51 protein-coding genes and 3 pseudogenes (2 of these 54 only partly in view) are annotated in these 56,284 nt (G+C 63.0%); 21 read left to right on the top strand and 33 right to left on the bottom strand.

Going from position 1 to position 56,284, the window contains the following annotated elements; all coding sequences use genetic code 11:
- From glgA to AC5PZ0_RS01960, 3 genes are all read right to left on the bottom strand, one after another.
- Positions 1–803, bottom strand: partial view of a glycogen synthase GlgA gene (glgA, locus tag AC5PZ0_RS01950; protein ID WP_099428793.1) — the 5' portion only. Its footprint begins 757 nt before the window's first position; only the first 803 of its 1,560 coding nucleotides appear in the window; it begins with the start codon at positions 801–803; its stop codon lies off the left edge, out of view.
- A 510-nt stretch (positions 804–1,313) separates the two neighbouring features.
- Positions 1,314–1,787 carry an SgcJ/EcaC family oxidoreductase gene (locus tag AC5PZ0_RS01955; protein WP_454243226.1) on the bottom strand — a complete coding sequence of 158 codons (474 nt, stop codon included), beginning with the start codon at positions 1,785–1,787 and terminating at the stop codon, positions 1,314–1,316.
- Between the two features lie 94 nt (positions 1,788–1,881).
- Positions 1,882–2,049 carry a DUF6026 family protein gene (locus AC5PZ0_RS01960; RefSeq protein WP_275752044.1) on the bottom strand — a complete coding sequence of 56 codons (168 nt, stop codon included), beginning with the start codon at positions 2,047–2,049 and terminating at the stop codon, positions 1,882–1,884.
- 201 nt (positions 2,050–2,250) lie between these two features.
- On the opposite strand from AC5PZ0_RS01960, the gene gnd reads away from it, so the two are divergent.
- The 8 genes and pseudogenes from gnd (at position 2,251) to AC5PZ0_RS02000 (ending at position 8,642) form a co-directional block, all read left to right on the top strand.
- Positions 2,251–3,234 (top strand): phosphogluconate dehydrogenase (NAD(+)-dependent, decarboxylating), encoded by a 984-nt coding sequence (gnd, locus tag AC5PZ0_RS01965; RefSeq protein ID WP_099428794.1) that lies wholly within the window; start codon positions 2,251–2,253, stop codon positions 3,232–3,234.
- Positions 3,231–4,736, top strand: coding sequence for a glucose-6-phosphate dehydrogenase (gene zwf, locus AC5PZ0_RS01970; RefSeq protein ID WP_027592766.1), 1,506 nt, complete (start codon positions 3,231–3,233; stop codon positions 4,734–4,736). Before gnd ends, zwf begins: the two co-directional genes overlap by 4 nt.
- A gap of 148 nt (positions 4,737–4,884) precedes the next feature.
- Positions 4,885–6,681 carry a glycoside hydrolase family 15 protein gene (locus AC5PZ0_RS01975; protein ID WP_493854192.1) on the top strand — a complete coding sequence of 599 codons (1,797 nt, stop codon included), beginning with the start codon at positions 4,885–4,887 and terminating at the stop codon, positions 6,679–6,681.
- Positions 6,682–6,815: 134 nt separating this feature from the next.
- Positions 6,816–6,902, top strand: a pseudogene (locus AC5PZ0_RS01980) (type II toxin-antitoxin system RelE/ParE family toxin); the annotation flags it as partial.
- A gap of 15 nt (positions 6,903–6,917) precedes the next feature.
- A complete protein-coding gene (locus AC5PZ0_RS01985; protein WP_099428796.1) occupies positions 6,918–7,205 on the top strand; it encodes a HigA family addiction module antitoxin in 288 nt (95 codons plus the stop codon).
- A gap of 62 nt (positions 7,206–7,267) precedes the next feature.
- Complete coding sequence (locus AC5PZ0_RS01990) at positions 7,268–7,624, top strand: VOC family protein (protein WP_252825086.1); 357 nt, start codon at positions 7,268–7,270, stop codon at positions 7,622–7,624.
- Positions 7,624–8,244: a TetR/AcrR family transcriptional regulator gene (locus tag AC5PZ0_RS01995; RefSeq protein ID WP_027592763.1), complete on the top strand. Its 621-nt coding sequence runs from the start codon at positions 7,624–7,626 to the stop codon at positions 8,242–8,244. The genes AC5PZ0_RS01990 and AC5PZ0_RS01995 overlap by 1 nt, the downstream gene beginning before the upstream one ends.
- Positions 8,245–8,246: 2 nt before the next feature.
- Positions 8,247–8,642: a DUF4440 domain-containing protein gene (locus AC5PZ0_RS02000; RefSeq protein WP_493854193.1), complete on the top strand. Its 396-nt coding sequence runs from the start codon at positions 8,247–8,249 to the stop codon at positions 8,640–8,642.
- A 330-nt stretch (positions 8,643–8,972) separates the two neighbouring features.
- Here AC5PZ0_RS02000 and preA read toward each other — a convergent pair whose 3' ends face one another.
- From preA to hydA, 3 genes are all read right to left on the bottom strand, one after another.
- The gene (gene preA, locus AC5PZ0_RS02005; protein ID WP_085272989.1) at positions 8,973–10,247 is read right to left on the bottom strand and encodes an NAD-dependent dihydropyrimidine dehydrogenase subunit PreA; all 1,275 of its coding nucleotides are present in this window, start codon (positions 10,245–10,247) and stop codon (positions 8,973–8,975) included.
- Positions 10,248–11,615: an NAD(P)-dependent oxidoreductase gene (locus AC5PZ0_RS02010; protein ID WP_085272990.1), complete on the bottom strand. Its 1,368-nt coding sequence runs from the start codon at positions 11,613–11,615 to the stop codon at positions 10,248–10,250. It lies immediately after the preceding gene.
- 107 nt (positions 11,616–11,722) lie between these two features.
- Positions 11,723–13,162: a dihydropyrimidinase gene (gene hydA / locus AC5PZ0_RS02015; RefSeq protein ID WP_265967913.1), complete on the bottom strand. Its 1,440-nt coding sequence runs from the start codon at positions 13,160–13,162 to the stop codon at positions 11,723–11,725.
- Positions 13,163–13,787: 625 nt separating this feature from the next.
- Between hydA and AC5PZ0_RS02020 the strand changes: the two genes are divergently transcribed.
- Together AC5PZ0_RS02020 and AC5PZ0_RS02025 are read left to right on the top strand one after the other, a co-directional pair.
- Positions 13,788–15,278 (top strand): NCS1 family nucleobase:cation symporter-1, encoded by a 1,491-nt coding sequence (locus AC5PZ0_RS02020; protein WP_099428800.1) that lies wholly within the window; start codon positions 13,788–13,790, stop codon positions 15,276–15,278.
- Positions 15,279–15,399: 121 nt separating this feature from the next.
- A complete protein-coding gene (locus AC5PZ0_RS02025) occupies positions 15,400–16,683 on the top strand; it encodes a Zn-dependent hydrolase (RefSeq protein WP_493854194.1) in 1,284 nt (427 codons plus the stop codon).
- 339 nt (positions 16,684–17,022) lie between these two features.
- Here AC5PZ0_RS02025 and AC5PZ0_RS02030 read toward each other — a convergent pair whose 3' ends face one another.
- The 5 genes and pseudogenes from AC5PZ0_RS02030 to nhaB all read right to left on the bottom strand — a co-directional run bounded on the left by AC5PZ0_RS02030 (position 17,023) and on the right by nhaB (position 20,969).
- Positions 17,023–17,982: an MBL fold metallo-hydrolase gene (locus tag AC5PZ0_RS02030; protein ID WP_493854195.1), complete on the bottom strand. Its 960-nt coding sequence runs from the start codon at positions 17,980–17,982 to the stop codon at positions 17,023–17,025.
- 17 nt (positions 17,983–17,999) lie between these two features.
- Entirely contained in the window at positions 18,000–18,446 is a 447-nt protein-coding gene (locus AC5PZ0_RS02035; RefSeq protein ID WP_493854380.1) for an NUDIX hydrolase, read from the bottom strand.
- Positions 18,441–18,740, bottom strand: a pseudogene (locus AC5PZ0_RS02040) (NIPSNAP family protein); the annotation flags it as partial. The gene AC5PZ0_RS02035 and the pseudogene AC5PZ0_RS02040, both read right to left, overlap by 6 nt.
- Before the next feature lie 82 nt (positions 18,741–18,822).
- Complete coding sequence (locus AC5PZ0_RS02045) at positions 18,823–19,374, bottom strand: lipocalin family protein (RefSeq protein ID WP_454243232.1); 552 nt, start codon at positions 19,372–19,374, stop codon at positions 18,823–18,825.
- Positions 19,375–19,466: 92 nt separating this feature from the next.
- A complete protein-coding gene (gene nhaB / locus AC5PZ0_RS02050) occupies positions 19,467–20,969 on the bottom strand; it encodes a sodium/proton antiporter NhaB (protein WP_027592754.1) in 1,503 nt (500 codons plus the stop codon).
- Between the two features lie 150 nt (positions 20,970–21,119).
- On the opposite strand from nhaB, the gene AC5PZ0_RS02055 reads away from it, so the two are divergent.
- Both AC5PZ0_RS02055 and nudC read left to right on the top strand, forming a co-directional pair.
- A complete protein-coding gene (locus tag AC5PZ0_RS02055) occupies positions 21,120–21,932 on the top strand; it encodes a crotonase/enoyl-CoA hydratase family protein (RefSeq protein ID WP_099428805.1) in 813 nt (270 codons plus the stop codon).
- Positions 21,933–21,966: 34 nt separating this feature from the next.
- Entirely contained in the window at positions 21,967–22,797 is an 831-nt protein-coding gene (gene nudC / locus AC5PZ0_RS02060) for an NAD(+) diphosphatase (RefSeq protein ID WP_454243234.1), read from the top strand.
- Here nudC and AC5PZ0_RS02065 read toward each other — a convergent pair.
- From AC5PZ0_RS02065 to AC5PZ0_RS02125, 13 genes are all read right to left on the bottom strand, one after another.
- Positions 22,765–23,544 carry a TSUP family transporter gene (locus AC5PZ0_RS02065; protein WP_027592751.1) on the bottom strand — a complete coding sequence of 260 codons (780 nt, stop codon included), beginning with the start codon at positions 23,542–23,544 and terminating at the stop codon, positions 22,765–22,767. The genes nudC and AC5PZ0_RS02065 overlap by 33 nt on opposite strands.
- A gap of 202 nt (positions 23,545–23,746) precedes the next feature.
- Complete coding sequence (locus tag AC5PZ0_RS02070) at positions 23,747–24,577, bottom strand: alpha/beta fold hydrolase (protein WP_186681216.1); 831 nt, start codon at positions 24,575–24,577, stop codon at positions 23,747–23,749.
- Between the two features lie 417 nt (positions 24,578–24,994).
- Positions 24,995–26,341, bottom strand: coding sequence for a glutamine synthetase family protein (locus AC5PZ0_RS02075; protein ID WP_493854381.1), 1,347 nt, complete (start codon positions 26,339–26,341; stop codon positions 24,995–24,997).
- A gap of 15 nt (positions 26,342–26,356) precedes the next feature.
- A complete protein-coding gene (locus AC5PZ0_RS02080) occupies positions 26,357–26,908 on the bottom strand; it encodes a helix-turn-helix domain-containing protein (RefSeq protein WP_493854196.1) in 552 nt (183 codons plus the stop codon).
- Positions 26,901–28,190 (bottom strand): NAD(P)/FAD-dependent oxidoreductase, encoded by a 1,290-nt coding sequence (locus AC5PZ0_RS02085; RefSeq protein WP_493854197.1) that lies wholly within the window; start codon positions 28,188–28,190, stop codon positions 26,901–26,903. The genes AC5PZ0_RS02080 and AC5PZ0_RS02085 overlap by 8 nt, the downstream gene beginning before the upstream one ends.
- A gap of 164 nt (positions 28,191–28,354) precedes the next feature.
- On the bottom strand, positions 28,355–30,313 hold the full coding sequence (locus tag AC5PZ0_RS02090; protein ID WP_493854382.1) for a DNA topoisomerase III: 1,959 nt from the start codon (positions 30,311–30,313) through the stop codon (positions 28,355–28,357).
- A 235-nt stretch (positions 30,314–30,548) separates the two neighbouring features.
- Positions 30,549–30,977 carry a GNAT family N-acetyltransferase gene (locus AC5PZ0_RS02095; protein WP_027592744.1) on the bottom strand — a complete coding sequence of 143 codons (429 nt, stop codon included), beginning with the start codon at positions 30,975–30,977 and terminating at the stop codon, positions 30,549–30,551.
- The gene (locus AC5PZ0_RS02100) at positions 30,970–32,136 is read right to left on the bottom strand and encodes a ribosomal protein uL16 3-hydroxylase (RefSeq protein WP_027592743.1); all 1,167 of its coding nucleotides are present in this window, start codon (positions 32,134–32,136) and stop codon (positions 30,970–30,972) included. The genes AC5PZ0_RS02095 and AC5PZ0_RS02100 overlap by 8 nt, the downstream gene beginning before the upstream one ends.
- Positions 32,137–32,217: 81 nt before the next feature.
- Entirely contained in the window at positions 32,218–33,588 is a 1,371-nt protein-coding gene (purB, locus tag AC5PZ0_RS02105) for an adenylosuccinate lyase (protein ID WP_027592742.1), read from the bottom strand.
- 236 nt (positions 33,589–33,824) lie between these two features.
- Positions 33,825–34,451: a high frequency lysogenization protein HflD gene (gene hflD, locus AC5PZ0_RS02110; RefSeq protein ID WP_027592741.1), complete on the bottom strand. Its 627-nt coding sequence runs from the start codon at positions 34,449–34,451 to the stop codon at positions 33,825–33,827.
- On the bottom strand, positions 34,448–35,572 hold the full coding sequence (mnmA, locus tag AC5PZ0_RS02115; protein WP_493854198.1) for a tRNA 2-thiouridine(34) synthase MnmA: 1,125 nt from the start codon (positions 35,570–35,572) through the stop codon (positions 34,448–34,450). Before mnmA ends, hflD begins: the two co-directional genes overlap by 4 nt.
- 59 nt (positions 35,573–35,631) lie before the next feature.
- Complete coding sequence (locus AC5PZ0_RS02120; RefSeq protein ID WP_027592739.1) at positions 35,632–36,072, bottom strand: NUDIX hydrolase; 441 nt, start codon at positions 36,070–36,072, stop codon at positions 35,632–35,634.
- 204 nt (positions 36,073–36,276) lie between these two features.
- Positions 36,277–38,502 carry an NADP-dependent isocitrate dehydrogenase gene (locus tag AC5PZ0_RS02125; protein ID WP_027592738.1) on the bottom strand — a complete coding sequence of 742 codons (2,226 nt, stop codon included), beginning with the start codon at positions 38,500–38,502 and terminating at the stop codon, positions 36,277–36,279.
- A gap of 414 nt (positions 38,503–38,916) precedes the next feature.
- Between AC5PZ0_RS02125 and icd the strand changes: the two genes are divergently transcribed.
- Positions 38,917–40,173, top strand: coding sequence for an NADP-dependent isocitrate dehydrogenase (gene icd, locus AC5PZ0_RS02130; RefSeq protein ID WP_027592737.1), 1,257 nt, complete (start codon positions 38,917–38,919; stop codon positions 40,171–40,173).
- A gap of 71 nt (positions 40,174–40,244) precedes the next feature.
- Here the strand turns inward: icd and cspD are convergent.
- Positions 40,245–40,503 (bottom strand): annotated as a pseudogene (gene cspD, locus AC5PZ0_RS02135) (cold shock domain-containing protein CspD); the annotation flags it as partial.
- A gap of 230 nt (positions 40,504–40,733) precedes the next feature.
- Between cspD and clpS the strand changes: the two are divergent.
- Positions 40,734–41,096: an ATP-dependent Clp protease adapter ClpS gene (clpS, locus tag AC5PZ0_RS02140; protein WP_003251220.1), complete on the top strand. Its 363-nt coding sequence runs from the start codon at positions 40,734–40,736 to the stop codon at positions 41,094–41,096.
- Between the two features lie 30 nt (positions 41,097–41,126).
- Positions 41,127–43,397 carry an ATP-dependent Clp protease ATP-binding subunit ClpA gene (gene clpA, locus AC5PZ0_RS02145; RefSeq protein ID WP_099428815.1) on the top strand — a complete coding sequence of 757 codons (2,271 nt, stop codon included), beginning with the start codon at positions 41,127–41,129 and terminating at the stop codon, positions 43,395–43,397.
- A 169-nt stretch (positions 43,398–43,566) separates the two neighbouring features.
- On the opposite strand, the gene infA is transcribed toward clpA, so the two are convergent.
- The 3 genes from infA to aat form a co-directional block, all read right to left on the bottom strand.
- Positions 43,567–43,785: a translation initiation factor IF-1 gene (gene infA / locus AC5PZ0_RS02150; protein WP_002553999.1), complete on the bottom strand. Its 219-nt coding sequence runs from the start codon at positions 43,783–43,785 to the stop codon at positions 43,567–43,569.
- A 102-nt stretch (positions 43,786–43,887) separates the two neighbouring features.
- Positions 43,888–44,595 carry an arginyltransferase gene (locus AC5PZ0_RS02155; RefSeq protein ID WP_027592734.1) on the bottom strand — a complete coding sequence of 236 codons (708 nt, stop codon included), beginning with the start codon at positions 44,593–44,595 and terminating at the stop codon, positions 43,888–43,890.
- A 56-nt stretch (positions 44,596–44,651) separates the two neighbouring features.
- Complete coding sequence (aat, locus tag AC5PZ0_RS02160; RefSeq protein WP_085272999.1) at positions 44,652–45,332, bottom strand: leucyl/phenylalanyl-tRNA--protein transferase; 681 nt, start codon at positions 45,330–45,332, stop codon at positions 44,652–44,654.
- A gap of 403 nt (positions 45,333–45,735) precedes the next feature.
- Here aat and AC5PZ0_RS02165 point away from each other — a divergent pair, with 403 nt between their 5' ends.
- The 6 genes from AC5PZ0_RS02165 to cysG all read left to right on the top strand — a co-directional run bounded on the left by AC5PZ0_RS02165 (position 45,736) and on the right by cysG (position 53,244).
- The gene (locus tag AC5PZ0_RS02165) at positions 45,736–48,147 is read left to right on the top strand and encodes a DNA translocase FtsK (RefSeq protein WP_177323873.1); all 2,412 of its coding nucleotides are present in this window, start codon (positions 45,736–45,738) and stop codon (positions 48,145–48,147) included.
- 61 nt (positions 48,148–48,208) lie between these two features.
- Positions 48,209–48,832, top strand: coding sequence for an outer membrane lipoprotein periplasmic chaperone LolA (gene lolA, locus AC5PZ0_RS02170; RefSeq protein WP_027592731.1), 624 nt, complete (start codon positions 48,209–48,211; stop codon positions 48,830–48,832).
- 12 nt (positions 48,833–48,844) lie between these two features.
- Positions 48,845–50,170: a replication-associated recombination protein A gene (locus tag AC5PZ0_RS02175; protein ID WP_085273001.1), complete on the top strand. Its 1,326-nt coding sequence runs from the start codon at positions 48,845–48,847 to the stop codon at positions 50,168–50,170.
- Entirely contained in the window at positions 50,167–50,541 is a 375-nt protein-coding gene (gene crcB, locus AC5PZ0_RS02180; protein WP_085273002.1) for a fluoride efflux transporter CrcB, read from the top strand. Before AC5PZ0_RS02175 ends, crcB begins: the two co-directional genes overlap by 4 nt.
- A 30-nt stretch (positions 50,542–50,571) precedes the next feature.
- Positions 50,572–51,852 carry a serine--tRNA ligase gene (gene serS, locus AC5PZ0_RS02185; RefSeq protein WP_085273003.1) on the top strand — a complete coding sequence of 427 codons (1,281 nt, stop codon included), beginning with the start codon at positions 50,572–50,574 and terminating at the stop codon, positions 51,850–51,852.
- Complete coding sequence (gene cysG, locus AC5PZ0_RS02190; protein WP_027592727.1) at positions 51,853–53,244, top strand: siroheme synthase CysG; 1,392 nt, start codon at positions 51,853–51,855, stop codon at positions 53,242–53,244. It begins immediately after the preceding gene.
- 117 nt (positions 53,245–53,361) lie between these two features.
- Here cysG and AC5PZ0_RS02195 read toward each other — a convergent pair whose 3' ends face one another.
- From AC5PZ0_RS02195 to tusC, 5 genes are all read right to left on the bottom strand, one after another.
- Positions 53,362–54,324, bottom strand: a complete 963-nt coding sequence (locus AC5PZ0_RS02195) for a glutathione S-transferase family protein (protein WP_493854199.1) — start codon at positions 54,322–54,324, stop codon at positions 53,362–53,364.
- Positions 54,325–54,418: 94 nt separating this feature from the next.
- Positions 54,419–55,420: a glycosyl transferase family protein gene (locus AC5PZ0_RS02200; RefSeq protein WP_493854200.1), complete on the bottom strand. Its 1,002-nt coding sequence runs from the start codon at positions 55,418–55,420 to the stop codon at positions 54,419–54,421.
- A complete protein-coding gene (locus tag AC5PZ0_RS02205) occupies positions 55,417–55,752 on the bottom strand; it encodes a TusE/DsrC/DsvC family sulfur relay protein (protein ID WP_027592724.1) in 336 nt (111 codons plus the stop codon). The genes AC5PZ0_RS02200 and AC5PZ0_RS02205 overlap by 4 nt, the downstream gene beginning before the upstream one ends.
- A complete protein-coding gene (tusB, locus tag AC5PZ0_RS02210) occupies positions 55,749–56,045 on the bottom strand; it encodes a sulfurtransferase complex subunit TusB (protein ID WP_493854201.1) in 297 nt (98 codons plus the stop codon). The genes AC5PZ0_RS02205 and tusB overlap by 4 nt, the downstream gene beginning before the upstream one ends.
- Positions 56,045–56,284, bottom strand: partial view of a sulfurtransferase complex subunit TusC gene (gene tusC, locus AC5PZ0_RS02215; RefSeq protein WP_027592722.1) — the 3' portion only. It continues 120 nt past the right edge of the window; the window shows 240 of its 360 coding nt (coding positions 121–360); its start codon lies beyond the right edge, outside the window — the gene reads right to left on this strand; it ends in the stop codon at positions 56,045–56,047. Before tusC ends, tusB begins: the two co-directional genes overlap by 1 nt.

Here is a 56,284-nt window from a genome sequence, read left to right on the forward strand (position 1 = left end):
TCCGGCGTGGTGATTTCCCGGGCATAGGTGGCGCTGACCGTGGTGATATGGCTGGAGTAGGCCAGGCCCGCCTTGAGGAACGACAGCTTGCCGTAGAACTCCATGCCTTCTTGCTGCATGGCATGCTCGGGGATCGCCAGTTCCGGGCTGCAGCCACGGCTATAAACGCCCTGGTAGGCCAGGTTGTGAATGGTGAACAACGTCGGCGTGTTCAGCCCGCGCCAATGCATGTAGGCCGGGGCCAGGCCGGCGGGCCAGTCGTGGGCGTGCACCACTTCGGGCTTCCAGTGGATCATGCCTTCGCCTGCGGCAATTTCGGCGGCAGCCAGGCCCAGGCGGGCGAAGCGGATGTGGTTATCGGGCCAGTCGCGACCATTGTTGGCACCATAGGGAGTGCCATCACGCTGGTACAACTCAGGGCAGATCAACACATAGATGACCAGGCCGTCAGCCAGGTCCATACGCCCGATCTTGCACGGCGGCAGCGCCGCATGGCCGCCCAGTTCGCCGACAATGTGAATCGGGTTGTCGCTTTCCATCACCTGGCGGTAGCCGGGGATCAGTACCCGTACATCATGCAAATGCGCCAAGGCGCGGGGCAGGGCGGCGGAGACATCGCCCAGGCCGCCGGTCTTGACCAGGTCGGCGATCTCCGAGGTGACGAACAGAATCTTGCGTTTGTTCGGGTTGTGCTGGCGCTGGGCGCCGGGTGCCTTGCCTGTCGTGGCGAAATCCGGGGTAAGCGGCTCGCGGTTGTCCGGGTTGAATGAATCTACGTGAGGCTCGACAGCGGCACTGATCATACTTCTCTCCGTCCCTATGCTTGGCCGGGTGCTGGCACCCGTGGTGTTATCTCGTGTTGGTTCTCTCTAATACAAAACTGTGTAGTGCTATCCATGCCCCTGAGTCGTGCGCACAGGCTCAACGCGATCAGCATTCCGGCCGACGGCGATTGGACTGATTGGGGTTGGCGGGCCCTGGCTGGGGAAGCCCCCTTTGCACGTGCCCTACTTAATTCCTGACCCACCGCCGTTTGTGAAAGTTCGACTTTTCTACGTCACTCTTCCTCTGAGCAAATGGCGGGCCGAAAGCTGAGTGTAGGAGAGAAGAAGTAAAAAAGGTGACCCACTGGTCACTTTCGTTATGGCTGATTTAGACGCAAACGTTGGCGAATGTGACTGGATGTGAAAAGAGTGATCGAGGGTGGGGCAGGCGGGGAGGGCGGCGCGTCATCATGGGGCGCGTGCGTGTTTTTTCGCCCTCTAATGGGGCGGGTAAAACACGCACGTTGCAGGTGTCTTGCTAACGCGACCTCAGCGTTGTGGCAACAGTGAGGAATGGTGGTGGCTGATCAGCCAGGCCTGGCCGTCCCAGCGGTAGGTGAAGGTGTAGCGCGCTGGTACCTGCTTGCCGTTGGCGGCAAAGTCGAATGTGTACAGCCCTGCCAGGGTCATCTTGTTGCAACCAGGGGTCAGGTGAAGCGTGTCCAGCGTGCCACTTGGCCGATCAGCAAGAAAGTGCTGAAAGTAGTCGATTCGCGCGTCGGGGGTCAGCCGGGGCACCTTCGACACCGTGGGCAGCAATACCGCATCGTCGCTGTACAGTTTGGCGACGGCCGCCGCATCGCCAGTCTGCAGGCTGGCATTCCATTGCTCGAACAAGGCGCGGGACTCGGCCTCAGTCAGCGTCTGGCATTGTTGTGGCGGGTTTGTTTGTGGCGTGCTCGCCTGCGCCGGCAGGCAGGCGATGAGCAGGGCGGCAGGGAGCAAATAGGCAACGGGGGACATACGCGTATCCATCGGCGGATGCAGGCTCCGGAGCGGGCCTGCGGCGGATGCTACGGTAAGGAGGGCGTGCCCCCGTCAACGAGTAGAAAGTTCGTCAGCGGCTGACGGATTTTTCGCCAGTATTGGCTTGTTCCAGCATTTGGCTGAGTTGCGCGACACGTTGTTGCAGCTGATCGCGTTCTTGCTTCAGGCGGGCCAGTTCATCACGGCGCACTGAGACGTAGAGTGTCTGGATGGGAGTCGCTGGCATCAAAGTACCCATTGCACACCTCGCAATTGGTGGAGACATTTTCAAGCGTAGTCGCTTCATGCGGGGCGCATTCTGAATTCTTTCACCGCTCGTGGGAACTTTTTTGTTTATCGTGGTCTTGCCGTTCGTCGCTGAACCCTTCGGCGGTACGCTGGACTAATCTGAAACGCTGAACTGTAGTCGTCATCTATTTCGCAAGGGGAGCATCGGCTCATGCAACTGGGAATCGTCGGGCTGGGCCGCATGGGCGGCAATATTGCAAGGCGCCTGATGCGCGCCGGCCACCGCACCGTGGTGCACGACCGCAACCGTGACGCCATCGTCGGGCTGGAGGGCGAGGGAGCCCAAGGTGCACACGACCTCGGTGCACTGGTACAGAAACTCAAGGCACCGCGCGCCGTGTGGGTGATGCTGCCGGCCGGGGAGCCTACCGAGCAGACCATCGCCCAACTGGCCGAGCTGCTGGAACCGGGCGATGCGATCATCGACGGTGGCAACACCTTCTATAAAGACGACATGCGCCGTGCGGGCGAACTGGCCAAACGTGGCCTGCATTACCTGGACGTCGGCACCTCAGGTGGTGTGTGGGGGCTGGACCGTGGCTACTGCATGATGATCGGTGGCGAAAAGGACGTGTTTGAACGCCTGGAGCCGCTGTTCAAGGCGTTGGCACCCGGCGTCGGCGACATCCCGCGCACCCATGGCCGCGAAGGCGAGCACCAGCGCGCCGAGCATGGCTACATTCACGCCGGCCCGCCCGGCGCCGGTCACTACGTGAAAATGGTCCACAACGGCATCGAATACGGCCTGATGCAGGCCTACGCCGAAGGCTTCGATTTGCTGCGCAGCAAAGGCGGCAACGAGCTGCCGGAAGAACAACGTTTCGACCTCAACGTGGCCGAAATCGCTGAAGTCTGGCGTCGTGGCAGTGTGGTGACTTCGTGGCTGCTCGACCTCACCGCCGACGCCTTGGTGGCCGACCCGCAGTTGGCGCAGTTCAGTGGTTCGGTGTCGGACAGTGGCGAAGGCCGCTGGACCATCGACGCCGCCGTTGAGCAAGCCGTGCCAGTGCCAGTGCTGTCCAGCGCGCTGTTCGCCCGCTTCCGCTCGCGCCAGCAGCAGGGCACTTACGGTGACAAGATCCTCTCGGCCATGCGCCTGGGCTTCGGTGGCCATGTCGAGAAGAAAGGCGAATGACTAAACAGACGATCCCTGCTGCACCGCCTTGTACCTTGTTTCTGTTTGGCGCCAATGGCGACCTGGTCAAGCGCCTGCTGATGCCGGCGCTGTACAACCTTAGCCGCGACGGGTTGCTGGACCGCAACCTGCGCATTGTCGGCGTCGACCACAATGCGGCCACTGCCGAAGCGTTCGCCGACCGCCTGCACGCCTTCATGCTGGAGCGGGACAAGGGCAGTGAGGGGGGCGCCAAGTGCCTGGACGAAAAGCTCTGGGCCCGCCTGGCCAAACAGCTCGACTACCAGACCGGCGACTTCCTGGACCCGGCCACTTACCAGGCCATTGCCAAACGCATCGACGCGACCCGGCATGGCAACGCGATTTTCTACCTGGCGACATCACCACGCTTCTTCCCCGAAGTGGCCCAACGCCTGGGCCAGGCCGGCTTGCTCGATGAGTCCGGCGGGGGCTTTCGTCGGGTCGTGGTGGAGAAGCCTTTCGGGACCGACCTTGCCAGCGCCGAGGCACTCAACGCCTGTTTGTTGAAGGTGATGGGCGAGCGGCAGATTTACCGCATCGACCATTACCTGGGTAAAGAGACGGTGCAGAACATCCTGGTCAGCCGCTTCTCCAACGGCCTGTTCGAGTCGTTCTGGAACAACCACTACATCGATCATGTGCAAATCACGGCCGCCGAGACCGTTGGCGTCGAGACCCGGGGTGCGTTCTATGACAACACCGGGGCCCTGCGCGACATGGTCCCCAACCACTTGTTCCAGTTGCTGGCGATGGTCGCCATGGAGCCGCCGGCCGCCTTCGGCGCCGATGCGGTACGTGGTGAAAAGGCCAAGGTAATCGGTGCCATTCGCCCGTGGTCGACGAAGATGGCGCTGAAGAACTCCGTGCGCGGTCAGTACAGCGCTGGCAAGCAGGGGCGCAAGCGCTTGGCCGGTTACCGCCAGGAGGCCAACGTAGCGGAAAACAGCCAGACCGAAACCTACGTGGCGCTGAAGGTGATGATCGACAACTGGCGCTGGGCCGGCGTGCCGTTCTACCTGCGTACCGGCAAGCGCATGAGCGTGCGCGACACCGAGATCGCCATCTGCTTCAAGCCTGCGCCGTATGCGCAGTTTCGCGAATCGGAGCTGGAACGGCCCAAGCCCAACTACCTGAAAATCCAGATCCAGCCCAATGAGGGCATGTGGTTCGACTTGCAGGCCAAGCGCCCAGGGCCGGAGCTGGTGATGGAGAACGTCGAGCTGGGTTTTGCCTACAAGGATTTCTTCAAGATGACCCCGGCGACGGGCTACGAGACGCTGATCTACGACTGCCTGACCGGCGATCAGACCTTGTTCCAGCGCGCCGACAACATCGAGAACGGCTGGCGCGCGGTGCAGCCGTTTCTCGATGCCTGGGCCAAGGAAGGGGAGGTGCATGAATACCCGGCGGGTGAGGATGGGCCCGAGGCAGGCAATGAACTACTGACCCGGGACAAGCGGGAATGGCACCGCCTGGGGTGACCTGATCAAGCGGTGTTGCCTGTGCTGGCCTCTTCGCGGGCAAGCCCGCTCCCACAGTCTTGAGCACTGTGCAGAACCTGTAGGAGCGGGCTTGCCCGCGAAGAGGCCAGTACAGGCAACAGACCCGGCTCAATTGAAAGGAGACCCAATGCCCGCAGCTATCGAAGACTACGCCCTGCTCGGCAATTGCCGCAGCGCCGCCCTGGTCAGCCGGGATGGCTCGCTCGACTGGCTGTGCCTACCGCGCTTCGACGCCCCGGCGGTATTCGCAGCGCTGCTAGGCAACGATGAAAACGGCCGTTGGCGCCTGGCCCCCTGCGACCCGGTCGAACACACCAGCCGGCAATACCTGGACGACACCCTGGTGCTAGAAACCACCTGGGTCACCGCCTCAGGCCGGGCCCGCGTGCTGGACTTGATGCCTTTGGGCGAGGCCAACTCGGTCATCCGCATCGTCGAAGGCCTGGCTGGCGAAACCAACTTCGAAATGGACCTGGTGATGCGTTTCGACTACGGCCGCAGCGTGCCGTGGGTGGAACGGCTCGACCCCTTGACCCTCAGCGCCGTCGCCGGCCCAGACCGGCTGATCCTAAGCAGCACCGTGCCCCCGCATGCCCGCGACCACCACACCGTTGCTCGTTTTCGCGTGCGTGCCGGTGAACGCCAGGTCTTCAGCCTGCGCCACCAGCCCTCGCACCTGCCTGTTCAGCCCGATTGCGATGTCGACACCGCGCTGGGGCAAACCATCGACCAATGGCAGGCCTTTGCCGCCCGCTGCCCGGAGGTCGGCCCCTATACCGCCCTGGTGCGTCGTTCGCTGCTCACGCTCAAGGCGATGACCTACGCGCCCACCGGCGGGATCGTTGCCGCGGTTACCACGTCGCTGCCCGAACGTATCGGCGGTGAACGCAACTGGGACTACCGCTTCTGCTGGCTGCGCGACGCCACCATGACCTTGTTGGCGTTCATGAACCTTGGCTACTTCGACGAAGCCCAGGCCTGGCGTGAATGGCTGCTGCGTTCAGTCGCCGGCAACCCCGAGCAGATGCAGATCATGTACGGCCTGGCCGGCGAGCGCGACCTGCAGGAATACACCTTGCCGTGGTTGGCCGGTTACGAGCACTCGCAGCCGGTGCGGGTGGGCAACGCGGCGTCTGGGCAGCGGCAGCTGGATATCTACGGCGAACTGGCCGATGCCATGAGCCAGGCAATCAAAGGCGGTTTGCCCCGCCACCCACGCAGCGCCGCGATTGCCCGGTTGATCCTGCCGTATGTCGAGCACATCTGGCGCGAGCCCGATGAAGGTATCTGGGAAGTGCGCGGCGGCAGGCAGCATTTCGTGCACTCCAAGGTGATGGCCTGGGTGGCATTCGACCGCGCCGCAGGCTTGGCCGACACCACCGAAGAAGACCGCGCGCGCGGGCGGCATTACCGCCAGGTGGCGGATGAGATCCATCGGGAAGTGTGTGAGAACGGGCTGGACCCCAGCGGCACATATTTCGTGCAGGCCTATGGCGCCAGCGAGTTGGACGCCAGCCTGCTGCACATCGCCTTGACCGGTTTTTTGCCAGCGGATGACCCTCGTTTTCTGCGTACCCTGCAGGAAATCGAGCAGCGTCTGCTGAAAAATGGCTTGCTGTTGCGCTATGACACCGACAGCTGCAGCGATGGCCTGACCCCGGGCGAGGGCACCTTCCTGGTGTGTTCGTTCTGGCTCGCCGACGTCTATGTCCTGCTGGGCCGGCAAGCGCAGGCGCAAGCCTTGTACGAACGGCTGAGCGGCCTGTGCAACGACCTGGGTTTGCTGGCGGAACAGTTCGACCCGGCCGGCAAGCGAATGCTGGGCAACTTCCCACAGGCGTTCAGCCATATCGGCATCATCAACACGGCACTGAACCTGCACCGTGCGCAGTGCCCGGCGCGGGACCGGGCGCGGTGTGGATAGTGTGCTACCTGCATGTGTTCTGGTCTCAATCAGTGTGTGACGCATTGCGTCACATATGATGCTTTGCCATGTGTGATGCATAGGGTCACGCTATGCCTGTCTCCCAAATGGACGCGGCGAGCTACCCATGATCATCAGTCAGTGTTTCGGGTAACTGGCGGCTGATTTTTCGTTTTGTGGGTTCGGATGTCGAACTGGTTGATTACCTTGATTATCACTGAACAGGAGGGCTGATCATGCCTTTGCACAATCCGCCACACCCCGGCGAAACCTTGCGTGAGGACGTTCTGCCGGCGTTGGGCCTGACGGTGAAAGCCTTTGCGTCGCACCTGGGGTTCTCGCGTGAAGCGCTTTCTCGGGTGTTGCATGGCCGTGCCGCAATGTCTCCAGACCTCGCATTACGCCTGGAAATGGCCGGTATCAGTACGGCCAGGCTCTGGCTTGCCATCCAGGCCGATTACGACATTTGGCAAGCGCGTCACCGTCAGCAGCCCGTGGTCACGCGATTGTTCCAGGCTGCCTGATTCGATTGGGCGAAACGACCGGAGTAGACTGGGGCAATTACCTCTCTCAGCAAGGACTATGCATGAGCGTTCGTGGCCACGATCGGCAGATCGACAACATCGAATTCAACGTCGGCGATATCGCACGGAGCAAGGCTTTTTACGGCAGCGTGTTTGGCTGGCGTTTCACCGATTACGGGCCCAGCTACACGGAGTTCAGCGATGGTCGCCTGACCGGGGGCTTTACCACGGGTGAGCCGGTGCGCCCGGGTGGCCCGCTGGTCATCCTGTATGCGGACGATCTGCAGGCAACGCAGCAGCGGATCGAGGCGGCGGGGGCGGTGATCAGCCGGGCGACGTTTGCGTTCCCGGGGGGGCGCCGGTTCCATTTCGTGGACCCGGACGGCTATGAGCTGGCGGTGTGGACGGCCCAACCTTAATGGCCAACCACAAGATCGAGATCCGTCGGCGCAATATCGAGAAAATTCTTCAGGCGGCGGAAAAGGTGTTCGCCGAAAAAGGCTACGGCGCTACTTCTATGGGTGATATCGCCGAGCAAGCTGAGTTGCCGCGCTCCAACCTGCATTACTACTTCAGCACCAAGGACGAACTGTTCCGCGCGGTGCTGCAGGACCTGCTGGACGTGTGGAAGCAGGACGCGCTGTGCTTCGAAAATTTCGATGACCCACGGGTGGTGCTCACTAGTTACATCCGGGCCAAGATGGGCCACTCGCGCTCGCGCTCGCTGGGTTCCAAGATCTGGGCTGAAGAAATGCTGCACGGGGCGCCTGTGCTGGGCGTGAGCCTGGATGAAAGCCTCGTGCCGTGGGCAAAGCTGAAGGAGGCCAAGATCCGCCGTTGGGTGGAAGAGGGCCGCATCCTGCCGGTGGAGCCGTCTGCACTGCTGTACATGATCTGGGCATCGACCCAGCATTATGCGGACTTCGGTTATCAGGTGGCGTTGCTCAATGGCGGCGAGGCGTTGTCGGACAGGGCGTTTGAAAACGCGGTGCAGACGGTGACCAGCGTCATCCTGCGCGGCATTGGTTTGGAACCTTGAATATGAGCTTGAGTGAACGGGCTGTACGCAGCATCCACGATGTACATGATCTGATCCATGCGGTACTCACCCGGCCCGCTGCGCAGACCAAGGCGCTTCGCAGCGAGTTGATGGCGGTGTTTGCCGACAACTTCAGCATGGTCACCACGGCGGGCGGGATTGTTGATCGCCAGCAGGTGGGGCAGTTGTTCGAGCGGGGGGCCGGCGCTCGGCCAGGGCTGGAAATCGAGGTCAGCGACGTGCAGGTAGTGTGGCAGGCGGGTGCGAGTGTGGCGGTGCGCTACAAGGAGACCCACCGGTTGCAGGGGCAGGAGACTGCGCGGTATTCGTTGGCGATTGTGGAGTGTGACGAGCAGCGGGTGGTGTGGGTGTACCTGCATGAGACGACGGTGGTTTGATTGTCGGGGGCTGCTGTGCAGCCCATCGCAGGCAAGCCAGCTCCCACCCGAACTGTGTAGCCTCCAAAGCTAGCGCCGCACCTGTGGGAGCTGGCTTGCCAGCGATGAGGCCAGAACAAGCACCACAAGACAGTTGCTCCCACCTGAACTGTGTAGCCTCCAAAGCTAGCGCCGCACCTGTGGGAGCTGGCTTGCCAGCGATGCGGCCGGAACAAGCATTACAAGACAGTTGCTCCCATAGGTTTTGCGTGCCTTCTCAGGCTGGCAAGTATCCTGAGGGAGCGGGCTTGCCCCGCGAAGGGCCGCGCAGCGGCCCCGGCCTTTTCAGCCTCAGCTCGCCTCACGATAGGGGTTACGCGGATCCTGAGTCCAGTTCAGGTAAGGCTTGCCGGTATCCTGCGCCACCATGTCGATGCAGTTTTCCACCGGGCAGGTGATCTGGCACAGGTTGCAGCCCACGCATTCCTCCTCGATCACGCTGTAGACGTGGGTGCCGTCGGCCTTGGCCGTGCTGGCAATGGCCTGGTGCGAGGTATCTTCACAGGCGATATGGCAGCGACCGCACCCAATGCAGGCGTCCTGGTCAATGTGCGCCACTGACTTGTAGTTGATGTCCAGGTACTTCCAGTCGGTGGTGTGCCCCACCGCCTGGCCTCTGAACGCTTCCAGGTTGCGGTGCCCATGCTGGTCCATCCAGCGCGCCAGGCCATCTTTCATGTCTTCGACAATGCGGAAGCCGTGCAGCATCGCTGCCGTGCACACCTGCACGGCGCCACTGCCCAGGGCAATGAACTCGGCCGCGTCTCGCCAGTTGCCGATACCGCCGATGCCACAGATGGGCAAGCCGCGTGTTTCCGGGTCGCGGGCGATTTCCGCGACCATGTTCAGCGCGATCGGCTTGACCGCCGAACCGCAATAGCCGCCATGGGTGCTCTGGTCGCCGACAATGGGGTGGGCCACCATGCGGTCCAGGTCCACGCTGGTGATTGAGTTGATGGTGTTGATCAACGACACCGCATCCGCCCCGCCACGGTGCGCGGCGCGGGCCGACTGGCGAATGTCGGTGATGTTGGGTGTGAGCTTTACGATCACCGGCAGGGCGCAATAGGTCTTGCACCAGCGGGTGACCATCTCCACATACTCCGGCACCTGGCCGACTGCCGCGCCCATGCCGCGCTCAGGCATGCCGTGGGGGCAGCCGAAGTTCAGCTCGATACCATCCGCGCCCGTGGCCTCTACCAGGGGCAAGATGAACTTCCAGGACTCTTCCTCGCACGGCACCATCAACGACACGATCAGCGCACGGTCGGGCCAGTCCTTCTTCACCTGGGTGATCTCGCGCAGGTTGATCTCCAGCGAGCGGTCGGTGATCAGTTCGATGTTGTTGATCCCCTGCACCTGGCGGTTGGGGCCGTAGTGCGCCGAGTAGCGCGACGACACGTTGACCGCCGCCGGGTCTTCGCCCAGGGTTTTCCAGACCACACCGCCCCAGCCAGCCTCGAAGGCGCGGACCACGTTGTAGGCCTTGTCGGTGGGGGGCGCCGAGGCCAGCCAGAACGGGTTGGGTGCCTTGATGCCGGCAAATTCGATAGACAAGTCGGCCATTTACGCTGCCTCCACGTTGAGCATGAGTTGGGCATGGATGGCTTCAGCGGCCAGCTTGCCGTGCTGCACAGCCTGGACGGTGAGGTCCTGGCCCAGGGCGGTGCAGTCGCCGCCCGCGTAGACGCCCGCCAGGCTGGTGCGCATGTGCGCATCGACGCGGATGCGTTCACCCTCGCGGGCCAGTTGCGCCGCCACGGGGTCGGCGAGGCTGGCGTCATCGAAGCGTTGGCCGATGGCCTTGAAGATCGCATCGGCGGCCAGCTCGAAGGTTTCGCCAGTGTCGCGCAGGCGCCCGTCGGCAAGCTCGGTGCGGGCGAAGCGCATGCCGCGCACCTGGCCGGCATCGTCCAGCAGTACCGCCTCGGGGCGCGCCCAGGTGTGCAGGCGCACTTGGTTGGCCTTGGCGATGTCTTGCTCGTGATCGGTGGCGCCCATGTCGGCGTGGCCGCGGCGGTACACCAGGTTGACGTCACGGGCGCCCAGGCGGCTCATCTGCACGGCCATGTCGATGGCGGTGTTGCCGGCGCCAATCACCAGGCAGCGGTCGGCCAGCGGCAGTTGGCTCAGGTCATCGGCCTGGCGCAGTTCGCGGATGTACTGCGTGGCGGCGAGCACCCCAGGTGCCTCTTCATCGGCCAAGCCGAGCTGGCGCACCGCATTCAAACCCAGGCCCAGGAACACCGCGTCGTATTGATCGCGCAGCTCGCCCAGGCCAAGGTTGTCACCCAGGCGTTGGCCGTGGCGGATTTCGATGCCACCGATGCCCAGCAGGAATTCCACTTCGCGCTGGGCGTAGTCGTCTACCAGTTTGTAGCGGGCGATGCCGTATTCATTGAGGCCACCGGCTTTTTCGCAGGCTTCGAACACCACCACGTCATGCCCATGCATGGCCAGGCGGTGCGCGCAGGACAACCCCGCAGGGCCGGCGCCGACCACGGCGATGCGCTTGCCGGTGGCGGGTGAGCGGGTGAAGGGGTGCTCGGTGAAGTGCGCGTTGTCCAGCGCATAGCGTTGCAACTGGCCGATCAGCACCGGTGCGCATTCTTGGGCGTTGTTGCGTACGCAGGCCTGTTGGCAGAGGATTTCGGTCGGGCAGACACGGGCGCAACTGCCGCCGAGAATATTGGCCGAGAGAATGCGTTCGGCGGCGCCTTGCAGGTTCTCGTCACTGATGCGGTGGATGAACGAGGGAATGTCGATTTCGCTGGGGCACGCATTGACGCAGGGCGCGTCGTAGCAATACAGGCAGCGTGCGCTCTCCACGGCGGCCTGGCGGGCGGTGAGGGGAGGGGCGAGATCGCCGAAGCGCTCGGCCAGCTGGTCGGCGCCGGCCCGGGGGCGCGGCAAGTGGTTCAGGGCATCGATCACGGTTGTAGCCTCTCTTTTCTTTTTTGGATGTGGCAGTCAACGGCAATACGGCGCCGCCCGGCCTCTTCAGGGCCGGTACGGCAGTGCAGGTGCAGTGAGGGTAATGCTCAGCGCTGAACGGGTGTCGGGCGCTGTTGCTCGGCGCGGCGGCCCAACACCTCGTACACCGAGGGGTAGGCCGGGCGCTCCACGTAACGACCGGCGCCAGGTTCGGCGCGCAAATCGCCATCGGCCCACAGCACACGGCCCTGGCTGATGGTGTGGCTGGGGATGCCGCGAACGGTGCGGCCTTCGAAAATGTTGAAGTCCACGCGCTGGTGGTGGGTTTGCGCCGAAATCGTCCGCGTGCCCTGCGGGTCCCACAGCACCAGGTCAGCGTCGGCACCGACGCGTATCGCGCCCTTGCGCGGGAACAGGTTGAAGATCTTGGCCGTGTTGGTGGAGGTCAGCGCGACGAACTCCTGCATCGACAGGCGCCCACTGTTGACCCCCGCATCCCACAGCACCGCCATGCGGTCTTCGATACCGGCGGTGCCATTGGGGATGCGGCTGAAGTCGTCGCGGCCCATGGCCTTTTGTTCGGCGCAGAAGCAGCAGTGGTCGGTGGCGGTGGTGTGCAGGTTGCCCGACTGCAGGCCGCGCCACAGGGCTTCCTGGTGTTCCCGCGGGCGGAAGGGCGGGCTCATCACATAGCCTGCGGCCGTGGCCCAATCCGGATTGCGGTAGACGCTGTCGTCGAGCAGCAGGTGGCCTGGCAGTACCTCACCGTACACCGGCTGGCCTTTGGCCCGGGCGTAGGTGATCTCGTCCAGGGCTTCGCGGCTCGAGATGTGCACCACATACAGTGGCGTACCGATGGTTTCGGCAATACGGATAGCCCGGCTGGCCGCCTCGCCTTCGACCTGCGAAGGGCGCGACAGCGGGTGTGCCTCTGGCCCGGTCAGGCCTTGGGCCAGCAGCTTTTTCTGCAGGTGGTAGACCAGCTCGCCGTTCTCGGCATGCACGGTTGGCACCGCGCCCAGTTGCAGGCAGCGCTCGAAGCTGGCGACCAAGGTATCGTCGGCCGCCATGATGGCGTTCTTGTATGCCATGAAGTGCTTGAAGCTGTTCACCCCGTGGTTGGCGACCAGTTCGCCCATCTCTTCTGCGACCTGCTCGCTCCACCAGGTAATGGCGACGTGGAAGCCGTAGTCGCAGGCACTCTTTTGCGCCCAGCCACGCCAGGTGTGAAAGGCCTCCAGCAATGACTGCTGCGGGTTGGGGATGACGAAGTCGATGATCGAGGTGGTACCACCGGCCAGGCCGGCGGCGGTGCCGCTGAAGAAGTCTTCGCTGGCCACGGTGCCCATGAAGGGCAGCTGCATGTGGGTGTGCGGGTCGATGCCGCCGGGCATCAGGTACTGGCCACTGCCGTCGAGGATTTCGCAGTCGGTGGGCGGTTCGAGGTTTGCGCCTATGGCCGCTATCAGGCCATCGACACACAGGACATCGGCGGTGTAACGCTCTTCGTGGGTGATCACGGTGGCACCACGGATCAACAGGGACATGCCGTCTTCCTCGCAGGCTGACCGGTCTGGGCCGGTTCTTGAATTGTTATACGCCAGTGACTGCCAGTGATCGAAGGGTAGCCTACAATCCTGTCAGACCTGACAAGAATGGAATCTAGATGGTGATTTGGGATTGTTCAAGAAAATAATTTATGAGCTTATAACTTTCATAACTCATTGATATTTAAGTAATTATTGTTTTAATCACCAAAATGGTGAGGCCTTTCACCATTTTGACGCACTTGACAAGAAGCCAAATTGGTCAAGATTTTCCATGCAAAATCAGCTGCTTGATAGCGGGCCAGAAGACGCCTGCCGCGCGGTTGAAAAAACAGGCTGCACCGGTTTGAAACACGCGCCGGGCGCAAGCCTGGCTTGAGCGGGCGCAACAGGCAGGCGAAGGGATAACCGTGCTTTCGCTTTGCGTCGATAAATGCCTTGCAGTTCAGTTGATTACCTCCGGTCGGCGGCGGCCACCCGGGACGGCTCAGGCCAACCCGGCACGTAATTTGAGTACGGCCACAACCGCCAGGCCGGACCGGAGGAGCAGTACTGGTGGTGTGTGTACTCCGGCCATCGCTTTAGCCCGATGAGCAAACAATTAGAAAAACCTGGAGAAGGCCCCATGCAACAGAGCAGATCGCAAGTGATCGAGCAGGATGGCCTGTTCGAGCTGGAGGCAGGCACTGACGTGCTCGACAGCTCGCGCTACAACCACGACATCGCACCCACCAAGGTGCACCAACGCACCTGGAACAAATGGCACATCACCGCCCTGTGGGTGGGTATGTCCATCTGCGTGCCCACCTACACCCTCGGCGGCGTGCTCACGGCCTACTTTGGCCTGAGCGTGGGCGAGGCGCTGCTGGCGATCCTGCTGGCCAACCTCATTGTGCTGATCCCGCTGACCCTCAATGCGTTCCCTGGCACCAAGTACGGCATCCCGTTTCCGGTGCTGTTGCGTTCCTCGTTTGGCATCCTCGGCTCGAACGTGCCGTGCTTGATTCGCGCGGTGGTGGCCTGCGGCTGGTTCGGTATCCAGACGATGTTCGGCGGCCTGGCCATTCACCTGTTCCTCGGCTCGATGTTCGATGGCTGGAAGGCCCTGGAGGGCACCGGGGAGGTGATCGGCTTCATGATCTTCTGGGCCCTCAACCTTTGGGTGGTGTTGCGCGGGGCGGAGTCGATCAAGTGGCTCGAAACGCTTTCGGCGCCGCTGCTGGTGGCGGTGGGCGTGGGTCTGCTGGTCTGGGCACTGCCGCACATGTCGATGACCGAGTTGCTGGCGCAGCCGCCCAAGCGGCCAGAGGGCGCCAGCGTGGTCAGCTACTTCTGTGCCGGGCTCACCGCCATGGTCGGTTTTTGGGCCACGCTCTCGCTGAACATTCCCGACTTCAGTCGGTACGCCAAAAGCCAGAAGGACCAGATACTGGGGCAGATCTTCGGCCTGCCGCTGACCATGTTCCTGTTCGCGGCATTGGGCGTGGTGCTGACCGCAGCGTCCGCGTCGCTGGTGGGTGAAACGGTGTCTGACCCGGTCAGCCTGATCGGCAAGATCCAAAGCCCGGGCTGGGTGGCGCTGGCGATGGCGTTGATCGTGATCGCCACGCTGTCGACCAACACGGCGGCGAACATCGTCTCGCCCACCAACGACTTCCAGAACATCGCGCCGCGCCTGATCGGGCGAAGCCGCGCGGTGTGGCTGACCGGGTTTATCGGCTTGGCGCTGATGGGCCATGAACTGCTCAAGAAGCTGGGCTGGATCGTCTCGGACCTGAGCCTGGAAAGCGTTTATTCGAACTGGTTGCTGGGTTACTCGAGCCTGCTCGGGCCGATTGCCGGGATCATGGTGGTGGACTATTTCCTGATCCGTCGCCAGCGCCTGGACTTGGCTGGGTTGTACCGCGATGACGTGTATCCGGCCTGGAACTGGGCTGGGTTTGCCGCCTTCGGCGTCCCGGTGGCGCTGACCGTGATGTCGATAGGCAACAGCAGCTTCAGCTGGTTCTACGACTATGGCTGGTTCACCGGCTCGCTGCTGGGTGGGGCGTTGTACTACGTCCTCGGTGGCTTGGCGGCTCGCAGCCCGGCGCGGTTGGCCAAGCCGTTACCGTGATACCGAGTATGCCTCTTCGCGGGCAAGCACGCTCCCACAGGCCACGGCACGTTCAATGTGGGAGCGGGCTTGCCCGCGAAGAGGCCCTGATAAACAACAAAAAAGCCTGAGGGGAAAACCCATGACTCCAGTCCACGATATCCTCAAGACCACCGCCCGCCACGTCGACAGCGCACGCCTGTGGCAATCGCTGATGGACCTTGCCCGCCTCGGCGCCACGGCCAAAGGCGGTGTTTGCCGGCTGGCGCTGACCGACCTCGACCGCCAGGCCCGCGACCTCTTCGTCGAGTGGTGCGAGGCAGCCGGTTGCACCGTGAGTGTCGATGCGGTCGGCAATATTTTCGCCCGCCGCCCGGGGCGCAACCCCAAGCTGCCACCGGTGATGACCGGCAGCCATATTGATACCCAGCCCACCGGCGGCAAGTTTGATGGCTGTTATGGGGTGATGGCCGGGCTGGAGGTGATCCGCACCCTCAACGACCTCGGCGTTGAAACCGAAGCGCCGTTGGAAGTGGTGGTGTGGACCAACGAGGAGGGTTCGCGCTTTGCCCCCTGCATGATGGGCTCTGGGGTGTTCGCCGGTAAGTTCACGCTGGAAGAGACGCTGGCCAAGCGTGATGCACAGGGGGTGAGTGTTGGCGAGGCGCTCGATGCTATTGGCTACGCCGGCCAGCGCGCGGTACTCGGCCACCCGGTGGGGGCTTATTTCGAAGCGCATATCGAGCAGGGGCCGATCCTTGAAGACCAGGCCAAGACCATCGGCGTGGTGTTGGGTGCGCTGGGCCAGAAGTGGTTCGACCTGACCTTGCGCGGGGTCGAAGCCCATGCCGGCCCAACGCCCATGCACTTGCGCAAGGATGCCTTGGTGGGCGCTGCCGCCGTGGTCGAGGCAGTCAACCGTACGGCCCTTGGGCACCAGCCACATGCCTGTGGCACGGTGGGTTGCCTGCAGGCCTACCCAGGGTCACGCAATGTGATCCCGGGTGAGGTGCGCATGACCCTGGACTTCCGTCACCTTGAAGGCGAGCAACTGGACGCGATGATTGCCGAAGTGCGCGGGGTGATCGAAAGCACCTGCGCCAAGCATGGTCTTGAGCATGAGCTGATCCCTACGGCGGATTTCCCGGCCCTGTATTTCGACAAGGCCTGCGTCGATGCCGTGCGCGATTCGGCAGGTGCGCTGGGCCTGCCGCACATGGATATCGTCAGTGGAGCCGGGCATGACGCGATCTTCCTGGCCGAATTGGGGCCAGCGGGGATGATCTTCGTGCCTTGCGAGAATGGCATCAGCCACAACGAAATCGAGAACGCCACACCGGAGGACCTGGCGGCGGGGTGTGCGGTGTTGTTGCGGGCGATGCTGGCGGCGTCGGAGGCGATTGCCAGTGGGCGGTTGGCGGCGTAGGGGCGGTATGTCTTGAGGGGGTGGTTCGGCTGACGGGTGCCTGGCGTGAGGGTTTCATCGCCTGTGAGATCGAGCGCCGCCCGCGCGTCGCTTCGCAGCACAAGGCTGCTCCCACATTTGTTTCGGGCCAGTGAGGCCTGTGAAGTCTGCGCGCGACCGCCTTGTTGGTCCGACTCGATATCAAGGTGGGCACCAAGGGGCCGCGCGCCCATGCCTCAGGAATATCTGGCCCGAAACAGATGTGGGAGCAGCCTTGTGCTGCGAAGCGACGCGCGGGCGGCGCTCGATCTCATAGGCGCCACAGCCCTAACGGCATGCACCTATCAGCCGCAACCCTATCTACCCCACCACCACAAGACACCCATCCCGCCCAATGTGATAGCGCTGCAGGTCCTGCGCCAAGGTCAGATGCCCGCTGTAATGCGCCAGGGCCTCCACACGGACATCGTCGATGCACGGGCTGCGCCGCGGATCGCCCTGGTAGCGTGCACTGAAATGCGTGAGCACCAGGTTGCGCACACCCGCCGCCTCGGCAAACCGTGCCACTTGCGCTGCTGTGCTGTGGCCGAAGGTAGCCCCCGTGCGCTCGACGACCGCCTGGGTAAAGGTCGCTTCATGCACCATCACATCCGCGCCCTTGGCCGCCTCCGCCAACAGCTCGGGGCTGTCGTTGTCACCGCACACGATCACCCGTCGCGCCGGCCGCGATGCGCGCAGGTAGTCCTGGCCGTGCAGGGTCCGCCCCTCATGCTCGACCGACAGCCCTTTGGCCAGGTCGCCCCACAACGGCCCGCGTGGAATGCCTTCGGCATCCAGGCGCTGCACGTCCAGGCGCGGTTCAGGGTTGAGCTCGGTGAACACGAAGCCCACGCTCGGCACCCGGTGCGACAGCTGCACGGTACTGACCTGCAGCGTGTCGCTACGCCAGTCAGTCAGGCTTTCAACGGCCAGCAGGCGCACCTCGAAAGGCAGGTAAGTGTCGCTGGCGGTCAAGCCCAGGCGCACCCAGCCATGCAGGGCGGTGGGCAGGATGATATCCAGCGGCTGGGTACGCCCGCTCATCCCGGCGCTGGCCAGCAGGCCGGGCAGGCCGAAGCAATGGTCGCCGTGTACATGGGTGATGAAGATGCCGCGCAGGTCGCGTATCGACAGCGGCGTCTGCAGCAGCCGATGCTGCGTGCCTTCGCCGCAATCGATCAGGTACCAGTGGCTGCCGCTGGCCTCGATGAGGGCCGTGGCACTGACGTTGCGTGCCTTGGTCGGCACCCCGGCGCTGGTGCCTAGAAACAGCAGGTCCATGATCAGGCTCCTTTGCTTCAGCCCAGCAGCGACAGGTCGCGCAACAACGCTTGCAGGCCCTGCGGCACAAGCGGGCCGATGCGCGCGAAGTCGGCGCTGTCGCACCACCGGGCGCGGAAGGGGCTGCCGTCGGACTCGCGGCCTTCTACCCAGGTCTGCTGGTAAAGGCTGGCGTCGTCCAAGCGTGCATCGAATACCTGCACAATCTCATGCCCCGGCGTATCGGCATAGTGGAACAAGCTCTCCAACGTGCCGAGCAACCGCACATCGCTGATCGACTGCCCCAGTTCTTCTTCGATTTCACGGGCGATGGCGTCACGGCCCCGCTCACCAAACTCGATGCCACCCCCGAGTGGGCGGCACAGCGTCTGCTGCGTCACCGGGTCGTCGAAGACGTTGACCAGAATCTTCCCTTGGTGATGGAAAACGCACAGCGCCAGCGAGCGAATGCGCGGTTCGAGCAAAGGCTTGAGGAAGCTGCGTTCATAGCTGAGGATGAACCGTTGCTCAGTGGCCAGGGCGACTGCAGCGATGCATTCCGGGTCGGTCTCTGCCTGCTTGCGGTACTGCTCGTAGGCGGCCAGGCTGGAAAAACTGAACAGGCAGTAGGCGATGTTGTTGGCACCTTCGGCAGGCAGGAAATAGCCATGGTGCTTGCCGCCCATGCGCGTGACCAGGCGCATCCACAGGCGCGAATAGGCCTCGAAGGCCGGCAGCTGGTAAGGGTCGACGGTGTATTTGACGTGGCAGGTGATCAACGGCTCGTTCCTTCGAGGGGAGGCGGGGCGCACACCTTAGCCTGATTGCCCCGCGTCGTCGACGTGCCAGCCGTGCAGCGGGCTAGCCTTCCTGGCGCCAGATCAGCTTGCTGGTGTCGTAGCCTTGCTTGCGGGCAATCGACAGCAGTTGCTCGCGTTCCTGGTCGGTGATTGCAGGCGTGCGTGAGAGCAACCACAGGTACTCGCGGTTGGGGTGCCCGACCAGGGCCACGCGGTAGTCCTTGTCGTGGTAAAGCACCCAGTACTCACCCTTGGTCAGGCCCGGAGCCAGCCGGCTGAACCAGTTGTCGAACTGCACCCAGAGCTTGTCGGTCTTGCCCGGTTGCTGGGCTTCGGCGATGCCCTTGGCCTCGTTCCACTGGCCGTCCTTTTCCTTGCAGCGGTTGTTGACGTCGATGCGCCCGTCCTCACGCAGGCCGTAACGCGCTTCGGATTGCACGCAGTTGCGCTGGAAGAACATCGGCAAGCGCGCCAGCTCATACCAGGTGCCCTGGTAGCGTTGCAGGTCGACCTGCTGGGTGGACGGCGGCGTGCGGTGTTCATCGTTCGAACCCGCGCAGCCGACCAGGGCAAGGGTCATGCAGGAAAGCATCAGTGCCGTGCGCATCGCCATAGCGAACCTCCTTGAAGCGGATGGGGATTTACCTTTGCTTCGATGCGGGCGTGCGGGAAAAGTTGTATCGAATATCCCCACGCCGCCAGGTTTTACAGCCAGTAAGTCACCGCCCACCAGCCCAGGCCACCCATGACCACGGTATAGGGCAGCGCCATCCACACCATGCGCCCATACGACAGGCGAATCAGCGGTGCAATCGCCGAGGTCAGCAGGAACAGAAACGCCGCCTGCCCATTCGGCGTCGCCACGCTTGGCAGGTTGGTGCCGGTATTGATTGCCACCGCTAGCGTCTCGAAATGCTCGCGGCTCATGCCGCCGTTCATGAAGGCCTGCTTGACCTCGGTAATGTAGATGGTGGCGACGAACACGTTGTCGCTGATCGCCGACAGCAAACCGTTGGCCAGGTACAGCATGCCCGGTTGTTGTTCGGCGGGCAGCGCCAGTACCCAGGCAATCAGCGGGCTGAACAACTGCTGCTGATGGATCACCGCGACCACGGCGAAGAACACCACCAACAGCGCGGTGAACGGCATGGCATCCTGGAAGGCGCGGCCCAGGCGGTGTTCGTCGGTGATGCCGGTGAACGCAGTGATCAGCACGATCACCAGCAGGCCGATCAGGCCCACTTCGGCAATGTGCAGGCCCAGGCAGATGATCAGGATCAGCGCGGCGCTGCCTTGTACCCACAGCGCGGCACGCTGGGCCGGCGTACGCGCGGCGTCATCTTCGGCGGCGTAGGCGGCCAGCACCTGGCGTACGCGTTCAGGCATCAGTGTGCCGTAGCCGAACAGGCGCAGTTTTTCCAGCGCTACGCAGGTCAGCAGCCCGGCGCCTAGCACTGGCAACGACACCGGGGCGACCTTGAGGAAGAAGTCGGCGAAGTGCCAGCCCATCTCATGGCCGATCAGCAGGTTCTGTGGTTCGCCCACCAGCGTGCACACGCCGCCCAATGCAGTGCCGACCGCACCGTGCATCAACAGGCTGCGCAGGAAGGCGCGGAACTGGTCGAGGTCTTCACGGTGCAGTTGCGGGATATGCTGGTCGCTGTCGAGCGCGCTTTCTTCACGCGGGTTGGCGCCCGAGGCAACGCGGTGAAAGACCGCGTAGAAGCCTACTGCAGCGCTAATGATCACTGCCGTGACTGTCAGCGCATCGAGAAAGGCCGAGAGGAACGCTGACAGCACGCAGAACAGCAGCGACAGGGCCGCCTTCGAGCGTACACCCAGCAAGATCCGCGAGAACAGGAACAGCAGCAGCTCTTTCATGAAGTGAATGCCGGCGACCATGAACATCAACAGCAGAATCACCGGAAAGTTGTGCAGCAGCTCTTCGTACAGGGCCTGCGGGGTGGTCATCTCGAGCAGCAGTGCTTCGACCAGCAACAAGCCACCCGGCATCAACGGGTAGCACTTCAGCGCCATGCCCAAGGTAAAGATGAATTCGATCACCAGCACCCAGCCCGCCGTGACCGGGCCTGCAGTCAGCAGCAGCAAAGGGTTGAGCACCAGGAACAGGCCGATGACAGCCTTGTACCAAAGCGGTGACTGGCCCAGGAAGTTGTGGGCGAGCGCACCGGGCAGGGAGCGGGGCATGAATATGTATCCTTATGATTCAGCGATGGCGCACGGTGCCGGATCGTGCCGACTTAGGCAAGATTTGCCGTCCTGCTTTTGGCACAAGTGCGGCCTCCTGGCTGGGTTAACATCCTGCGTTATGACCCTTTCCCAGCAGGAGTGCCGCCCGTGACCGAGTACAGCGCGTTCAAGGTTGAACTGACTGATAGCATCGCCCACGTCCAGATCAACCGCCCCGAGAAAGTCAACGCGATGAATGCTGCCTTCTGGGAGGAGATCATCGACATCTTCCAGTGGGTCGACGACACCGATGCGGTGCGCGCCGTTGTCATCAGCGGTGCGGGCAAGCATTTCTCTGCCGGCATCGACCTGATGATGCTAGCCTCGCTGGCCGGCCAGTTGGGCAAGGACGTTGGCCGTAATGCGCGCTTGCTGCGCAGCACCATCCTGCGCCTGCAGGCGTCGTTCAATGCCGTCGACAAATGCCGCAAGCCGGTGCTGGCGGCAGTCCAGGGCTACTGCATTGGGGGCGCCATCGACCTCATCTCGGCGTGCGACATGCGCTACTGCAGCCAAGATGCGCAGTTCTCGATCAAGGAAATCGACATGGGCATGGCCGCCGATGTCGGCACGCTGCAACGTTTGCCACGTATCATTGGCGACGGCATCATGCGCGAGCTGGCATTCACCGGGCGCAACGTCGAGGCCGATGAGGCGCTGCGCATCGGCCTGGTCAACCGGGTCTATGATGATCAGGCCGCGCTGCTTGACGGGGTCTTTGCCATCGCCCGTGAGATTGCCGCAAAATCGCCGATCGCCGTGGCCGGCACCAAGGAAATGCTCAGCTACATGCGTGACCATCGCATTGACGATGGCCTGGAATACATCGCCACCTGGAACGCCGCGATGCTGCAGTCTGAAGACCTGCGCGTGGCCGTGGCGGCGCACATGAGCAAACAGAAACCGACGTTCGCCGACTGACTGGGTCGGGGGGCGCGCAGCAAGGAACCCCGACATGTCAGCACGCTGGACTACCGCAGTACTCGACCCGCAGATCACCGGGGGCTTGGCCGTCGCCCGCAGCCCGGAAGGGTTCCTGGTGGACGATAATGGCGCGCTGTTCCCCCGCGAATGGCTCAAGCGCCAGGACCTGGACGTGCTGTGCGAGCATGGTATCGGTCACTTCGATGGCGAGCCGGTGTTCCTGCTCGAACTGCGCAGCGCCACCGACCTGGCGGGTTGCAGCTGGCGTGGCCTGCGCGCGTTCATGCTCGAAGGCGATTTCGACCTGTACAAGGTGCTGGGTTATGCCGCGCAGATCGGTACCTGGGCACGCGAGCACCGTTTTTGCGGCAGCTGCGGCCAGGCGATGACGCAAATCCGCTGGGAGCGGGCGATGTACTGCCAGCCGTGCGACCTGCGCAGTTACCCGCGCATTTCGCCGAGCATGATCGTGCTGGTCACCCGCGGTGACGAGATCCTGCTGGCCCGCTCGCCGCGTTTCGTCACCGGTGTCTACAGCACCTTGGCGGGCTTTGCCGAACCCGGCGAGTCGGCCGAGGATTGCCTGGTGCGCGAAGTGCGTGAAGAGGTAGCGGTCGAGGTACAGAACATCCGCTACGTCGGCAGCCAGTGCTGGCCGTTCCCGCATTCGATGATGCTGGGGTTCCATGCCGAGTACGCGGGCGGCGAGATCGTCATGCAGCCCGACGAGATCGAGGATGCCCAGTGGTTCAGCGTGCATGACCTGCCGCCGCTGCCGGCCGGGCGCTCCATCGCCCGGTACCTGATCGATTTGTACGTGGCTGAACGCTTAGGCCTGCCCGAACCAGTGCTGCCACGCTAGGCGCACGGTCAGCGCCAGCACCACGGTGATGAAGACCGGGCGGATGAACTTGCTGCCGCCGCTGATCGCCGTGCGTGCGCCGAAGAACGCACCCACCATCACCGACAGGCCCATGCACAGGCCGACGACATAATCCACCTGCCCGGAAATGATGAACACCGTCAGCGCCGCGATGTTGCTGACGAAGTTCATGCTGCGCGCCACACCGCTGGCGCGCACCAGGTCGATCGGGTACAGCAGCAGGGTGCTCACGGTCCAGAACGCGCCAGTGCCGGGGCCTGCCACGCCATCGTAGAAACCCAGGGTGAAGCCTTGGGGGACCTGCCATTTCTTCTTGATCGGTGCGTCGGCATCCAGCGGCGCCTTGGGCGTGCCGCCGAACAGCAAGTAGACGCCGCAGGCGAAGACCACGACTGGGAGCATCTTGTTCAGCCATTCGGCGGGCAGGTAGTGGGCGATCACCGCGCCCAGCGAGGCGCCTACCAGGGTAGCGAACAACGCCGGGCGCCACTGCGCGGGGTGGAACAGTTTGCGCTTGTAGTAAGTGAAGCCGGCCGTGGCCGAGCCGAAGGTGGAACTGAGCTTGTTGGTGCCCAGCACCAGGTGTGGCGGCATGCCGGCGGTGAGCAGGGCCGGGGTGGTGAGCAGGCCGCCGCCGCCGGCGATGGCGTCGATGAAGCCGGCGACGAAGGCGACCAGGGCCAGGATGAGTAGGGTGAGGGGTTCTACGGTGAGTTCGAAGGGCATTGGTTTTTTGTGCACACAGGAAGGCAAGGGCGCGGCAAACAGCCGCGCTAGAAGTGCCACATGTTAGTCCTGGCGGCTGTATGTTGCCAATGCGGGCCCTTTCGCGGGCAAGCCCGCTCCCACAGGTTTTCACCGGTTCGAAGGCAGTGAAAGTCGTGTGGGAGCGGGCTTGCCCGCGAAAGGGCCGCTACAGGGGGTTACATCAACTCCGTATAAACGCCAGCAAATCCGCATTGATCACATCGGCATGGGTGGTCGGCATGCCGTGCGGATACCCTTTGTAGGTCTTCAGCGTGCCATTAGGCAGCAACTTGGCCGACAACGGGCCCGCGTTCTCGTAAGGCACGATCTGGTCATCGTCACCGTGCATTACCAGCACCGGCTGGGTGATGCGCTTGAGGTCCTCGGTGAAGTCAGTCTGCGAAAACGCCACGATGCCGTCGTAGTGCGCCTTGGCACTGCCGATCATGCCTTGGCGCCACCAGTTGCCGATGATGCCTTCCGACGGTTTGGCCCCGGGCCGGTTGTAACCGTAGAAAGGCCCCGTGGGCACGTCGCGGTAGAACTGCGCCCGGTTACTCGCGACCTGGGCCTGGAAGCCGTCGAAGACCGACTTGGGCAGGCCGCCCGGGTTAGCCGGTGTCTGCACCATCAGCGGTGGCACTGCAGCAATCAGTACCGCCTTGGCCACCTTGTCGCCGGGGTAGCGTGCCATGTAGCGCACCACTTCGCCGCCACCCGTGGAATGGCCGACATGCACGGCGCCCTGGATGCCCAGGTGGTCGACCACGGCGGCTACGTCATCGGCGTAGTGGTCCATGTCATGGCCATCCCACACCTGGCTGGAGCGCCCATGGCCGCGGCGGTCGTGGGCGACTACGCGAAAGCCCTGGGCCAGGAAGAACAGCAACTGGGCATCCCAGTCATCGGCACTGAGCGGCCAGCCGTGGTGGAAGTGAATGACCGGCGCATCGCGCGGGCCCCAGTCTTTGTAGAAGATCTGAACGCCATCCTTCGTGGTTACGTAGCTCATGGTCGCGTCTCCTCCGTGCAGGGGATTGCCAAGTGAGCTATTGAGAATAGGAGAGATTTCTGTGTTGTCAGTACCGGCCTCTTCGCGGGACAAGCCCGCTCCCACAGGAATACCACCGTCTCTAACCTGCTAGTAAACCTGTGGGAGTGAGCTATTGAGAATAGGAGGGATTTCTGTGTTGTCAGTACTGGCCTCTTCGCGGGACAAGCCCGCTCCCACAGGAATACCACCGTCTCTAACCTGCTAGTAAACCTGTGGGAGTGAGCTATTGAGAGTAGGAGAGATTTCTGTGTTGTCAGTACTGGCCTCTTCGCGGGGCAAGCCCGCTCCCACAGGTATATCACCGTCTTTAACCTGGTAGTAAACCTGTGGGAGCGGGCTTGCCCCGCGAAAGGGTCGGCACTGGCAGTCAAGCCATTACAGGAACCAGCGGTACTCCCTGGCGCTGACTTCTTGCATGAATGCCAGGTGGTCTTGCCGCTTGTTCTCGCAATACACCATCACGAACTCTTCCCCCAACCCCTCATTCACTGCGGGGTGGCTGCGCATCGCGGTGACTGCGCTGAGCATGTCTTTGGGGAAGTCGATGCCGCTGCCGCGGTCTTCGTTTAGCGGTGTGATCGGCTCCTGCGCCGCATCCAGCCCATGCTCCATCCCGCACAGGATCGCCGCCAGCACCAGGTACGGGTTGGCGTCCGCGCCAGCCAGACGATGCTCAATGCGCAAGTTGCGCACATCGGACTCGGGAATGCGTATGCACGCATCGCGGTCTTCATAGCCCCAACTCGCACGGCTGGCGGCGTTGACCATGGCGCCGTAGCGACGGAACGCATTGTGGTTGGCTGCAAAGATCGGCATGCAGTGCGGCAGGACCGCCAGGCAGCCCGCCACCGCATGGCGCAGCGGGCGTTGCCCATCGGCAGCCAGCAGGTTGTTGCCGTCGTTGTCGTACAGGCTGACGTGTACATGCATGCCGCTACCAGGGGCGTGCAGGTAGGGTTTGCTCATGAATGAAGCACGCAGCCCGTGCTTGAGCGCCACGCCACGGGTGCTGCGGCAGAACAGGGCAGCCCAGTCGGCGGCGCGCAGGCCGTCGTCGCAGTGGCCGAAATTGATCTCGAACTGGCCCGGCCCCAGCTCGGCCGTGATGACGTTGGCATCCACCCCTTGCGCGTTGGCTGTTTCGACCATGTCGCGCAGCACGTCGCTGAAGCGTGACAGGCGCTCGATGTGCATGTTGGGCTGATCGTCCGGGTCATCGCTAAACGGGTCGCGGGGGAACTGCGGCAGCCCTTCCTTCAGTGCCCGCTCGAACAGGTAAAACTCCAGCTCGAACGCCACCACCGGGCGAATGCCACGCCGTGCCAGGCGTTGCAGTACGCGGGCGAGCACTTCCCGGGGCTCGAACTCGATGGGGGCGGCGGTGCCGTCGGAGCTGATCAGCATCTGCCCCAGTGGCTCGCGCTCCCAGGGGACTGGTTTGAGGGTGCCGGGGATCAGGCGCCGCACGGCATCTGGGTCGCCGTCGCTGAAACAGTAGTCACCGATCGGGAACAACCCGCCCTGTACCCCTAGCAACACGCAGTTCTGCGGTAGTTTCAGCGGGCTGCCGGCGGCGACCTTTTCCAGCATGTCGACGGGGTAGCGCTTGCCGTAGAAATGCCCGGGGATGTCCAGGCTCAGCAGGTCGACATGGCGTACTTCGGGGTAGCGGGCACGGAAGGCGCGTACTTCACTGAGCAGATCGGGAAAACCTGTTGTGATGGTCATGCTGTGCTCTCATCGGAAGACCCAGAGAACCCGGGTCGTCTGGTCGGTCAGGTTGGCGTAGCGGAACTGGCTGTGCGGCGGCAGCTGAAAACTGTCGTTGCGCCGGAGTGTGACGGCCTCGGCGTGGCCATCGCGCCACAGCGTCAGCTCACCTTCCAGGACGAAACCGCCTTGCTCGGAACTGTCGTTCAGGTGCCCCTCGCCACTGCTGGCGCCGGGCGCCAAGTGGCTTTCGAGCATGGAAAAGCCACCATTCAAGGTAGGCGACACCAGCACGTCGCTGATGCCTTCGGCGTAGTAGATGGTGCGCCGCTCGCCCGGGCGGGTAACCCAGTCCAGCGGCCGGGGTTGGCCGGCCTGGTAGAAGTAGGTGGTCGGTACGTGCAGCGCTTCGCTGATTGCGGTCAGGTCGGCCACGGTTGGCCGTGACAAACCGCGCTCGACCTGGGACAGAAACCCCAGTGAGCGCTTGACCTTGCTGGCCAGCTCGTCGAGCGTCAGCCCGCGGTGCTTGCGCAGGTCGCGAATCAGCACCGCCAGTGTTTGAACTTCATCAGACATGGTCGCGCAACCTGTACCAAGCCTTGGCTGCGGCTTCCAGCGGTGCGGCCATCAAGTCGCCGCCTGGGAAGCGGCCGTTATCGATACCCTGGTACAGCGCCAGCAGGTCATCGTTGCCAAGGATCGCATCGCTGACCGCCCGCGCCCCGGCCAGGGTCGGCAGCACGCCGTGGCCCGAGAAGCCTTGTAACCAATAGCGCTCGCCGTCCCGGCCGATGTCGGGGGTGCGCTGGATGCTGCAGTCGATGTGGCCGCCCCAGGCATAGTCGATGGCCACGCCGGCCAACTGCGGGAACACCCGTTCAAGGTAGGGGCGGGTGGCGCTGGCCACATCCTTGGGGATGCCGCCCAGGTAGGTGCAGCCGCCGCCGAACAGTAGGCGGTTATCGGGGGTAAGGCGGAAATAGTCGGGTACGAACTGGTTGTCGATCACGCAGCTGTTGCGCGGCAACAATGACTTGGCGACGTCAGCTTCCAGGGGCGCGGTGGCGACTTGGTAGGAGCCGACGGGCAGCAAGCGGCGCGACAGGGCCGGGTCGAGGCGGTCGATGTACGCGTTGCAGGCCAGTACCAGGATTTGGCTGTGTACCTCGCCATGCTCAGTGCGGGTCACATAACCGTTGCCGGTCTGCTGGTAGCCGAGCACCTGGCTTTGCTCGAAAATGTGGCCACCGGCTGCCTCGATAGTGCTGGCAAGGCCTTGGGCGAGCTTGAGGGGGTTGAGGTGGGCGCCTTTGGCGTCATACAGCGCGGCTTGGTAGCGTGGGCTGTCGATCCACTGGGGCAGCTCGTCGCGCCCTATCAGGCGCAGGGCGTCATAACCCCATTTGGTTTCGGCGTCGTGCAGGGCTTCTTCAAGCATTTTTACGCGGCGCGGCAGCACGGCTGTCCATAAGCTGCCAAGCCGGTAGTCGATATCGAAGCCATGGCGCTGTGGCAGCTCACGTATTTCATCGGCGGCCCAGCACATGCTGTCCCACAAGCGCCGGGTGCGTTCTACACCAAGGGCCTTCTCCAGCGGTGGCATGTCGCACGACCAGCCCAGCAACGCCTGGCCGCCGTTGCGGCCGGAAGCGGCCCACGCCACACGGCTGGCTTCCAGCAGCGTGACACGCTTGCCGGCCATGGTCAGTCTCAGGGCGGTGTGCAGGCCGCTGAAACCTGCGCCGACAATGAGGATATCGGTGTCGTGGCGGCCTTGCAGGGTGGGGCGCAGGGGTATGCGGGTGGGGTAGGTCTGGGCGTAATAGCTGGCGATGTGTTGCGCGGATTGCTTGAACATGCCGGTGCCTCATGAAAATTATTGTGATTATTTTCATGAAAATTTAGCAGGTAAATTTCACGGCGCCAGTTCGTTGGTCGGGTTTTGTGCTTTTGCTGTGTTTTGGTGCCGCCTGTGACGGCCTCTTCGCGGGCAAGCCCGCTCCCACAGGTACTGTTCAGGCTTTAGGTCGCTGCCTTTTTACGAGGTTGCCTTGGCTTGCCTGCTGCTGGTTTGCTTCCGGTGGCTTTACTTTTGCTGCCGCCCCGGCGCTTCTTTTTCCAAGGTGGTGCGGCGCCGGCCGCAGGCGCGGTAATGGTCATGCGCATGCCGCTGCAGCGTTCGACCAGCTTGCCCATCCAGGCCGACTGCCGGGCGACGAACTCTTCCAGGCTCATTTCACCGCTCTGCACCATGTCCAGTGCCTGCTCCCAGATGGCCGTGGTCCCGGGGTCGGCAATGGCCCTGGGTACGGCGTCGATGAGGCTGAAGGCTGCGGGCGTCGCGGACAAGGCCTTGCCGTTCTTGACCAGATAACCACGGTCGAGCAGGCCCTGGATGATGCTGGCCCGTGTCGCTTCGGTGCCGATGCCCGTGGTTTCCTTGAGCTTCTGCTTCAACCGCGGGTCATCCACCAGTTTGGCGACGTTTTTCATGGCCTTGATCAGGTCGCCTTCGGTAAAGGGCTTGGGTGGCTGGGTCCACATGTCCTTGAGTTGCAGCCCTTGTACGTTGCAGTCCTGGCCTTCGCGCAGGGCTGGCAGAACCTGGGCCGGCGGCGCCTCGCGGCCTTTGGCCGGGGCCAGCGCCTCGGGCAAGGCACGGCGCCAGCCAGGCTCGACGATTTGCTTACCCACGGCACGCAAGGCATGGCCTGCACAGTCGAAATCGGCCTGGGTGCGGTCGTACTCGTGGTTGGGCAGGAACTGCGCCAGGTAACGGGCACGGATGAGGGTATAGACCGCCTTGAACTTGGCGGGCAGGCGCGAGGGGTCGCTGGCCGCGGCAGTGGGGATGATGCCGTGGTGGGCACTGACCTTGGCGTCGTTCCAGGCGCGGGAGCGTCGCTGGGGCTCCAGGTGAGCCTGCAGCGGCGCTAGGCTGCCATCGGCGCGCTGCAGAGCGGCAAGGATGGCGGGGGCCTCGGCGTGCTGGCTCAGCGGCAGGTAACCACAGTCGCTGCGCGGGTACGTGATCAGCTTGTGGGTTTCGTACAGGGCCTGGGCGATGTCGAGGGTTTCCTGGGCGCCGAAGCCGAACTTCTTTGAGCACAGCTCCTGCAGGGTGCCCAGGTCGAAGGGCAGGGGGGCGGCTTCGCGTACGCGTTCAGTCGCCACCTTGGCCACGCGGGCAGTGCCCGCATTGCCCATGTCGGCGGCAGCCTGTTGCGCCAGCGCCTGGTTGAGGCACCGGCCCTGGTCGTCACAGGCATCTTCCGGGGCCCGCCACTGGGCATTGAAGCTCTGGCCGGCCTGTTCGAGTTGCACGTCGATGGCCCAGAACGGCACGGGGACGAAGTCGGCGATGCTGCGGTCACGGTCCACCACCAGGCGCAGGGTCGGGGTCTGTACCCGGCCTACCGGCAGTACGCCCTGGTAGCCGGATTGGCGCCCGAGCAAGGTGAACAGCCGGCTCATGTTCATGCCGATCAGCCAGTCGGCGCGGGAGCGGCCCAGCGCCGAGTGATAAAGGCTGAAGGTTTCCTGGCCCGGCAGCAGGCGTGCCAGGGCCTTGCGGATGGAGGCTTCATCAAGGGCCGACAGCCACAGGCGCTGGATCGGCCCGCGGTAACGGCAGTGCTCGACCAGTTCGCGGGCGATCATTTCGCCTTCGCGGTCGGCGTCGGTGGCGATGACCAGCTCGCGCGCCTCGCCTAGTAGGCGTTTGACGGCCTTGAACTGGCTGGCGGTCTTAGGCTTGACCAGCATCTTCCATTTTTCGGGAATGATCGGCAGGTCGGCGAGGTTCCAGCGCTTGTAGCGTTCGTCATAACTGTCGGGCGGGGCGGTTTCGAGCAGGTGGCCGATGCACCAGGTGACGCAGACGTCGGTGCCTTGCCAGCAGCCGTCGGCCTTGCGGTTGGCGCCGAGCACTTTGGCGATGTCTTTTGCCTGGGAGGGTTTTTCGCAGAGGAACAGGCGCATGGCCGAGCACGCTTCATCGGGGGTGATGGGCACTAGGATGCGCAAGCAGGGGCGCAGAGGCAAGTTTTATCTGGATGGATGTACAGGTTTTTGTCAGTGGAGATGTATTGTCTTTGCTGGCCTCTTCGCGGTGCAAGCCCGCTCCCACAAGCCCTCCACTGCATTCAGGATCAGTGCAAGACTTGTGGGAGCGGGCTTGCCCCGCGAAGGGGTCAGTGAAACCACTGCATATGGATCAGGCGCGAGAGTCGCGCACCATGTCCACATGCGGGATGCCGGCTTCAAGGAACTCTTCGCTGACTACGCGAAAGCCCAAGCGCTCGTAGAACGGCGTGGCGTGTACCTGGGCACTGAGCATCTGCTGCTTCAGGTCGCTGTTCTGGGCCTCGACGATGACCGCATTCATCAGTGCATCGCCAACCTTCAGGCCGCGCCAATCCTTGAGCACCGAAACCCGGCCGATGGTGCCGTCAGGCAGCAGGCGGGCGGTACCGATCGGGTAGTCACCCTCCAGGGCCAGGAAGTGCACCGCGGTCGGATCGTCCGAGTCCCACTCAAGCTCCGGTGGTACATGCTGTTCGGCAATGAACACCGCCTCACGGATGCGGCGGATGTCGGCGTTGTCCTTATGCCAGTCAGCGAGGCGCACACGAATTTTATTCATTGGCGAATCCCAGGCTTCCTTGTTTGATCAGCTGCTGTACCAGCATAAGGCCATCTTCATCCTGCAGCCACTCTGCAAGGTTTTCGATGTGTAACGCATCGGCAGCACAGACCAGCTTCAGCAGTTCACGCAGTTTGGCCGGCAATGGGCAGCTGCGGCCGCTGGCGAACAGCATCAGGTCGTCGTTGAGTTCGGACCAGGCCATGCGCGCGCTTGGGTTGCGGATCAGGATGGCGCCATCTTCCAGCGCTTCGATCAGCTGTTCCTCAGTGAGCTCTTCACCCACGACCTGCTCCGGGTAGCGCGGCTCGGTCATGAACTGGCCGAACCAGGTCAGCAGCAGGTCTTTGTCACCCATGTGCTTGTCGAGCAGGCCTTTGAGGCGGTCGAGGGCGTCGTGCTGGATCTGGTGCGGGTCGCTGACCGGCTGGGCGTCGGCGTCGCTGTAGCGCTCTTCGTCTGGCAGGAACTGGCCGAGGAAGTCGGTGAAGTGGGTCAGCACTTCGGCAGCGCTTGGCGCGCGGAAGCCGACCGAGTAGGTCAGGCAGTCGTCTTCGGCTACGCCGTAGTGGGCCAGGCGCGGCGGCAGGTAGAGCATGTCGCCAGGTTCCAGGGTCCACTCACCGCTCTGTTCGAAGTCGGCGAGGATGCGCAGGTCGGCGTGCTCGATCAGCGGGCTGTCGCTGTTGCACATCTGGCCGATCTTCCAGTTGCGCTTGCCGTGGCCTTGCAGCAGGAACACGTCGTAGTTGTCGAAGTGCGGGCCGACGCTGCCACCCGGGGCGGCGAAGCTGACCATCACGTCGTCGATGCGCCAGCTGGGCAGGAAGCGGAATTCTTCCAGCAGTTCGGCCACTTCCGGTACGAACTGGTCCACGGCCTGTACCAGCAAGGTCCAGTCACGCTCGGGCAGGGTGGCGAAGACTTCTTCTTCGAACGGGCCGCGGCGCAGCTCCCACGGGCGCTCGCCGTGTTCGAGCACCAGGCGCGATTCGACTTCTTCTTCAAGCGCCAGGCCGGCCAGTTCGTCGGGCTCGATCGGGCTGATGAAGTCGGGGAAGGCCTGGCGTACCAGCAGGGGCTTCTTCTGCCAGTAGTCGCGCATGAATTCGCGGGCCGAGATGCCGCCCAGCAGCTGCAGTGGAGTATCAGGATTCATGTTCAACCTATTGAAAAAACGTAATTTTCGTACGGGAATAAAAACGCCCGGCTAAGCCGGGCGTTGAACGCGACGGTCAGCTTAGATGCGTTTGGCCTGCGCTGCCGCGTTACCGATGTAAGTGGCAGGGGTCAGCTGCTTGAGCTCGGCCTTGGCGTCGGCTGGCATGTCCAGGCCGTCGATGAAGGTCAGCAGCGCCTCAGGGGTGATGCCCTTGCCACGGGTCAGCTCTTTGAGCTTCTCGTACGGGTTCTCGATGTTGAAGCGGCGCATGACGGTCTGGATCGGCTCGGCCAGGACTTCCCAGCAGGCGTCCAGGTCGGCGGCGATACGTGCGGTGTTGACTTCCAGCTTGCCGATGCCCTTCAGGCTGGCTTCGTAGGCGATGACGCTGTGAGCGAAGCCCACGCCCAGGTTGCGCAGCACGGTGGAGTCGGTCAGGTCGCGCTGCCAGCGCGAGATCGGCAGCTTGCTGGCCAGGTGCTGGAACAGCGCATTGGCGATACCCAGGTTGCCTTCAGAGTTCTCGAAGTCGATCGGGTTGACCTTGTGCGGCATGGTCGACGAGCCGATTTCACCGGCGACGGTCTTCTGCTTGAAGTAGCCCAGGGAGATGTAGCCCCAGACGTCGCGGTCGAAGTCGATGAGGATGGTGTTGAAGCGGGCGATCGCGTCGAACAGCTCGGCGATGTAGTCGTGCGGCTCGATCTGCGTGGTGTACGGGTTGAACTGCAGGCCCAGCTCGTCTTCGATGAAGGCGCGGGCGTTGGCTTCCCAGTCGATCTGCGAGTAGGCCGACAGGTGGGCGTTGTAGTTGCCCACGGCGCCGTTGATCTTGCCCAGCAGTGGCACGGCGGCTACCTGAGCGATCTGGCGCTCCAGGCGGTACACGACGTTGGCCAGCTCTTTACCCAGGGTGGTCGGCGAAGCCGGTTGGCCGTGGGTGCGCGACAGCATCGGCACGTCGGCCAAGGCGTGGGCCTGGGCGCGGATGGCGTCGGCGATCTGGCGCATCAGCGGCAGCAGCACGTCGTCGCGGCCAGCGCGCAGCATCAGGGCGTGGGACAGGTTGTTGATGTCCTCGCTGGTGCAGGCGAAGTGGATGAACTCGCTAACCTTGGCCAGCTCAGGCAGTTGGGCAGCCTGCTCTTTGAGCAGGTACTCGATGGCCTTGACGTCGTGGTTGGTGGTGCGCTCGATTTCCTTGACGCGTTCGGCGTGCTCGAGCTTGAAGTCGGTGGCCAGGGTGTCCAGCAGGGCGTTGGCTTCGGCGGAGAACGCCGGCACTTCGCCGATCTGCGGGTGGGCGGCCAGGCGCTGCAACCAGCGCACTTCGACCAGGGCGCGGAAACGGATCAGGCCGTATTCGCTGAAAATGGGGCGCAAGGCCTGGGTTTTGCCGGCATAACGGCCGTCTACAGGGGAAACCGCAGTGAGCGAGGAAAGCTGCATGGGGTGTTCTCGGACAGTCAGGCTTTTGGAAGGGCGCATATCATACATGAAAAAAGCGCCCGGGTCGGGTGGCTGACCAAAGGTCGGGCCTATAAAAACATCTCGCAGTGCCTTTGCGGGAGCGGCCTTGTGTCGCGAAAGGGCTGCGCGGCAGCCCCGGCAATCTTTGAGAGGCTGGGGCTGCTGTGCAGCCCATTCGCAGCGCAAGGCTGCTCCTACAAGGGTCGGCGTTGCCTTCAGGAAGGCGTACGCATCATGTCGTACAGTTCGTTGAGCAGCTTGCGACGGCTGAACACCAGCTGCCAGCGATGGCCGCCCAGCTGGCGCCACAGGCGCGCGGCTCGGATGCCGGCCAGCAGCAGGGCGCGGATTTTGGAGGCATTGCTGGCCTGCTGCAGGAAGCGCATGTCGCCGTGTACCTGGATACGCTGGCGCAAGGTGCTCAGGGTGTCCTGGTACAAGGCGCCACTGGAGGCGATGACGTTTTCATGAACCAGGCCAAAATGGTCGGCCTGTGACTGGATCTGCGGCAGGCGGTTGCCGATGGTGTCGAGCAGGTCGCCGCGCTTGGCCAGTTGGCGTTCCAGGCCCAACATGGACAGGGCATAGCGCAGGGGCTCGCGCTGCAGGCTGCTGGGGTCGCGCTCCAGGGCGCCGACCAGGGCGCGGTAGCCGTCCCGCAGGTTGAGGTCGTCACCGCCGAACACCTCCAGGGTGTCCTTGGGGTCGCGCACCAGCAGGCTACCCAGCATGCAGCCGATGTTGGCCTCGCTGGCCTGGCCGGTGCGGGCGATGCGGTCGACCAGCACGGCGGCCTGGAACACGCCGCCCAGGGCAATCAATTGCTCCTGCAGGTTGCTCATGCGCGCGGGCTCCAGGGCTCGGCAGTCTCGATCACGCCGCCGCCCAGGCACGCCTCACCGTCATAGAACACCACCGACTGGCCTGGGGTGACCGCGCGTTGCGGTTCGTCGAACACGGCGCGGTAACCGCTCTCGGTCAGTTCCAGGGTGCAGTGCTGGTCGCTCTGGCGGTAGCGCACCTTGGCGGTGAGCTTGCGCGGGCTGCTGAGGTCGATCGGGTTGACCCAGTAGATTTCCGAGGCGAGCAGGGCGCGGGAGAACAGCCAAGGGTGTTCATTGCCCTGGCCGACCACCAACACATTGCGGGCCAGGTCCTTGTGCAGCACGTACCACGGCTCGTCGCCAGCGTCCTTCAGGCCGCCGATACCCAGGCCCTGGCGCTGGCCGATGGTGTGGTACATCAGGCCATGGTGGCGGCCGATGACTTCGCCGTCGGTGGTCTGGATTTCACCGGGCTGGGCGGGCAGGTACTGCTTGAGGAAGTCGCTGAAACGGCGCTCGCCGATGAAGCAGATACCGGTGGAGTCTTTTTTCTTGGCGGTGGCCAGGCCATGCTTTTCGGCAATGGCGCGCACCTCTGGCTTTTCCAGCTCGCCGACCGGGAACAGGGTACGGGCGATTTCTTTGCCGCCAACCGCATGCAGGAAGTAGCTCTGGTCCTTGTTCGGGTCGAGCCCCTTGAGCAGCTCGGTGAGCGCGCCGGTGTCGCGACGGCGCACGTAGTGGCCGGTGGCGATCAGGTCGGCGCCCAGCGACAGGGCGTAGTCGAGGAACGCTTTGAACTTGATTTCGCGGTTGCAGAGGATGTCCGGGTTGGGCGTGCGGCCGGCTTTGTACTCTTCGAGGAAGTGCTCGAAGACGTGGTCCCAGTACTCGGCGGCGAAGTTGGCGGTGTGCAGCTTGATGCCGATGCGGTCGCACACGGCCTGGGCGTCGGCCAGGTCTTCACGGGCTGTGCAGTATTCGGTGCCGTCGTCCTCTTCCCAGTTCTTCATGAACAGCCCTTCCACCTGGTAGCCCTGCTCCATGAGCAGAAGGGCGGAGACGGAGGAGTCCACGCCGCCGGACATGCCGACGATGACGCGGGTCTTGGCGGGGTCTTTGAGTGCTGGGCTGGTCATGGCTACCGATGTGTATCAGAGGGGAAAAACGCCGATTCTATCAAACCCGAGGCTGCACGTCAGTCGCGCAGCAGCGTGAGGCTGTGCAGCGGGCCAGCGAGGTAGTCGTCGAGGCAGCGCGGTACCAGCTCGCTGCGCCAGCGGGTGGGGTCGGCCAGCAGCTCGTCGCGGGTCAGCCAGACGGCGCGGACGATGTCGCTGTCCAGTGCCAGGTCGGCATGGTGGCGCACGGGGCGGGCGGCGAAGCAGATGCGCTGATAAGTCACGCCATTGCTGGGGGCGGTGTACAGGTAGATGCCGACCACGCCGGTCAGTTCGACTTCCCAGGCGGTTTCTTCGAGGGTTTCGCGCAGGGCGGCCTGGGGCAGGGTTTCGTTGGGTTCGAGGTGGCCGGCGGGTTGGTTGAAGACGTGCTGGCCGGCTTTGAATTCTTCGACGAACAGGAATTTACCTTCGTGCTCGACGAGGGTGGCGACGGTGATGTGGGGTTGCCAGGTCATTGAAGTGTCCTTGTCGATTGCCGGGACCGCGTTGCGGTCCATCGCCGGCAAGCCAGCTCCCACAGGTGATGCATACATCTCAGGGTATGCACATTGCCTGTGGGAGCTGGCTTGCCGGCGATGGGCTGCAAAGCAGCCCCCAAGATCCAGAAAGCACAAACCCCGGTGCGTGGCCGGGGTTTGTGGGGTTACTTCAAGCGGACCTTACAGGGCGGCAATGGCGCTGTTGAAGGTCTGGCTTGGGCGCATCACCTTGGCGGTCAGCTCGGCATTCGGGGCGTAGTAGCCACCGATGTCTGCCGGCTTGCCTTGAACGGCGTTGAGCTCGGCGACGATGGTCGCTTCGTTCTCGGCCAGGGCTTTTGCCAGCGGTGCGAAGCGCGCCTGCAGGGCGGCGTCGTCAGCCTGAGCAGCCAGGGCCTCGGCCCAGTACAGGGTCAGGTAGAAGTGGCTGCCGCGGTTGTCGATACCACCGACTTTGCGCGAAGGCGACTTGTTGGTGTCGAGGAACTTGCCGGTGGCCTGGTCCAGGGTGTTGGCCAGGACTTTGGCGCGCGGGTTGTCGTAGGTGTTGCCCAGGTGCTCCAGGGAAGCGGCCAGGGCCAGGAATTCACCCAGCGAGTCCCAACGCAGGAAGTTCTCTTCAACCAGCTGCTGCACGTGCTTCGGTGCCGAACCGCCAGCGCCGGTTTCGAACAGGCCACCGCCGTTCATCAGCGGGACGATCGACAGCATCTTGGCGCTGGTGCCCAGCTCCATGATCGGGAACAGGTCGGTCAGGTAGTCGCGCAGCACGTTGCCGGTCACCGAGATGGTGTCCTTGCCTTCGCGGATGCGAGCCAGGGAGAACTTGATGGCATCGACCGGTGCCAGGACACGGATGTCCAGGCCAGCGGTGTCGTGATCCTTCAGGTACTTCTGGACTTTCTCGATCATCACGCCGTCGTGGGCGCGAGCCGGGTCCAGCCAGAACACCGCCGGGGTGTTGCTCAGGCGGGCACGGTTGACGGCCAGCTTGACCCAGTCTTGGATCGGCGCGTCTTTGGTCTGGCACATGCGGAAGATGTCACCGGCTTCGACGTTCTGCTGCAGCACGACCTGGCCTTTGCCATCGACCACACGAACCACGCCATCGGCCTGGATCTGGAAGGTCTTGTCGTGGGAGCCGTACTCTTCGGCTTTCTGCGCCATCAGGCCAACGTTCGGTACGCTGCCCATGGTGGTCGGGTCGAAGGCACCGTTGACTTTGCAGTCTTCGATGGTGGCCTGGTAGATGCCGGCGTAGCAACGGTCCGGGATGATCGCCTTGGCGTCTTGCAGCTCGCCGGCGGTGTTCCACATCTTGCCCGAGTCACGGATCATGGCCGGCATCGAGGCGTCGACGATGACGTCGCTCGGCACGTGCAAGTTGGTGATGCCTTTGTCGGAGTTGACCATGGCCAGGGCCGGGCGAACGGCGTACAGGGCCTGGATGTCGGCTTCGATCTCGGCCTGCTTGTCAGCTGGCAGGTCCTTGATGCGGGCGTACAGGTCGCCGATGCCGTTGTTGGCGTTGAAGCCCACTTCAGCCAGTGCAGCGGCGTGCTTGGCCAGCACGTCGTTATAAAACTCTTCGACGATGACGCCGAACATGATCGGGTCGGAGACCTTCATCATGGTGGCTTTCAGGTGCACCGACAGCAGCACGCCGGAGGCCTTGGCATCGGCGATCTGCTCGGCGATGAAGGCTTTCAGGGCTTTGCGGCTCATGGTCGCGCAGTCGACGATTTCGGCAGCCTTGACCGCGGTCTTGGCTTTCAGGACGGTGGTGGTGCCGTCTTTGGCGACCAGCTCGATGCGCAGGCTGTCGTCAGCCTCGATCAGGGCAGCCTTTTCGCTGCCATAGAAGTCGCCTTGGGTCATGTGGGCAACGTGCGACTGCGAGTCGGCAGCCCAGGCGCCCATCTTGTGCGGGTGCTTGCGTGCGTAGTTCTTGACCGACAGCGGCGCGCGGCGGTCAGAGTTGCCTTCGCGCAGTACCGGGTTAACGGCGCTGCCTTTGATGCGGTCGTAACGGGCGCGAGATTCTTTTTCGGCCTCGGTGGACGGCTCGTCGGCGTAGTCAGGGATGTTGAAGCCCTTGCCTTGCAGTTCCTTGATCGCGGCCTTGAGCTGCGGTACCGAGGCGCTGATGTTCGGCAGCTTGATGATGTTCGCTTCAGGGGTGGTAGCCAGTTGGCCCAGTTCCGCCAGGTGATCGCCTACTTGCTTCTCGGCGCCCAGTTGCTCCGGGAATGCCGCGAGGATACGGCCGGCCAGGGAGATGTCGCGAGTTTCGACGGCGATGTCAGCGGAAGCGGTGAAGGCTTCGACGATCGGCAGCAGCGAGTAGGTGGCGAGGGCGGGGGCTTCGTCGGTGAAGGTATAGATGATCTTGGAACGGGTGGGCATGCGGGTTAACTCTCTATGTGCTGAGCGTACTCGAGTCTCGAGGTGCGCAGGGTAGGCGCTTCGCCCTGGCGACGCCATGAGCGGAAAGTCGAGAGGCTGCGAGCGGTGATGGTGGATGCATCAGTCGAGCGTCAAGTGCTGAGCTGCGGTAACAGCCCAGGCTTTGTGGCCATTCTTGGCCAAGGGCGAGCCGCATTTTCCTAGGGATCGCCCCAATGACCCTTCGGTCGCGGCGGAGTATATCAAACCCTTTGGGCTAATCAGCAAGGCCAAGTGACATCGGCGCCATTTATAAGACCAAAGACGTAGGGGCAATGTGGCGCGATGTCGCAGCCCTTGCAGGTCGGCAGATGTGGTTTAGGCTCATTGGATTGCAGGATGTCCAATCACACCCGAAAGCGGAGTAGTGCAAGCATGGGATACCAGAAAATCAAGGTTCCGACCGACGGCACCAAGATCACCGTCAATGCAGACCATTCGCTCAATGTGCCCGATAACCCCATCATTCCTTATATCGAAGGCGATGGGATTGGCGTCGATGTCTCGCCGGTGATGATCAAGGTCGTGGACGCCGCCGTGCAGAAGGCCTACGGCGGCAAGCGCAAGATTGCCTGGATGGAGGTGTACGCGGGCGAGAAGGCCACCCAGGTCTATGACCAGGACACCTGGCTGCCGCAGGAAACCCTCGATGCAGTGCGCGAGTACGTGGTGTCGATCAAGGGCCCGCTGACCACGCCGGTCGGAGGCGGTATCCGCTCGCTGAACGTGGCGTTGCGCCAGCAGCTTGACCTGTATGTGTGCCTGCGCCCGGTGGTGTGGTTCCAGGGCGTGCCGAGCCCGGTGAAAAAACCGGGCGATGTCGACATGGTGATCTTCCGCGAGAACTCCGAAGACATCTACGCCGGCATCGAATGGAAAGCCGGCTCGCCCGAGGCGAACAAGGTGATCAAGTTCCTCAAGGAGGAAATGGGCGTCACCAAGATCCGTTTCGACCAGGACTGCGGTATCGGCGTCAAACCCGTTTCCCGCGAGGGCACCAAGCGCCTTGTGCGCAAGGCTCTGCAATACGTGGTGGACAACGACCGCGAGTCGCTGACCCTGGTGCACAAGGGCAACATCATGAAGTTCACCGAAGGGGCCTTCAAGGATTGGGGCTACGAGGTGGCTCGCGACGAGTTTGCTGCCGAGCTGCTCGACGGCGGCCCCTGGATGACGTTCAAAAACCCCAAGACTGGGCGTGAGGTCATCGTCAAGGATGCCATCGCCGACGCCATGCTCCAGCAGATCCTGCTGCGCCCGGCCGAATACGACGTGATCGCCACCCTCAACCTCAACGGCGACTACCTGTCCGACGCGCTGGCGGCAGAGGTGGGTGGTATTGGCATTGCGCCGGGTGCCAACCTGTCCGATACCGTGGCCATGTTCGAGGCCACCCACGGCACCGCGCCCAAGTACGCCGGGCAGGACAAGGTCAACCCGGGGTCAGTGATTCTGTCTGCAGAGATGATGCTGCGCCACATGGGCTGGACCGAGGCGGCCGACCTGATCATCAAGGGCACCAACGGCGCGATTGCCGCCAAGACCGTGACCTATGACTTCGAACGCCTGATGGACGGGGCGACGCTGGTGGGCAGCTCGGGCTTTGGCGATGAGATGATCAAGCATATGTGAGGCAAGAGAAAACCGGTCGCCTGGCTAAAGAGGCGACCGGTTTTTTCGTATACCCACACGGAGCAGTGGTCAGGCTCTGGCGGTTTCGCTTGCGGTCTGGCCTTGGGCCTTGGCAGCCGCAGCGGCAGCGGCGTCCTTTATGTTGACCGCGTGCAGGCCTTTGGGGCCCTGGATGATGTCGAACTCCACGGACTGGCCAGCCTTCAGCGTCTTGTATCCGTCCATCTGGATGGCCGAGTAATGAGCGAAAAGGTCATCGGATTTACCTTCCTCGTTGATGAATCCGTAGCCCTTGGCATTGTTGAACCACTTGACTTTACCGCTTGCCATCCCTATGTCCCTCTGCAAAGGACTCCATCACTGGAGTATCATCCACTTCATCCGCATACGAACCATGCGAAAAATCTGGTTGACTGCGCGGATCTTTATCGACCACGGTGGGTTCTTATTGGTTGTAACACCGTTTTGCCGATAGTCAAGGTCATGCGGCGCGTGCGCCGGAGGCTGACTTTGCGCTCAACCCACAACTTTAACCTGTCGATCATGATGAAATTCTTTCCATGCATGCACCTAGTGAGATTCGACTAACATTCAATCAGGATCGCCCGCAATCGAATGAGGACGACGGCTCAGGTCTTGCTGTCCAGGAAGCCAAGCCGATCCTGCAGGCGCCACCGATGTACAAGGTGGTTTTGTTCAACGATGACTACACACCAATGGATTTCGTCGTCGAAGTGCTCGAGACGTTCTTCAGTCTGAACCGCGAGCTGGCGACCAAGATCATGCTGACCGTCCATACCGAGGGGCGGGCAGTGTGCGGATTGTTTACCCGTGACATCGCCGAAACAAAGGCCATGCAGGTCAACCAATACGCCAGGGAAAGCCAGCATCCGCTACTCTGTGAAATCGAGAAGGACGGTTAATCGCCGACCACTTGGGTATGAGGTGAAGCTATGTTAAACCGCGAGCTCGAAGTCACCCTCAATCTGGCCTTCAAGGAGGCTCGTTCGAAGCGTCATGAGTTCATGACCGTCGAACATCTGCTGCTGGCACTCCTTGACAATGAGGCTGCTGCGACCGTTCTGCGCGCCTGTGGCGCCAATCTCGACAAACTCAAGCACGACCTGCAAGAGTTCATCGATTCCACCACACCCCTGATTCCGGTCAACGACGAAGACCGCGAAACCCAGCCGACCCTGGGCTTCCAGCGTGTGCTGCAGCGTGCCGTGTTCCATGTGCAGAGCTCCGGCAAGCGCGAAGTGACCGGCGCCAATGTGCTGGTGGCGATCTTCAGCGAACAGGAAAGCCAGGCCGTGTTTCTGCTCAAGCAGCAGAGCGTGGCCCGTATCGACGTGGTCAACTACATCGCTCATGGTATTTCCAAGGTGCCGGGCCATGGCCCCAACACCGAAGGCGACCAGGAGATGCAGGACGAGGACGGTGGCGAAACGTCATCGTCGAGCAACCCGCTGGATGCCTATGCCAGCAACCTGAACGAACTGGCACGTGCCGGGCGCATCGATCCGCTGGTGGGCCGTGAGCAGGAAGTCGAGCGTGTTGCGCAGATCCTGGCGCGCCGGCGCAAAAACAACCCGCTGCTCGTCGGTGAGGCCGGGGTGGGCAAGACGGCCATCGCCGAAGGCCTGGCCAAGCGTATCGTCGACGGCCAGGTGCCTGACCTGCTGGCCCAGAGCGTGGTGTATTCCCTCGACCTGGGTGCACTGCTGGCCGGTACCAAGTACCGCGGCGACTTCGAGAAGCGCTTCAAGGCGCTGCTCGGCGAGCTGCGCAAACGCCCGCAGGCGATCCTGTTCATTGACGAGATCCACACCATCATCGGCGCCGGTGCGGCTTCCGGTGGGGTCATGGATGCGTCCAACCTGCTCAAGCCGCTGCTGTCGTCTGGCGACATTCGCTGCATCGGTTCGACCACCTTCCAGGAATTCCGCGGCATCTTCGAGAAGGACCGTGCCCTGGCACGGCGTTTCCAGAAGGTCGATGTCAGCGAGCCTTCGGTGGAAGACACCGTGGGGATCCTGCGCGGGCTCAAGGGCCGGTTCGAGAGCCACCACAACATCGAGTACAGCGACGAAGCCCTGCGCGCCGCTGCAGAGCTGGCCTCGCGCTACATCAACGACCGGCACATGCCGGACAAGGCCATCGACGTGATCGACGAGGCGGGTGCCTACCAGCGCCTGCAGCCTGAGGCAAACCGGGTCAAGCGTATCGAGGTGCCACAAGTCGAAGACATCGTCGCCAAGATCGCGCGGATTCCGCCAAAGCATGTCACCAGTTCCGACAAGGAGCTGCTGCGCAACCTTGAGCGTGACCTGAAGCTGACCGTGTTCGGGCAGGACCCGGCCATCGACTCGCTGGCGACGGCGATCAAGCTGTCCCGTGCGGGGCTCAAGGCGCCCGACAAGCCGGTGGGTTCGTTCCTGTTTGCCGGGCCTACCGGTGTCGGCAAGACCGAAGCGGCGCGGCAGTTGGCCAAGGCGCTGGGTGTGGAGCTGGTGCGCTTCGACATGTCCGAGTACATGGAGCGGCATACCGTTTCGCGCTTGATCGGTGCACCGCCTGGCTATGTCGGGTTCGACCAAGGTGGCCTGTTGACCGAGGCGATCACCAAGCAGCCGCATTGCGTGTTGCTGCTGGACGAAATCGAGAAGGCGCACCCTGAAGTCTTCAACCTGCTGCTGCAGGTGATGGACCACGGCACGCTGACCGACAATAACGGGCGTAAGGCAGACTTCCGTAACGTGATCCTGATCATGACCACCAACGCCGGGGCAGAGACTGCGGCGCGGGCTTCGATCGGGTTTACCCATCAGGACCATGCGTCCGATGCCATGGAAGTCATTCGCAAGAGCTTCACGCCGGAGTTCCGCAACCGCCTGGACACCATCATCCAGTTTGGCCGCCTGAGCCACGAAACCATCAAGAGCATCGTCGACAAGTTCCTTATCGAACTGCAGGCTCAGCTGGAAGATAAACGTGTGCTGTTGGAGGTCAGTGATGAAGCACGCGGCTGGCTGGCGGCGTCGGGCTACGATGTGCAGATGGGTGCACGGCCGATGGCGCGGCTGATCCAGGACAAGATCAAGCGGCCGCTGGCTGAAGAGATCCTGTTCGGTGAGCTGGCCGAGCATGGCGGCGTGGTGCACGTCGACTTGCGCGATGGCGAGTTGGTGTTCGACTTCGAGACCACGGCTGAGGTGGCGTGATGGCTGGGGCCGCTTTGCGGCCCATTCGCAGCGCAAGGCTGCTCCTACAGGGTGTCACATTCCCAGGTAGGAGCAGCCTTGTGCTGCGAATGGGCTGCAAAGCAGCCCCAGCCATTCTTGAAGGCACAAAAAAGCCCGGCACTTGGCCGGGCTTTTTCATGGCTTGGGCTTAGCGCGCACGATACGTGATGCGGCCTTTGCTCAGGTCGTAAGGTGTCAGTTCGACGCGGACCTTGTCGCCAGTGAGAATACGGATGTAGTTCTTGCGCATCTTTCCGGAGATGTGCGCGGTTACGACGTGCCCGTTTTCCAACTCCACGCGGAACATGGTGTTGGGCAGGGTGTCGACGACAGTACCTTCCATTTCGAAGCTGTCTTCTTTCGACATGCAGTTGAGCCCTCGGTGTCCAGTGTTGGCCCGACGCATAACCGCACCGGGCAAAAAAGTGGCGTGGATTATGCCGGAAAATAGTATTTCAAGCCAATGCTTTCAGTTGAGGGTGACCCAGCGCTGGTTGATCAGCAGCTCGATGGGGCGATACTGGGTCTTGTAGTTCATCTTCTTGCAGTTCTTGATCCAGTACCCGAGGTAAACCGCCTCCAGGTTCTGCCGAAGGGCTTCGGTGATCTGCCAGAGGATGGCGAAACGGCCCAGGCTGCGGCGCTCTTCATCGGGCTCGTAGAAGGTGTAGACCGCCGACAAGCCGTTGGGCAGCAGGTCGCATACCGCCACCGCCAGCAGGCGCCCTGCCAGGCGGAACTCGTAGAACCAGCAGAAGGGCAGGTCACGTACCAGGAAGGTGGAAAACTGATCACGGCTGGGCGGGTACATGTCGCCGTCGGCATGACGGGTTTCGATGTAGCGCCGGTACAGGTCGAAATACTCTTCCTTGAACGCCGGGCGTGCGGCGGTCACGGTCAAGTCGGCGTTGCGCTTGAGAATGCGCCGTTGCTGGCGGTTGGGGATGAAGCGCGCCGCCGGAATGCGTGCTGGCACACAGGCGTTGCAGTTTTGGCAATGGGGGCGGTACAGGTGATCGCCACTGCGCCGAAAACCCATCTCCGACAGGTCGGCGTACACGTTCACGTCCATTGGCTGGCTGGGGTCGAGAAACAGCGTGGTTGCCTGCTCCTCGGGCAGGTAGCTGCAGGAGTGGGGTTGAGTGGCATAAAACTTCAACCGCGCCAACTCTGTCATGATCAACCCCTTCGGTGAGACTTTGCCTTAAGTGTAAGCCAGCTCTGAGAACTCGCCTAGGGAACCCAGGTGGCGCTGTTGGGCTGGTCGAGGTAGCGTGCCAGGTAGTCGGCAAAGTCGGCGCGGCTGATGGCGCGCGCGCCCAGGCTGTGCAGGTGGTTGGTCGGCATCTGGCAGTCGATCAGCACAAAACCGGCCTGGCGCAGGTGTGCGACCAGCGTCACGAAGCCGACCTTGGAGGCATTGTCGGCGCGGCTGAACATCGATTCGCCGAAGAACAGGCGGCCCATGGCCAGGCCGTACAGGCCGCCGACCAGCTCACCGTCCTGGCGCACCTCCACCGAATGGGCGTAGCCAAGCCGGTGCAGCTCGCAGTAGGCCGCGCGCAGGGTGTCGGTGATCCAGGTGCCGTCGGCGTAGTCACGCGGCGCGGCGCAGGCGGCGATCACGCCGGCGAAGTCGGTGTCGAAACTGACCTGGTAATGGCCCTGTCGCATGAACTTGGCCAGCGAGCGCGAGACGTGCAGTTCGTCTGGCAGCAGCACGGTGCGAGGGTTGGGTGACCACCAGAGGATCGGCTGGCCATCCTGGTACCAGGGGAAGCAGCCGTGGCGATAGGCCTGCACCAGGCGCTCGGGGCTCAGGTCGCCGCCGGCGGCGAGCAAGCCGTTGGGTTCGTGCAGGGCCTTTTCCAGGGGCGGAAAGGTCAGCGAGTCGCGGGTCAGCCAGGTAAGCATGGTCTATCGTGCGGTGGGGGAGGGGAGTGGTCAGCATGGCGTGGCTGAAAAGCAGGGTCAATCACTGCGGTTCATTCGCCGTAGCGCAGGCAGCCCTTTAGGCATTTTCCTACACATTCATGAGGCCTCAGGCACCATCCGGGACATTTGCTGTCACACCTGTGCAAAAACACAGCATAAGCCTTTGTCACAAAAGAAAATGCATGCTCAAATTGCAGCTAAGTGAAAGCAGCCCCCTCAAGCCCATGTGCGGCGCGCCGCCATGGCGGCTGGCGGGCAGTAATGTTAAAAGTAGTGGTTCATTGGCCAGACACCGGCCGATCACTATTGGACGCGCAGCACGCGCAGGAATAGACGCGTTTTGAAGAAATCCACCGCAACTCCAGCTCCCTTGCCAGTGCCTATGTGGCGGCAGCAGCTGCACTATCGTCTCAAGGAAGGTGCGTTGATCGCTGTCGGCGCCCTGTGCCTGTACCTGTGGATGGCGCTGCTGACGTACGACACTTCCGACCCTGGCTTCAGCCATACCAGCAACATTGACCAGGTGCAAAACGCCGCCGGGCGAGCAGGGGCCTACTTCGCCGACATCCTGTTCATGGTGCTGGGCTATTTCGCCTATATCTTCCCGCTGTTGCTGGCGATCAAGACCTGGCAGATCTTCCGCGAGCGCCACCAACCCTGGGAGTGGAGCGGCTGGCTGTTCTCCTGGCGCCTGATCGGGCTGGTGTTCCTGGTGCTGTCGGGCGCAGCCCTGGCGCATATCCATTTCCACCCGCCGGCGAGCATTCCGTTCTCCGCGGGCGGTGCCCTCGGCGAAAGCCTGGGCGAACTGGCGCGCAGCCTGCTGAACGTGCAGGGCAGCACGTTGATGTTCATTGCCCTGTTCCTGTTTGGCCTGACGGTGTTCACCGACCTGTCCTGGTTCAAAGTGATGGACCTTACCGGCAAGATCACCCTCGACCTGTTCGAACTGGTGCAAGGCGCCGCCAACCGCTGGTGGGAAGCCCGCAACGAGCGCAAGCGCCTGGAGGCGCAGTTGCGTGAGGTGGATGAACCGAGTTTCAACACCGCGCCAGCGGCTGCGCAAAAGCGCGAGCCGGTCAAGCCTCAGCTGCGTGAGCGTAGCGTCGAGCGCGAAGAGGCGCCCGCCCGGCCTGCCCCACCGCGCGAACCCGTGGTGGCGCGCGAGACAGTGGTGCCCCGCGAGCAACCTGCGGCGCCAGTGATCATCCCGCCAGCCCCGGCCAAGGCGCCGGAGCCGAGCAAGCGGGTGATGAAGGAAAAACAGACCCCGCTGTTCGTCGACAGCGCTGTGGAAGGCACGTTGCCGTCGATCTCCATTCTCGATCCGGCCGAGCAGAAAAAGATCGAGTACTCGCCAGAATCCCTGGCCGGTGTTGGCCAACTGCTGGAAATCAAGCTCAAGGAATTTGGCGTGGAAGTCTCGGTGGACTCCATCCACCCAGGCCCGGTCATTACCCGCTACGAAATCCAGCCCGCGGCAGGGGTCAAGGTCAGCCGTATCGCCAACCTGGCCAAGGACCTGGCGCGCTCGCTGGCGGTGACCAGCGTGCGCGTGGTCGAGGTAATCCCGGGCAAGACCACCGTGGGTATCGAGATCCCTAACGAAAACCGGCAGATGGTGCGCTTCTCTGAAGTGCTGTCGTCGCCGCAGTTCGACGAGTCCAAGTCGCCGGTTGCATTGGCCTTGGGCCATGACATCGGTGGCAAACCGGTGATCACCGACCTGGCCAAGATGCCGCACCTGCTGGTGGCCGGTACTACCGGTTCTGGTAAGTCGGTGGGTGTGAACGCGATGATCCTGTCGATTCTGTTCAAGTCCGGCCCGGAAGACGCGCGGCTGATCATGATCGACCCGAAGATGCTCGAACTGTCGATCTACGAAGGCATCCCGCACCTGTTGTGCCCGGTGGTCACCGACATGAAGGACGCCGCCAACGCGCTGCGCTGGAGCGTCGCCGAGATGGAGCGGCGCTACAAGCTGATGGCCGCGATGGGCGTGCGTAACCTGGGCGGCTTCAACCGCAAGATCAAGGACGCTCAGGAGGCCGGCGAGGTCATCCACGACCCGCTGTACCGTCGCGAGAGCATGGACGACGAGCCACCCGCGCTGAAGACCCTGCCGACCATCGTGGTGGTGGTCGACGAATTCGCCGACATGATGATGATCGTCGGCAAGAAGGTCGAAGAACTGATCGCCCGTATCGCCCAGAAAGCGCGGGCCGCCGGTATTCACCTGATCCTCGCCACCCAGCGCCCGTCGGTTGACGTGATCACCGGCCTGATCAAGGCCAACATCCCGACGCGCATGGCGTTCCAGGTGTCGAGCAAGATCGACTCCCGCACCATCATCGACCAGGGTGGCGCCGAGCAGTTGCTCGGTCACGGTGACATGCTGTACATGCCGCCCGGTACCAGCCTGCCGATCCGCGTGCACGGTGCGTTCGTTTCCGATGACGAAGTGCACCGCGTGGTGGAAGCCTGGAAGCTGCGTGGCGCGCCGGACTACAACGACGACATCCTCAACGGCGTCGAAGAGGCCGGCAGCGGCTTTGAAGGCGGCGGCGGTGGTGGTGACGGCGACGATTCGGAAAGCGATGCACTGTATGATGAAGCCGTGCAGTTCGTGCTCGAGAGCCGCCGTGCCTCCATTTCCGCTGTGCAGCGCAAGCTGAAGATCGGCTACAACCGTGCCGCACGCATGATCGAGGCAATGGAGATGGCCGGCGTGGTCACCCCGATGAACAGCAACGGCTCGCGGGAAGTGATAGCCCCAGGCGGCCCGCGCGATTGATGAACACCTTGCCGGGCGCCTGCTGGGCGCCTGGCTCATTTACTGTCCTACGAGGATTTCCATGCGCGCGATTCGCATGCTGTTGGTTTCTGCCCTGGCCATGGGCTCTGTGTCGGCCCATGCCGGCGAGTTGGACGTGAAGCGCCTGACCCAGTTGCTGGAAAAGTCGCAGACGATCGATGCCAATTTCTCTCAGCTGACGCTGGGTGCCGACGGCACCAGCTTGCAGGAGACCAAGGGCCAGATGACCGTCAAGCGCCCGGGCCTGTTCTACTGGCACACCGATGCCCCGCAGGAGCAGGTGGTGGTGTCTGATGGCAAGATGGTCACCCTGTGGGACCCGGACCTTGAGCAGGCCACCATCAAGAAGCTTGATGTACGCCTGAACCAGACCCCGGCGCTGCTGCTGTCCGGTGACGTGTCGAAGATCAGCCAAAGCTTCGACATCGCGTCCAAGGAGCAGGGCGAAGTCATGGATTTCACCTTGAAGCCGAAAACCAAGGACACCTTGTTCGACTCCCTGCGCGTGTCGTTCCGCAAGGGCCTGATCAATGACATGCAGCTGATCGACAGCGTCGGCCAGCGGACCAACATCCTGTTCAGTGGGGTGAAGGCCAACCAGGCAGTGCCTGACAGCAAGTTCAAGTTCGATGTCCCGAAAGGCGCGGATATCATCCAGGAGTAACCGGAGCCCGTGATGGACCTGTTTCGAAGCGAACCCGTCGCCCAGCCCCTGGCTGCTCGCCTGCGCCCGTCCAACCTGGACGAGTACGTTGGCCAGGAGCACCTGCTGGCGCGCGGCAAGCCGCTGCGCGAGGCGCTGGAGCAGGGGGCGTTGCACTCGATGATCTTCTGGGGGCCGCCCGGGGTGGGCAAAACCACCCTGGCGCGGCTGCTGGCACAGTTCTGTGACGCGCACTTCGAAACGGTCTCGGCGGTACTGGCAGGGGTCAAGGAGATTCGCCAGGCGGTCGAGGTGGCCAAGCAGCAGGCGGCCCAGTATGGCCGACGGACCATCCTGTTCGTCGACGAAGTGCACCGCTTCAACAAGTCGCAGCAGGACGCCTTTTTGCCCTACGTGGAAGACGGCACGCTGATTTTCATTGGCGCCACCACCGAAAACCCGTCCTTCGAGCTGAACAATGCGTTGCTTTCGCGCGCGCGGGTGTACGTGCTCAAGAGCCTGGACGAGCCGGCGCTGCGCAAGCTCGTCGACCGTGCCTTGAGCGAAGAGCGCGGCCTGGGCAAACACAACCTGCAGGTGGGCGACGAGGCCTTCAAGATGCTCATGGCTGCCGCCGACGGCGATGGCCGGCGCATGCTCAACTTTCTGGAAAACGCCTCGGACCTGGCTGAAGATGGCAGCGAAATTGGCGTCGAGCTGCTGCAAAGCCTGCTCGGTGATAGCCGTCGGCGCTTCGATAAGGGCGGCGAGGCGTTCTATGACCAGATCTCGGCGTTGCACAAATCGGTGCGTGGCTCCAACCCCGATGCCGCGCTGTACTGGTTCGCGCGTATGCTCGATGGGGGGTGCGACCCGCTGTACATCGCCCGCCGCGTGGTGCGCATGGCCAGCGAAGACATCGGCAACGCCGACCCGCGTGCCCTGAGCCTGTGCCTGTCGGCGTGGGACGTTCAAGAGCGCCTGGGCAGCCCCGAGGGTGAGTTGGCCGTGGCCCAGGCCATCACCTACATCGCCTGTGCGCCAAAGAGCAATGCAGTGTACATGGGCTTCAAGACTGCCCTGCGCGAGGCGGCCGAGCATGGTTCGCTGGAAGTGCCGCTGCACCTGCGTAACGCCCCGACCAAGTTGATGAAGCAATTGGGCTACGGCGACGAATACCGCTATGCCCATGACGAGCCCGATGCCTACGCTGCGGGCGAGGATTACTTCCCTGATCAGCTTGAGCCCCGCCAGTATTACCAGCCCGTACCCCGTGGCCTGGAGCTGAAAATCGGCGAGAAGCTGCGGCACCTGGCCGAGCTGGATCGCAGCAGCCCCCGGCAACGGAGAAAACCGTGATTGCATTGATCGCCGCCGTCAGTGCAGGCGGCATCGCCGGCACGTTACTGCGCTTCGCCACCACGAACTGGGTGGTTGCCCACTGGCCACGGCACTTCTATCTCGGTACGCTGGCGGTCAATTTGATCGGCTGCCTGTTGATCGGCCTGCTGTATGGCCTGTTTTTGCACAAGCCCATGGTCCCGGTCGAGCTGCGCGCGGGCCTGATCGTCGGCTTCCTGGGCGGCTTAACCACGTTTTCCTCCTTTTCGCTCGATACCGTACGCCTCATGGAAAGCGGGCAGATGCCCCTGGCTTTGGGCTATACCGGTATCAGCGTGGTGGGCGGGCTGCTCGCGACCTGGGCCGGCCTGTCCTTGACCCGATTCTGAACCAACACCTACACATAACGAGAGAACGATATGCTCGATTCCAAACTGTTACGCGGCCAACTTCAGGAAGTGGCGGATCGCCTGGCCTCCCGTGGCTTCAGCCTGGATGTCGCGCGCATCGAATCACTGGAAGAGCGCCGCAAGGCCGTGCAGACGCGCACCGAGCAACTGCAGGCCGAGCGTAACGCCCGTTCCAAGTCCATCGGCCAGGCCAAGGCCAAGGGCGAAGATATCGCGCCGCTGATGGCCGACGTCGAGCGCATGGCCAATGAGCTGGCCGCAGGCAAAGTCGAGCTGGACGGCATCCAGGCTGAGCTGGATGGCATCCTGCTGACCATTCCTAACCTGCCGGACGCCAGCGTGCCGGTTGGTGCCAGCGAAGACGACAACGTTGAAGTACGCCGCTGGGGCACCCCTAAGGCCTTCGACTTCGAAATCAAAGACCACGTCGCCCTGGGCGAAATCAGCGGTGGCCTGGACTTCGAAGCGGCAGCCAAGCTGTCCGGCGCCCGCTTTGCCGTGCTGCGTGGCCCGATTGCCCGTCTGCACCGCGCCCTGGCGCAGTTCATGATCAACCTGCACACCGGTGAGCACGGCTACGAAGAGCACTACACCCCGTACCTGGTACAAGCGCCGGCCCTGCAGGGCACCGGCCAGCTGCCGAAGTTCGAGGAAGACCTGTTCAAGATCAGCCGCGAAGGCGAGGCTGACTTCTACCTGATCCCAACCGCCGAGGTTTCGCTGACCAACTTGGTTGCCGGTGAAATCCTCGATGCCAAGCAACTGCCGCTCAAGCTGGTCGCCCACACGCCTTGCTTCCGCAGTGAAGCCGGCGCATCGGGCCGTGACACCCGTGGCATGATCCGCCAGCACCAGTTCGACAAGGTCGAAATGGTCCAGGTAGTCGAGCCATCCAAGTCGATGGAAGCCCTCGAAGGCCTGACCGGCAATGCCGAGCGCGTGCTGCAGCTGTTGGAACTGCCCTACCGGGTACTGGCGCTGTGCACCGGCGACATGGGCTTCGGTGCGGTGAAAACCTACGACCTGGAAGTGTGGGTACCGAGCCAGGACAAGTACCGCGAGATCAGCTCCTGCTCCAACTGCGGTGATTTCCAGGCGCGTCGCATGCAAGCCCGCTGGCGCAACCCGGAAACCGGCAAACCAGAGCTGGTGCATACCCTCAACGGTTCTGGCCTGGCAGTAGGCCGCACCCTGGTGGCGGTATTGGAGAACTACCAGCAGGCCGACGGTTCGATCCGTGTGCCTGAGGTGCTCAAGCCGTACATGGGTGGTGTCGAGGTCATCCGCTAAATGGATTACCTGCCACTGTTCCACAAGCTGCAGGGCGGCCGGGTACTGGTCGTCGGCGGCGGTGAAATTGCCTTGCGCAAAGCGCGCCTGCTGGCGGATGCCGGCGCCGCGCTGCGCGTGGTGGCGCCCGAGGTTGACGGCCAACTGGCCGCACTGGCCCGGGAAGGTGGCGGCGAGGTCTTGGTGCGCGGCTATCAGGCGCCCGACCTGGTCGGTTGCCGGCTGGTGATCGCGGCCACTGATGACGCTGGGCTGAACGCCCAGGTGTCGGCCGATGCCCAGGCGCTCAACCTGCCGGTCAACGTGGTGGACGCGCCGGCCCTGTGCACGGTGATCTTCCCGGCCATCGTCGACCGCTCGCCGTTGGTGGTGGCAGTCTCCAGTGGGGGTGATGCGCCCGTGCTGGCGCGTTTGATTCGCGCCAAGCTGGAAGCGTGGATCCCTTCGGCCTACGGCGAACTGGCCGGGCTGGCGGCGCGGTTCCGGCACCAGGTCAAACGCCTGTACCCAGACGTCAACCAGCGTCGCGGCTTTTGGGAAAATGTCTTCCAGGGCCCGATTGCCGAGCGTCAGCTGGCCGGGCAGGGTGCCGAGGCCGAACGCCTGTTGCAGGCCATGGTCGATGGCGCGCCGGTGCAGCAGGGCGGTGAGGTGTATCTGGTGGGGGCAGGGCCGGGCGATCCGGACTTGTTGACCTTCCGCGCCTTGCGCCTGATGCAGCAGGCCGATGTGGTGCTGTACGACCGCCTGGTGGCCCCGGCCATCATCGACATGTGCCGGCGTGATGCCGAGCGTATCTACGTCGGCAAGCGCCGCGCTGACCATGCCGTGCCGCAGGACCAGATCAACCGCCTGCTGGTCGACTTGGCCAAGCAGGGCAAGCGCGTGCTGCGCCTCAAGGGTGGCGATCCATTCATCTTTGGCCGTGGTGGCGAGGAGATCGAACAGCTGGCCGAGCAGGGCATCCCCTTCCAGGTGGTGCCCGGCATTACCGCGGCCAGTGGTTGTTCAGCCTATGGCGGCATCCCGCTGACCCATCGCGACTACGCCCAATCGGTGCGCTTCGTGACTGGGCACCTCAAGGATGGCACCAGCAATTTGCCTTGGGATGACCTGGTGGCACCGGCGCAAACCCTGGTGTTCTACATGGGGTTGGTGGGCTTGCCGACCATTTGCGCCGAACTGATTCGTCATGGGCGTGCGGCCAGTACGCCAGCGGCGCTGGTGCAGCAAGGCACTACGCGCAATCAACGGGTGTTTACGGGCACCCTGGCGGATTTGCCGGCGCTTGTCGCCCAGCATGAAGTGCATGCACCGACCCTGGTGATTGTTGGGGAAGTGGTGCAGTTGCGTGAGAAGCTGGCGTGGTTTGAAGGTTCGCAACATAGCTGAAACGGGTGGGGCCGCTTTGCGGCCTTTCGCAGCACAAGGCTGCTCCTACACGTTTGGTGCACGCCTCTGTAGGAGCAGCCTTGTGCTGCGAAGGGCTGCAAAGCAGCCCCCGCTGTGTCACCGTTTAACCCAGATCCCCTGGCCCGCCAACCGCTCCCGATCATGCGCCACACCAAAGTCCTGCAATGGCCCTTTAGGCACGATCCCATTCGGGTTGATGGTCTTGTGGCTCATGTAGTAATGCTTCTGGATATGCTCCATATCCACCGTCAGCGCCACCCCCGGCCACTGGTACACTTCGCGCAGCCAGTTTGACAGGTTGTGGTAGTCGCTCAGGCGTCGCAGGTTGCACTTGAAGTGCCCGTGGTACACCGCATCAAAGCGTACCAACGTAGTGAACAGTCGTACATCCGCCTCGGTGAGGTACTCGCCAGCAAGGTAGCGATTGCGGCTCAGCACGTCTTCCAGGTAATCCAGCTCATTGAACACCTCGTCAAACGCGGCCTCGTAGGCCTCTTGCGTGGTGGCGAAGCCTGCGCGATAGACGCCATTGTTCACCGCCGGGTAGATCCGTTCGTTCAGCGCTTCGATCGCAGGGCGCAAGGGCTCGGGGTAGAGGTCCAGGCGGTTGCCGGTCAGCTCGTCGAAGGCGCTGTTGAAGATGCGGATGATCTCGGCCGATTCGTTGTTGACGATACGCTTCTCTTTTTTGTCCCACAGCACCGGCACGGTAACGCGCCCAGTGTAGTGCGGGTCATCCTGGGTGTAGCGTTGGTGCAGGAATTCGAGTGCGTCGAGGTGGTCGCCGGTGGAGCCCTGCTGCTGGTCGAAGGTCCAGCCATTCTCTTGCATCAGCCAGCTCACCACCGACACATCGATGAGCGGCGACAGGCCCTTGAGGGCACGGAAAATCAGGGTGCGGTGCGCCCATGGGCAAGCCAGCGACACGTACAGGTGATAACGGCCGGCCTCGGGTGCGGGCAACGCGTTGCGGCGCTGGGCGTTTTCGCGTTTGAAGGCCCCGTCTTTGCCGGTTTCATACCACTGGTCGTGCCAGCGGCCGTCGATCAAAAGGCCCATGTTGAGCTCCTGGAACAAAGTTGTTTGTCGTTGGAGCCCAGTCTAGGGAATATCGTTCGAATAAATAGCGCAAAGACTCGGGGTCTTTAATCGATTAAATCGATGCGTTGCGTTCGCTCCAGTAGCGATGCGCTGTGGCGAAGGCGTCGTCACGGTTCTGCCCCAGCCCGCGCAAGGCCAGGGCCATGGTGGCGACCACGGCCATTTCGCCGTAGCTGTCTTCGGCTTCGCCCTGCCACACGGCGAGCAGTTGCTGCGGTTGCAGGCTCGGTGGTTTGACATGGCGGCGTTCGCTCAGGGCTGGCCACTCTTCATCCCATGCCTCACCCGCTGTAGTGCCATAGAGATGGCTGATGACATCGGGATTGACCTCGATCTCGCCGCCATCGCCCTTGATCACCACGGCATGGTCGCCGAGCAGACGGCTAGCTTCACGGTGCACCGCCTGGTAGCCAGGGTGGAAGATGCTCTGCAGGCCGCAGCGCGCACCCAGCGGGTTCAGTACCCGAGCCAAGGAGTGAATTGGCGAGCGCAGGCCCAAGGTGTTGCGCAGGTCAATCATGCGTTGCAACTGGGGTGCCCAGTCCTGCAACGGGAAAAACGCCAGCCGCTGCTGGTCGAGCGCGGTGCTGACGGCCGTCCAGTCGCGGCTCAGCGGAATCTGCAGCTGTTCGAGCAGTTGTTCAGTGAACATGCGCCCGGCGGTGTGGGCGCCGCCGCCATGCATCAGGATGCGCACCCCGTTGTTGGCCAGGCACTTGGCCGCCAGCAGGTACCAGGGCAGGTGGCGCTTCTTGCCCGCGTACGTGGGCCAGTCCAGGTCCACGGCAATGTGCGGCGCTTGCAAGTGCGCGCGCAGGGCCTCGGTGAAACCGGCCAGTTCATCGGCGCTTTCTTCCTTGTGCCGCAGCAGCATGAGGAAGGCGCCGAGCTGGGTGTCCTCGACTTTGCCTTCCAGCAGCAAGGTCATGGCCGCGCGGGCTTCTTCGCGGGTCAGGCCGCGCGCGCCGCGCTTGCCTTTGCCAAGGATGCGCACGAATTCGGCGAACGGGTGTTCGGCGGGTGTTTCCAGAGTGAGTGGGCGTGGTTCGATCATATGCAGTTGGTCGGCTTGGGCAGGCCCGCCAGCTTGGCGGCAAGTTTGGCAGGAGTGCCGTTGAACAGGCGGTTCAGGTGCGGGCTGTTGCCCTTTTCAGGGCCCAGCTTCAGCGCGGTGTACTTGATTAGCGGGCGTGTGGCCGGCGAAAGCTGGAATTCCTGGTAGAACTGGCGCAGCAGCTCGAGGATTTCCCAGTGGTCAGCGGTCAGCGGGATGCCTTCACGCGTGGCGAGGGCATCGGCGACGGCAGGGGACCAGTCGTGCAGGTCGACCAGAAAGCCGTCCTTGTCCAGGGCAATCGTTTGATCGCCAACGTTCAGCGTACTCATAGCCAGCTGTTGACCTTGTCGTAATGCAGCGACAGCTCGACGAATGCAGCGTAGTCCACAGGCGTGGCCAGGTCGTTGGCGACCGCGCGGGCATGCAGGTCTTCGTCGAGGGCGAACAAGCGCTGCTCGAGCGCGGCGGCTTGCAGCAGGCGCTGGGGCTCGCTGTCGGCGTGCAGTGCATAGACCGCATCACCGCACAGCAGCAGTGCATCGTCGGCACCGAGCAGGCGCAGGCAACTGGCCAGGCGGTCGTCGCCGAAGGGCGAGTGGGCAATTACATGCAGGGTTGTCATCACAGCGTTACCACCTGGTCAAAACGGGCGATCAATGCGGTCAGTGCCGCGTCGTCTAGCACCTGCACCGGTAGCGCCAGGGTGTCGGCGGCAAGGCCGCGCTGGCGCAGGCTATGGCTGCAGGCGAAGAGCGCTTCGACGCCGAACATCGGCAAGGCCTGCAGGTTGGCCGCCAGGTTCTTCTGTTGCAGGGCTGCGGGCTGCTGGCCTGGGGCGAGCTGGAACACGCCATCGTCCAG

It is taken from the genome of Pseudomonas sp. 5.2, from assembly GCF_059025405.1.

Bases quoted from the DNA above. Each gene is read 5' to 3' on its own strand.
- nudC (WP_454243234.1), top strand. From the start codon at position 21,967: ATGTCAGCACGCTGGACTACCGCAGTACTCGACCCGCAGATCACCGGG.
- AC5PZ0_RS01960 (WP_275752044.1), bottom strand. From the start codon at position 2,049: ATGGGTACTTTGATGCCAGCGACTCCCATCCAGACACTCTACGTCTCA.
- AC5PZ0_RS01975 (WP_493854192.1), top strand. From the start codon at position 4,885: ATGCCCGCAGCTATCGAAGACTACGCCCTGCTCGGCAATTGCCGCAGC.
- lolA (WP_027592731.1), top strand. From the start codon at position 48,209: ATGCGCGCGATTCGCATGCTGTTGGTTTCTGCCCTGGCCATGGGCTCT.
- AC5PZ0_RS01995 (WP_027592763.1), top strand. From the start codon at position 7,624: ATGGCCAACCACAAGATCGAGATCCGTCGGCGCAATATCGAGAAAATT.
- hydA (WP_265967913.1), bottom strand. From the start codon at position 13,162: ATGTCCCTGTTGATCCGTGGTGCCACCGTGATCACCCACGAAGAGCGT.
- AC5PZ0_RS01955 (WP_454243226.1), bottom strand. From the start codon at position 1,787: ATGTCCCCCGTTGCCTATTTGCTCCCTGCCGCCCTGCTCATCGCCTGC.
- AC5PZ0_RS01985 (WP_099428796.1), top strand. From the start codon at position 6,918: ATGCCTTTGCACAATCCGCCACACCCCGGCGAAACCTTGCGTGAGGAC.
- preA (WP_085272989.1), bottom strand. From the start codon at position 10,247: ATGGCCGACTTGTCTATCGAATTTGCCGGCATCAAGGCACCCAACCCG.
- AC5PZ0_RS02080 (WP_493854196.1), bottom strand. From the start codon at position 26,908: ATGTCTGATGAAGTTCAAACACTGGCGGTGCTGATTCGCGACCTGCGC.
- AC5PZ0_RS02205 (WP_027592724.1), bottom strand. From the start codon at position 55,752: ATGAGTACGCTGAACGTTGGCGATCAAACGATTGCCCTGGACAAGGAC.
- purB (WP_027592742.1), bottom strand. From the start codon at position 33,588: ATGCAGCTTTCCTCGCTCACTGCGGTTTCCCCTGTAGACGGCCGTTAT.
- AC5PZ0_RS02175 (WP_085273001.1), top strand. From the start codon at position 48,845: ATGGACCTGTTTCGAAGCGAACCCGTCGCCCAGCCCCTGGCTGCTCGC.
- AC5PZ0_RS02065 (WP_027592751.1), bottom strand. From the start codon at position 23,544: ATGCCCTTCGAACTCACCGTAGAACCCCTCACCCTACTCATCCTGGCC.
- AC5PZ0_RS02000 (WP_493854193.1), top strand. From the start codon at position 8,247: ATGAGCTTGAGTGAACGGGCTGTACGCAGCATCCACGATGTACATGAT.
- AC5PZ0_RS02095 (WP_027592744.1), bottom strand. From the start codon at position 30,977: ATGAATAAAATTCGTGTGCGCCTCGCTGACTGGCATAAGGACAACGCC.
- AC5PZ0_RS02070 (WP_186681216.1), bottom strand. From the start codon at position 24,577: ATGAGCTACGTAACCACGAAGGATGGCGTTCAGATCTTCTACAAAGAC.
- AC5PZ0_RS02085 (WP_493854197.1), bottom strand. From the start codon at position 28,190: ATGTTCAAGCAATCCGCGCAACACATCGCCAGCTATTACGCCCAGACC.
- gnd (WP_099428794.1), top strand. From the start codon at position 2,251: ATGCAACTGGGAATCGTCGGGCTGGGCCGCATGGGCGGCAATATTGCA.
- AC5PZ0_RS02020 (WP_099428800.1), top strand. From the start codon at position 13,788: ATGCAACAGAGCAGATCGCAAGTGATCGAGCAGGATGGCCTGTTCGAG.
- infA (WP_002553999.1), bottom strand. From the start codon at position 43,785: ATGTCGAAAGAAGACAGCTTCGAAATGGAAGGTACTGTCGTCGACACC.
- AC5PZ0_RS02155 (WP_027592734.1), bottom strand. From the start codon at position 44,595: ATGACAGAGTTGGCGCGGTTGAAGTTTTATGCCACTCAACCCCACTCC.
- mnmA (WP_493854198.1), bottom strand. From the start codon at position 35,572: ATGACCAGCCCAGCACTCAAAGACCCCGCCAAGACCCGCGTCATCGTC.
- hflD (WP_027592741.1), bottom strand. From the start codon at position 34,451: ATGAGCAACCTGCAGGAGCAATTGATTGCCCTGGGCGGCGTGTTCCAG.
- AC5PZ0_RS02200 (WP_493854200.1), bottom strand. From the start codon at position 55,420: ATGATCGAACCACGCCCACTCACTCTGGAAACACCCGCCGAACACCCG.
- cysG (WP_027592727.1), top strand. From the start codon at position 51,853: ATGGATTACCTGCCACTGTTCCACAAGCTGCAGGGCGGCCGGGTACTG.
- AC5PZ0_RS02195 (WP_493854199.1), bottom strand. From the start codon at position 54,324: ATGGGCCTTTTGATCGACGGCCGCTGGCACGACCAGTGGTATGAAACC.
- nhaB (WP_027592754.1), bottom strand. From the start codon at position 20,969: ATGCCCCGCTCCCTGCCCGGTGCGCTCGCCCACAACTTCCTGGGCCAG.
- AC5PZ0_RS02100 (WP_027592743.1), bottom strand. From the start codon at position 32,136: ATGAATCCTGATACTCCACTGCAGCTGCTGGGCGGCATCTCGGCCCGC.
- AC5PZ0_RS02090 (WP_493854382.1), bottom strand. From the start codon at position 30,313: ATGCGCCTGTTCCTCTGCGAAAAACCCTCCCAGGCAAAAGACATCGCC.
- icd (WP_027592737.1), top strand. From the start codon at position 38,917: ATGGGATACCAGAAAATCAAGGTTCCGACCGACGGCACCAAGATCACC.
- clpA (WP_099428815.1), top strand. From the start codon at position 41,127: ATGTTAAACCGCGAGCTCGAAGTCACCCTCAATCTGGCCTTCAAGGAG.
- AC5PZ0_RS02045 (WP_454243232.1), bottom strand. From the start codon at position 19,374: ATGGCGATGCGCACGGCACTGATGCTTTCCTGCATGACCCTTGCCCTG.
- AC5PZ0_RS02120 (WP_027592739.1), bottom strand. From the start codon at position 36,072: ATGACCTGGCAACCCCACATCACCGTCGCCACCCTCGTCGAGCACGAA.
- zwf (WP_027592766.1), top strand. From the start codon at position 3,231: ATGACTAAACAGACGATCCCTGCTGCACCGCCTTGTACCTTGTTTCTG.
- AC5PZ0_RS01990 (WP_252825086.1), top strand. From the start codon at position 7,268: ATGAGCGTTCGTGGCCACGATCGGCAGATCGACAACATCGAATTCAAC.
- tusB (WP_493854201.1), bottom strand. From the start codon at position 56,045: ATGACAACCCTGCATGTAATTGCCCACTCGCCCTTCGGCGACGACCGC.
- AC5PZ0_RS02125 (WP_027592738.1), bottom strand. From the start codon at position 38,502: ATGCCCACCCGTTCCAAGATCATCTATACCTTCACCGACGAAGCCCCC.
- AC5PZ0_RS02025 (WP_493854194.1), top strand. From the start codon at position 15,400: ATGACTCCAGTCCACGATATCCTCAAGACCACCGCCCGCCACGTCGAC.
- AC5PZ0_RS02165 (WP_177323873.1), top strand. From the start codon at position 45,736: ATGTGGCGGCAGCAGCTGCACTATCGTCTCAAGGAAGGTGCGTTGATC.
- serS (WP_085273003.1), top strand. From the start codon at position 50,572: ATGCTCGATTCCAAACTGTTACGCGGCCAACTTCAGGAAGTGGCGGAT.
- aat (WP_085272999.1), bottom strand. From the start codon at position 45,332: ATGCTTACCTGGCTGACCCGCGACTCGCTGACCTTTCCGCCCCTGGAA.
- clpS (WP_003251220.1), top strand. From the start codon at position 40,734: ATGCATGCACCTAGTGAGATTCGACTAACATTCAATCAGGATCGCCCG.
- AC5PZ0_RS02030 (WP_493854195.1), bottom strand. From the start codon at position 17,982: ATGGACCTGCTGTTTCTAGGCACCAGCGCCGGGGTGCCGACCAAGGCA.